This window comes from Novosphingobium sp. SG720 (genome assembly GCF_012275365.1).
Taxonomy (GTDB): domain Bacteria; phylum Pseudomonadota; class Alphaproteobacteria; order Sphingomonadales; family Sphingomonadaceae; genus Novosphingobium; species Novosphingobium rhizosphaerae.
The window spans coordinates 1,473,716-1,530,125 of the sequence record NZ_JAAZQN010000001.1; the positions used below are offsets into that span (position 1 = coordinate 1,473,716).

52 protein-coding genes and 3 tRNA genes (2 of these 55 cut by a window edge) are annotated in these 56,410 nt (G+C 66.4%); 38 read left to right on the forward strand and 17 right to left on the reverse strand.

The features are described 5' to 3' along the window. On the forward strand, window positions 1–1,051 hold the 3' portion of the coding sequence (locus FHW94_RS06655; RefSeq protein WP_168554892.1) for a glycoside hydrolase family 68 protein. 110 nt of this gene lie to the left of the window's left edge; only the last 1,051 of its 1,161 coding nucleotides appear in the window; its start codon lies beyond the left edge, outside the window; its stop codon occupies window positions 1,049–1,051. 38 nt (window positions 1,052–1,089) lie between these two features. On the opposite strand, the gene FHW94_RS06660 is transcribed toward FHW94_RS06655, so the two are convergent. Then, window positions 1,090–2,136 carry a LacI family DNA-binding transcriptional regulator gene (locus tag FHW94_RS06660; protein WP_168554893.1) on the reverse strand — a complete coding sequence of 349 codons (1,047 nt, stop codon included), beginning with the start codon at window positions 2,134–2,136 and terminating at the stop codon, window positions 1,090–1,092. Window positions 2,137–2,382: 246 nt separating this feature from the next. Here FHW94_RS06660 and FHW94_RS06665 point away from each other — a divergent pair, with 246 nt between their 5' ends. After that, complete coding sequence (locus FHW94_RS06665) at window positions 2,383–4,857, forward strand: TonB-dependent receptor (protein WP_168554894.1); 2,475 nt, start codon at window positions 2,383–2,385, stop codon at window positions 4,855–4,857. Window positions 4,858–4,979: 122 nt separating this feature from the next. On the opposite strand, the gene FHW94_RS06670 is transcribed toward FHW94_RS06665, so the two are convergent. After that, a complete protein-coding gene (locus FHW94_RS06670; protein WP_168554895.1) occupies window positions 4,980–5,924 on the reverse strand; it encodes an ROK family protein in 945 nt (314 codons plus the stop codon). Window positions 5,925–6,260: 336 nt separating this feature from the next. On the opposite strand from FHW94_RS06670, the gene zwf reads away from it, so the two are divergent. The 6 genes from zwf (at window position 6,261) to FHW94_RS06700 (ending at window position 12,034) form a co-directional block, all read left to right on the forward strand. Then, complete coding sequence (gene zwf, locus FHW94_RS06675) at window positions 6,261–7,709, forward strand: glucose-6-phosphate dehydrogenase (RefSeq protein ID WP_168554896.1); 1,449 nt, start codon at window positions 6,261–6,263, stop codon at window positions 7,707–7,709. After that, window positions 7,702–8,331, forward strand: coding sequence for a 6-phosphogluconolactonase (locus FHW94_RS06680; RefSeq protein WP_246865907.1), 630 nt, complete (start codon window positions 7,702–7,704; stop codon window positions 8,329–8,331). Before zwf ends, FHW94_RS06680 begins: the two co-directional genes overlap by 8 nt. After that, entirely contained in the window at window positions 8,328–10,151 is a 1,824-nt protein-coding gene (gene edd / locus FHW94_RS06685) for a phosphogluconate dehydratase (protein WP_168554898.1), read from the forward strand. Before FHW94_RS06680 ends, edd begins: the two co-directional genes overlap by 4 nt. A 28-nt stretch (window positions 10,152–10,179) precedes the next feature. After that, window positions 10,180–11,148 (forward strand): glucokinase, encoded by a 969-nt coding sequence (locus FHW94_RS06690; protein ID WP_168554899.1) that lies wholly within the window; start codon window positions 10,180–10,182, stop codon window positions 11,146–11,148. A 68-nt stretch (window positions 11,149–11,216) separates the two neighbouring features. Beyond that, entirely contained in the window at window positions 11,217–11,588 is a 372-nt protein-coding gene (locus tag FHW94_RS06695; RefSeq protein ID WP_168554900.1) for a tRNA-binding protein, read from the forward strand. Continuing rightward, on the forward strand, window positions 11,585–12,034 hold the full coding sequence (locus tag FHW94_RS06700; RefSeq protein WP_168554901.1) for a DUF488 domain-containing protein: 450 nt from the start codon (window positions 11,585–11,587) through the stop codon (window positions 12,032–12,034). The genes FHW94_RS06695 and FHW94_RS06700 overlap by 4 nt, the downstream gene beginning before the upstream one ends. Before the next feature lie 43 nt (window positions 12,035–12,077). On the opposite strand, the gene aroB is transcribed toward FHW94_RS06700, so the two are convergent. Continuing rightward, window positions 12,078–13,184 carry a 3-dehydroquinate synthase gene (aroB, locus tag FHW94_RS06705; RefSeq protein WP_168554902.1) on the reverse strand — a complete coding sequence of 369 codons (1,107 nt, stop codon included), beginning with the start codon at window positions 13,182–13,184 and terminating at the stop codon, window positions 12,078–12,080. Beyond that, window positions 13,175–13,756: a shikimate kinase gene (locus FHW94_RS06710; protein ID WP_168554903.1), complete on the reverse strand. Its 582-nt coding sequence runs from the start codon at window positions 13,754–13,756 to the stop codon at window positions 13,175–13,177. The genes aroB and FHW94_RS06710 overlap by 10 nt, the downstream gene beginning before the upstream one ends. Window positions 13,757–13,833: 77 nt before the next feature. On the opposite strand from FHW94_RS06710, the gene FHW94_RS06715 reads away from it, so the two are divergent. The 4 genes from FHW94_RS06715 to FHW94_RS06730 are packed head-to-tail and all read left to right on the forward strand — an operon-like array spanning window position 13,834 to window position 17,850. Then, the gene (locus FHW94_RS06715) at window positions 13,834–14,052 is read left to right on the forward strand and encodes a hypothetical protein (RefSeq protein ID WP_168554904.1); all 219 of its coding nucleotides are present in this window, start codon (window positions 13,834–13,836) and stop codon (window positions 14,050–14,052) included. Beyond that, window positions 14,049–15,938 (forward strand): hypothetical protein, encoded by a 1,890-nt coding sequence (locus FHW94_RS06720; RefSeq protein WP_168554905.1) that lies wholly within the window; start codon window positions 14,049–14,051, stop codon window positions 15,936–15,938. Before FHW94_RS06715 ends, FHW94_RS06720 begins: the two co-directional genes overlap by 4 nt. 56 nt (window positions 15,939–15,994) lie before the next feature. Further along, the gene (locus FHW94_RS06725) at window positions 15,995–16,852 is read left to right on the forward strand and encodes a tyrosine recombinase (protein ID WP_349237482.1); all 858 of its coding nucleotides are present in this window, start codon (window positions 15,995–15,997) and stop codon (window positions 16,850–16,852) included. Window positions 16,853–16,902: 50 nt separating this feature from the next. Beyond that, on the forward strand, window positions 16,903–17,850 hold the full coding sequence (locus FHW94_RS06730; RefSeq protein ID WP_168554906.1) for an acetyl-CoA carboxylase carboxyltransferase subunit alpha: 948 nt from the start codon (window positions 16,903–16,905) through the stop codon (window positions 17,848–17,850). 174 nt (window positions 17,851–18,024) lie between these two features. On the opposite strand, the gene FHW94_RS06735 is transcribed toward FHW94_RS06730, so the two are convergent. Together FHW94_RS06735 and FHW94_RS06740 are read right to left on the reverse strand one after the other, a co-directional pair. After that, window positions 18,025–18,207, reverse strand: a complete 183-nt coding sequence (locus FHW94_RS06735) for a Flp family type IVb pilin (protein ID WP_168554907.1) — start codon at window positions 18,205–18,207, stop codon at window positions 18,025–18,027. A gap of 98 nt (window positions 18,208–18,305) precedes the next feature. Then, complete coding sequence (locus FHW94_RS06740; RefSeq protein WP_168554908.1) at window positions 18,306–18,488, reverse strand: Flp family type IVb pilin; 183 nt, start codon at window positions 18,486–18,488, stop codon at window positions 18,306–18,308. Window positions 18,489–18,599: 111 nt separating this feature from the next. Here FHW94_RS06740 and FHW94_RS06745 point away from each other — a divergent pair, with 111 nt between their 5' ends. The 8 genes from FHW94_RS06745 (at window position 18,600) to FHW94_RS06780 (ending at window position 23,555) form a co-directional block, all read left to right on the forward strand. Further along, window positions 18,600–19,076, forward strand: coding sequence for a (deoxy)nucleoside triphosphate pyrophosphohydrolase (locus FHW94_RS06745; protein WP_168554909.1), 477 nt, complete (start codon window positions 18,600–18,602; stop codon window positions 19,074–19,076). Window positions 19,077–19,126: 50 nt separating this feature from the next. After that, window positions 19,127–19,203: transfer RNA gene (locus FHW94_RS06750), tRNA-Arg, on the forward strand. Between the two features lie 57 nt (window positions 19,204–19,260). Further along, window positions 19,261–19,337 (forward strand) — tRNA-Arg (locus FHW94_RS06755). Window positions 19,338–19,410: 73 nt separating this feature from the next. Continuing rightward, window positions 19,411–19,487, forward strand: a tRNA-Arg gene (locus FHW94_RS06760). A 539-nt stretch (window positions 19,488–20,026) separates the two neighbouring features. Continuing rightward, the gene (gene pdhA, locus FHW94_RS06765; RefSeq protein ID WP_246866014.1) at window positions 20,027–21,037 is read left to right on the forward strand and encodes a pyruvate dehydrogenase (acetyl-transferring) E1 component subunit alpha; all 1,011 of its coding nucleotides are present in this window, start codon (window positions 20,027–20,029) and stop codon (window positions 21,035–21,037) included. A gap of 1 nt (window position 21,038) precedes the next feature. Next, window positions 21,039–22,412, forward strand: coding sequence for a pyruvate dehydrogenase complex E1 component subunit beta (locus FHW94_RS06770; protein WP_168554911.1), 1,374 nt, complete (start codon window positions 21,039–21,041; stop codon window positions 22,410–22,412). Window positions 22,413–22,435: 23 nt separating this feature from the next. Then, a complete protein-coding gene (locus FHW94_RS06775) occupies window positions 22,436–23,002 on the forward strand; it encodes a hypothetical protein (RefSeq protein WP_168554912.1) in 567 nt (188 codons plus the stop codon). A 79-nt stretch (window positions 23,003–23,081) separates the two neighbouring features. Then, complete coding sequence (locus tag FHW94_RS06780) at window positions 23,082–23,555, forward strand: hypothetical protein (RefSeq protein WP_168554913.1); 474 nt, start codon at window positions 23,082–23,084, stop codon at window positions 23,553–23,555. A 13-nt stretch (window positions 23,556–23,568) separates the two neighbouring features. Here the strand turns inward: FHW94_RS06780 and FHW94_RS06785 are convergent, their stop codons facing one another. From FHW94_RS06785 to FHW94_RS06805, 5 genes are read right to left on the reverse strand one after another with little or no spacing between them, the layout of a single operon-like run. Further along, the gene (locus FHW94_RS06785; protein WP_349237452.1) at window positions 23,569–24,417 is read right to left on the reverse strand and encodes an HAD hydrolase-like protein; all 849 of its coding nucleotides are present in this window, start codon (window positions 24,415–24,417) and stop codon (window positions 23,569–23,571) included. Continuing rightward, entirely contained in the window at window positions 24,414–25,886 is a 1,473-nt protein-coding gene (locus FHW94_RS06790) for a biotin carboxyl carrier protein (RefSeq protein ID WP_168554914.1), read from the reverse strand. The genes FHW94_RS06785 and FHW94_RS06790 overlap by 4 nt, the downstream gene beginning before the upstream one ends. Beyond that, on the reverse strand, window positions 25,883–27,235 hold the full coding sequence (locus FHW94_RS06795; RefSeq protein ID WP_210425466.1) for a biotin carboxylase N-terminal domain-containing protein: 1,353 nt from the start codon (window positions 27,233–27,235) through the stop codon (window positions 25,883–25,885). The genes FHW94_RS06790 and FHW94_RS06795 overlap by 4 nt, the downstream gene beginning before the upstream one ends. 12 nt (window positions 27,236–27,247) lie before the next feature. Further along, a complete protein-coding gene (locus FHW94_RS06800; RefSeq protein ID WP_210425467.1) occupies window positions 27,248–27,709 on the reverse strand; it encodes an acetyl-CoA carboxylase biotin carboxyl carrier protein subunit in 462 nt (153 codons plus the stop codon). Between the two features lie 19 nt (window positions 27,710–27,728). Then, window positions 27,729–28,976 carry a Tm-1-like ATP-binding domain-containing protein gene (locus FHW94_RS06805; protein WP_168554915.1) on the reverse strand — a complete coding sequence of 416 codons (1,248 nt, stop codon included), beginning with the start codon at window positions 28,974–28,976 and terminating at the stop codon, window positions 27,729–27,731. Window positions 28,977–29,099: 123 nt separating this feature from the next. Here FHW94_RS06805 and FHW94_RS06810 point away from each other — a divergent pair, with 123 nt between their 5' ends. From FHW94_RS06810 to FHW94_RS06870, 13 genes are all read left to right on the forward strand, one after another. Next, the gene (locus FHW94_RS06810) at window positions 29,100–29,987 is read left to right on the forward strand and encodes an IclR family transcriptional regulator C-terminal domain-containing protein (protein WP_168554916.1); all 888 of its coding nucleotides are present in this window, start codon (window positions 29,100–29,102) and stop codon (window positions 29,985–29,987) included. A 90-nt stretch (window positions 29,988–30,077) separates the two neighbouring features. After that, window positions 30,078–31,091, forward strand: coding sequence for an NAD(P)-dependent alcohol dehydrogenase (locus tag FHW94_RS06815; RefSeq protein WP_168554917.1), 1,014 nt, complete (start codon window positions 30,078–30,080; stop codon window positions 31,089–31,091). Between the two features lie 138 nt (window positions 31,092–31,229). Further along, window positions 31,230–31,802: a VOC family protein gene (locus tag FHW94_RS06820; protein WP_246865908.1), complete on the forward strand. Its 573-nt coding sequence runs from the start codon at window positions 31,230–31,232 to the stop codon at window positions 31,800–31,802. Continuing rightward, on the forward strand, window positions 31,799–33,076 hold the full coding sequence (locus FHW94_RS06825) for an MFS transporter (protein ID WP_168554918.1): 1,278 nt from the start codon (window positions 31,799–31,801) through the stop codon (window positions 33,074–33,076). The genes FHW94_RS06820 and FHW94_RS06825 overlap by 4 nt, the downstream gene beginning before the upstream one ends. 31 nt (window positions 33,077–33,107) lie before the next feature. After that, window positions 33,108–34,037, forward strand: a complete 930-nt coding sequence (locus tag FHW94_RS06830) for a helix-turn-helix domain-containing protein (protein WP_168554919.1) — start codon at window positions 33,108–33,110, stop codon at window positions 34,035–34,037. Between the two features lie 148 nt (window positions 34,038–34,185). Then, complete coding sequence (locus tag FHW94_RS06835) at window positions 34,186–36,747, forward strand: TonB-dependent receptor (RefSeq protein ID WP_168554920.1); 2,562 nt, start codon at window positions 34,186–34,188, stop codon at window positions 36,745–36,747. Between the two features lie 56 nt (window positions 36,748–36,803). Further along, on the forward strand, window positions 36,804–37,337 hold the full coding sequence (locus FHW94_RS06840) for a 2,4'-dihydroxyacetophenone dioxygenase family protein (RefSeq protein WP_168554921.1): 534 nt from the start codon (window positions 36,804–36,806) through the stop codon (window positions 37,335–37,337). Window positions 37,338–37,353: 16 nt separating this feature from the next. Beyond that, the gene (locus FHW94_RS06845; RefSeq protein ID WP_168554922.1) at window positions 37,354–37,890 is read left to right on the forward strand and encodes a 2,4'-dihydroxyacetophenone dioxygenase family protein; all 537 of its coding nucleotides are present in this window, start codon (window positions 37,354–37,356) and stop codon (window positions 37,888–37,890) included. 10 nt (window positions 37,891–37,900) lie between these two features. Continuing rightward, window positions 37,901–38,434 carry a 2,4'-dihydroxyacetophenone dioxygenase family protein gene (locus FHW94_RS06850; RefSeq protein ID WP_168554923.1) on the forward strand — a complete coding sequence of 178 codons (534 nt, stop codon included), beginning with the start codon at window positions 37,901–37,903 and terminating at the stop codon, window positions 38,432–38,434. A 16-nt stretch (window positions 38,435–38,450) separates the two neighbouring features. Continuing rightward, complete coding sequence (locus FHW94_RS06855; RefSeq protein ID WP_168554924.1) at window positions 38,451–39,542, forward strand: aromatic ring-hydroxylating dioxygenase subunit alpha; 1,092 nt, start codon at window positions 38,451–38,453, stop codon at window positions 39,540–39,542. Between the two features lie 29 nt (window positions 39,543–39,571). After that, window positions 39,572–40,411 (forward strand): SDR family NAD(P)-dependent oxidoreductase, encoded by an 840-nt coding sequence (locus FHW94_RS06860; RefSeq protein WP_168554925.1) that lies wholly within the window; start codon window positions 39,572–39,574, stop codon window positions 40,409–40,411. Continuing rightward, on the forward strand, window positions 40,411–41,418 hold the full coding sequence (locus FHW94_RS06865) for an alcohol dehydrogenase catalytic domain-containing protein (RefSeq protein ID WP_168554926.1): 1,008 nt from the start codon (window positions 40,411–40,413) through the stop codon (window positions 41,416–41,418). The genes FHW94_RS06860 and FHW94_RS06865 overlap by 1 nt, the downstream gene beginning before the upstream one ends. Before the next feature lie 77 nt (window positions 41,419–41,495). Beyond that, window positions 41,496–42,629 (forward strand): ThuA domain-containing protein, encoded by a 1,134-nt coding sequence (locus tag FHW94_RS06870; protein ID WP_168554927.1) that lies wholly within the window; start codon window positions 41,496–41,498, stop codon window positions 42,627–42,629. Here FHW94_RS06870 and FHW94_RS06875 read toward each other — a convergent pair whose 3' ends face one another. Both FHW94_RS06875 and FHW94_RS06880 read right to left on the reverse strand, forming a co-directional pair. Continuing rightward, the gene (locus FHW94_RS06875) at window positions 42,630–43,358 is read right to left on the reverse strand and encodes a glutamine amidotransferase (RefSeq protein WP_168554928.1); all 729 of its coding nucleotides are present in this window, start codon (window positions 43,356–43,358) and stop codon (window positions 42,630–42,632) included. A 20-nt stretch (window positions 43,359–43,378) separates the two neighbouring features. Then, complete coding sequence (locus FHW94_RS06880; protein WP_168554929.1) at window positions 43,379–45,700, reverse strand: aminotransferase class III-fold pyridoxal phosphate-dependent enzyme; 2,322 nt, start codon at window positions 45,698–45,700, stop codon at window positions 43,379–43,381. A gap of 171 nt (window positions 45,701–45,871) precedes the next feature. Here FHW94_RS06880 and FHW94_RS06885 point away from each other — a divergent pair, with 171 nt between their 5' ends. Continuing rightward, window positions 45,872–47,167, forward strand: a complete 1,296-nt coding sequence (locus FHW94_RS06885; protein ID WP_168554930.1) for an MFS transporter — start codon at window positions 45,872–45,874, stop codon at window positions 47,165–47,167. Here FHW94_RS06885 and FHW94_RS06890 read toward each other — a convergent pair. After that, complete coding sequence (locus FHW94_RS06890; protein WP_168554931.1) at window positions 47,133–48,065, reverse strand: LysR family transcriptional regulator; 933 nt, start codon at window positions 48,063–48,065, stop codon at window positions 47,133–47,135. The genes FHW94_RS06885 and FHW94_RS06890 overlap by 35 nt on opposite strands. Before the next feature lie 100 nt (window positions 48,066–48,165). Between FHW94_RS06890 and FHW94_RS06895 the strand changes: the two genes are divergently transcribed. Then, entirely contained in the window at window positions 48,166–49,278 is a 1,113-nt protein-coding gene (locus tag FHW94_RS06895; RefSeq protein WP_168554932.1) for an S-(hydroxymethyl)glutathione dehydrogenase/class III alcohol dehydrogenase, read from the forward strand. Between the two features lie 66 nt (window positions 49,279–49,344). On the opposite strand, the gene FHW94_RS06900 is transcribed toward FHW94_RS06895, so the two are convergent. After that, complete coding sequence (locus FHW94_RS06900) at window positions 49,345–50,403, reverse strand: aromatic ring-hydroxylating dioxygenase subunit alpha (protein ID WP_168554933.1); 1,059 nt, start codon at window positions 50,401–50,403, stop codon at window positions 49,345–49,347. Between the two features lie 86 nt (window positions 50,404–50,489). Here FHW94_RS06900 and FHW94_RS06905 point away from each other — a divergent pair, with 86 nt between their 5' ends. Next, window positions 50,490–51,170, forward strand: coding sequence for a TetR family transcriptional regulator (locus tag FHW94_RS06905; RefSeq protein WP_168554934.1), 681 nt, complete (start codon window positions 50,490–50,492; stop codon window positions 51,168–51,170). On the opposite strand, the gene FHW94_RS06910 is transcribed toward FHW94_RS06905, so the two are convergent. Next, window positions 51,160–53,469 carry a TonB-dependent receptor gene (locus FHW94_RS06910; RefSeq protein ID WP_246865909.1) on the reverse strand — a complete coding sequence of 770 codons (2,310 nt, stop codon included), beginning with the start codon at window positions 53,467–53,469 and terminating at the stop codon, window positions 51,160–51,162. The genes FHW94_RS06905 and FHW94_RS06910 overlap by 11 nt on opposite strands. 108 nt (window positions 53,470–53,577) lie before the next feature. On the opposite strand from FHW94_RS06910, the gene FHW94_RS06915 reads away from it, so the two are divergent. Both FHW94_RS06915 and FHW94_RS06920 read left to right on the forward strand, forming a co-directional pair. Beyond that, window positions 53,578–54,510: a LysR substrate-binding domain-containing protein gene (locus FHW94_RS06915; RefSeq protein ID WP_168554935.1), complete on the forward strand. Its 933-nt coding sequence runs from the start codon at window positions 53,578–53,580 to the stop codon at window positions 54,508–54,510. 43 nt (window positions 54,511–54,553) lie between these two features. After that, window positions 54,554–55,021 carry a hypothetical protein gene (locus tag FHW94_RS06920; protein WP_168554936.1) on the forward strand — a complete coding sequence of 156 codons (468 nt, stop codon included), beginning with the start codon at window positions 54,554–54,556 and terminating at the stop codon, window positions 55,019–55,021. Window positions 55,022–55,188: 167 nt separating this feature from the next. Here the strand turns inward: FHW94_RS06920 and putA are convergent, their stop codons facing one another. After that, window positions 55,189–56,410, reverse strand: partial view of a trifunctional transcriptional regulator/proline dehydrogenase/L-glutamate gamma-semialdehyde dehydrogenase gene (putA, locus tag FHW94_RS06925; protein ID WP_168554937.1) — the 3' end only. Its footprint extends 2,441 nt past the window's final position; only the last 1,222 of its 3,663 coding nucleotides appear in the window; the start codon falls outside the window, past its right edge; it ends in the stop codon at window positions 55,189–55,191.

Sequence of the window (56,410 nt, forward strand, 5' to 3'; positions counted from 1 at the left end):
TCCGCTGGTTACGGCGGCCGATGTGGCGCCGATCATGCCGGGGCTGGACCTGTGGGACTGCTGGCCCCTGGCGCACGAGGATGGGCGCACGGCGATGCACGCCGGGCGCACCTGGTGGTTTTTCCTCAGCGCACCCTGCTTTCCCGATCCCGTGCAGCGGCACGATGTGGCGCGCATCCGCCTGCTGTCCCATGGGGACGACGGTTGGCGCGATCACGGCAACGCCCTGCCAGATGGGCTGAACCCCGGTACGCGCGAATGGGCGGGCTGCGCCGTGCTGATGGATGACGGCGTTTCGGTGACGCTGTTCTACACCGTGGCCGGGCGCCAGGGCGGGGCATTTTCCTATGAGCAGCGGCTGTTTGCCGTGCCGGGCACGCTGGGCACCGACGGTCCCGGGGCATGGCAGGCGCCGCAAGAGATCGTCGCCGCCGATGGCGTGCGCTATGTCGCCGATCGCCAGGAAATCACCAATCCTGCGCCTGGCTCGATCAAGGCCTTTCGCGATCCCGCCTGGTTCCGCGATCCCGCCACGGGCAAGGCCCACGTGGTGTTCACCGGCAGCGCCGCCTGGACCAGCAATCCGCACAACGGGCTCGTTGGCCTGGCCACCCTGACCGCCGATGGCTGGCTGCTGGAAGACCCGCTGGTCGAGGCGATCGGCACCAACAACGAGATGGAGCGGCCCTGCGTGGTGTGGCGCGACGGGCGTTACTACCTGTTCTGGTCCACCCAGCGCCACACGTTCGCTCCCGGTGCGGTCGATGGGCCCAATGGTCTTTATGGGATGGTCGCCGAAAGCCTGACCGGCCCCTGGCGCCAGCTGAACGGCAGCGGCCTGGTTGCGCCCAATCCGGCCGGAGAACCGGGCCAGACATATAGCTGGTGGGTGACCGGCGAAGGCACCGTGTGGAGCTTCATCGACTATTGGGGCATGGCCGGGCGCAAGCTGGCCGACCATCCCGAACTGCTTCGCGCGCAATTCGGGGGCACCCCGGCGCCGGTGTTCAGCCTGGTGTTCGACGGCGATCGCGTCACGGTCGCGCCATAAGGCGGGGCAGGGTGCCCGGGCTGGGCTCTTTGAACTGGTCAGGCGCTTTCGCGCACGACCAGTTCGGGGGCCATGATGGTGGAAGGGGTTTCCACCCCGGCAATGCGCTGGGTCAGCAGATCGACCATTGCGCGGGCACCGCCGGCAATATCCTGGCGCACGGTGGTGAGGCGCGGAACGGTCTGCGTGGCGATCGGCACATCATCGAACCCGGTTACGGCCACGTCTTGCGGCACGCGCACGCCGCGTTCGTGCAATAGGCGCAACGTGGTCATGGCGATCACGTCTGATGCGCAGACGATGCCGTCGATACAGTTGCCCAGTTCGTCGAGATGCCCGGCCACCTGCTCGGGAATTTCGTCATTGGACAAGTGGGTGGAGCATGCGCGCATTTCCGGCGCATCGGCGCAGGCCGCCACGGCATCGCGCGCACCGGCCAGGCGATCGGCAATTTCCGGCGCGCCGGTATCGCCAAAGAACACCAGCCGCCGCTTGCCCTGGTCGAGCAGGCGTTGCGCCGCCAAGTGGCCACCCAGGCGATTGTCGGTGCCCACGGTGCAGTGGATCTGCCCCTCGCGGTGGCTGCCCCACACCACCATCGGCAGATAGCGCTCTGCCACCTTTTCGATCGCGTCCATCTGGTTGGACTGGCCGATCACCAGCGCGCCATCGAGCATGCCGGAATCCACGATGCGGTCGAGCCATTCATCGTCGCCGGGGATGACGCGCGAAAGCATCAGGTCGTGCCCGCTTTCGGTCAGTGCATCGGCCAGATGGCCGAACAGCGTCATGAAGAACGGATCGGAAATGTGCTGGCGCCGCTCGTGGCCCAGTGGAATGACCACCCCGATCACCCCGGTCTGCTGGGTGCGCAGGCGCCGCGCCATCTGGTTGGGGCGAAAGCCGTGTTCGCGGGCAATCGCCTGGATGCGTTCGCGCGTTTCGGCATTGACCAGGCTTTTGCCGGCAAGTGCGCGCGAAACGGTGCCCGCCGAAACCCCTGCCATGCGCGCAAGTTCCGCGATGTTGCGGATCCTGGGTTTGCTTCCCTCTCTTGCGGGCTTGTCGTTGGACGTTTCTGTCATGGCGATGCTTTTAACTGGGCAACCTTTGAAAGCAAGGTGCAGGGCGTAATTCCGGCATGGCGCAGCAGAAAGCATAAGGGGTGCCACTGATGCAGCCATGCCACAGCTTGCAGCAAAGTGTCAGCTGGCGATGCAATCCTTTGCATATGTCCAAAATCGGCATTGCAAACGATTGTAGTGCTGCTTATCACACAATCCATCGATTCCCGCGCCGCATGCGGGAACGTGTTCATGGGAGAGTACCTGATGAAGCCGTCCGCCTATCTGTCGTGTGCGTCTGCTGCCGCCCTTGCCGGCGCGCTGATCGCTGCGCCTGCCCTGGCCCAGGATGCCCAGCCGGCCGCCGCGCCCGCCGATGACGCCGCCGATGTGGCGCCGATCGTGGTGACGGCCGCTGCCGGTGGCAAGTCTGCCCAGCTTTCGTCGATCTCGGTTTCGCAGATCAACCAGGAAGCGGTGGCCAATTTCACCCCGCGTTCGCAGGCCGAAGTGCTGCGCACGATCCCCGGCCTCAACGTGCAGGACACCGCCGGCCCGGGCGGCAACGCCAACATCGGTGTGCGCGGCATTCCCGTGTCGACCGGCGGTTCGGAATATGTCGGCCTGCAGGAAGATGGCCTGCCGGTTACCCTGTTCGGCGATATCCAGTTCGGCAACAACGACTATTGGGTGCGCTTCGACAACAACGTGAACCGCGTGGAAGCGGTGCGCGGCGGTTCGGCGTCCACCTTCTCCAGCCAGGCGCCCGGCGCGGTCATCAACTACGTGTCGAAGACCGGCGAGCGTGACGGCGGCGAAATCGGCCTGAGCCAAGCGCTCAACTATCGCGAAACCCGCGTCGATTTCGATTACGGCGGCCACCTGTCGGACAGCGTCCGCTTCCACCTGGGCGGCTATGCCATCGACGGCAACGGCCCCACGCACCTGCCCTACAAGGCGCAGAGCGGCTATCAGATCAAGGGCAACATCACCAAGGACTTTGACGACGGCAAGGGCTACATCCGCTTCAACTTCAAGCGGTTGGACGACAAGGAGCCGACCTTTACCTCGATGCCCAGCCTGGTCACGCTCTCGGGCAACAAGATCACCGGCTACAGCACGTTCGACGGCGTCGACGCGCGCAAGTATGCCTCCACCGGCATCTACAACCAGAACTTCCAGATCCTCGATGCCAACGGCAACGTGCGCACCGTGGCGATGGAAGGCATCCATCCGGTGGCAACCGCGCTGGGCGGCGAATTCCACTATGAATTCACCCCCGCCTTCACCGTGACCGACAAGGCCCGCTGGACCTCGATGAGCGGCACCTTCGCCAACCAGTGGACCGGCGAAGCGACCACCGCCTCTGTCGCCGGCAGCGGCACGCTGCGCTATGCCGCCGGCCCCAATGCCGGGCAGGTCTACACCGGCCGCTTCGTCAGCAACAGCGCGCAGGCCTATGTCGACATGAAGGACGTGGGCAGCCTGGTGAACGACCTGACGTTCAGCGGCAAGTTCGACGTGGGCGACAATGCCAAGATCAAGGCCAACGCCGGCTGGTTCCACATGCGCCAGACCATCGCGATGGATTGGCGGATCAACAACGTCACCCAGTCGCTCAACGGCTCCAGCAACCCCGTGCCGCTCGACCTGTTCGATTCCTCGGGCAACCAGCTCACCGCCAATGGCCTGACCGGCTTCAACAACCAGTGGGGCGGCTGCTGCGGCGGGCGTTCGTACGACGTCAGCTATACCGACGATGCGCTCTATGGCCAGTTGGAAGGCCAAATCGACCGCCTGAACCTCGACGCCAGCGTGCGCTATGACAGCGTCAAGGCTTCGGGCGCCGCCTATGCGCCCGAACAGGTCGCCAACGTGACGGTGACCGACGCACTCGGTTCGGCCTCGATCCCGGCCTACAACACCAGCTCCACCCCGGCTAACCTGCTCAACTACACCAAGGGCTATGTCAGCTGGTCGTTCGGTGCGCTCTACGAAGTCAGCAGCGATACCAGCGTGTTCGTGCGCGTCAGCCGCGGTGGCCGCTTCAACGCCGACCGCCTGCTTTACAACAACGCCAACTTCACCGCCGATGGCAAGCTGACGGCGGGCGGCGATCACCTGTCGGTCAACTATGTCAGCCAGCAGGAACTGGGCCTCAAGCAGCGCGGCAACGTGGCGGGCGGGCGCTATCACGCCGAAGTCACGCTCTATCGCGTGCAAGTGAAGGAAAGCAATTACGACTTCACGGCGCCCTCGCGCGGGGAAAGCCCGTTCATCGACGCGATCTACCACTCTTATGGCGTGGAAGCATCGGCCGGGGTTTCGGCAGGCAAGTTCTCGCTCGATGGCTATGTGGTCTATACCCACGCTGAAAACGTCGGCACCAAGACCACCCCGGTGGCCATGCCCAAGTGGACCTGGCTGGTTTCGCCCAGCTATGACGCCGGGGTTGCGGCCGTGGGCTTCTCGGCCAGCGGTCAGTCCAACTTCCTGGTTTCGGGTGGCTACACCGCGCCGGGCCGCACGTTCGTGAACAGCTTCGTCAAGGTGCGTCCGGCCGACAAGCTGGAAGTGAGCTTCAACGTCAACAACCTGTTCAACACGCTGGGCTATCGCGCCAACAACGGTTCGATCGCGGTGGCCGCCGGCACCGGTGGCCTGGCCGCCAACCAGGCGATCTTCGACAACAGCGCCATGCTGGGCCGCACGATGACGGCGGCGGTGCGCTACAAGTTCTGACGGGATGTGGTGGGGGCCGGGTCCAATCCCGGCCACCACGATCTCGATCGGGTCGCAAAAAACCCGGCAAGGTATCTGACCTTGCCGGGTTTTTTATATTCTGGCGGCGGGCGCCCGGTTTGTCAGCCGGGTAGCGCCACGTCCAGCGCCTGGCAGCCCAGCGCGATCGCGCCGGTGATGCCGGCATCGTCGCCAAGCCCCGGCGTGACGATATAGGTGGCCAGCCCGGCATCGAGGCGCGGATGGCTTACATAGCCGTTGAGTTTCGCCTCGGTCTGCCGGCGGACGGATTCCACCAAGCCGGGTGCCTTCATGACACCGCCGCCGAAGATCAGGCGATCGGGCATATGCAGCAGCACCAGCGTGGCCGCCAGATGCGCGATATAGCCACCGATCAGATCGACGGCCGCGCTGTCGCCGGCCAGTTGATCCAGGCTCTTCCCCCAGCGCTTTTCGATCGCCGGGCCGGACGCCAACCCTTCCAGGCAATCGCCGTGATAAGGGCACGATCCGGCAAAGGGATCGGCGGTGCGATCGCGCGGCGGCAGGATATGCCCGCTTTCGAAATGCGAAATGCCCATGAGGGAGCGGCCATTGCTGACCACGCCAGTGCCCACGCCCGTGCCGATGGTGGTATAGGCCAAAGTGCGGCAGCCTTGCCCGGCGCCCTTCATCCATTCGCCCAGGCAGGCGCCGTTCACATCGGTATCCACCACGATCGGCGCGCCGAACTGGCCCAGCACATCGTGGAAGCGCGCACCCTGCCAGCCCGGCTTGGGCGTGGTGGTGAACGTGCCATAGGCGGGCGAGGCCGGATCGATGTCGATCGGGCCGAAACTGGCGACGCCAAAGGCGGCGACCGGGCCATGTTCTTCTTGCGCTTGGGCAAAGAAATCAGCCAGCGCGGGGAAGCAGGTTTCGGGTGTCTGTGTAGGAATGCGCGTGCGCGCCAGGATTTCTCCTTCGGGCGTGGCCAGGGCAGCGATGAACTTGGTGCCGCCGGCCTCAATCGCGCCGATCAGCGGGGCACCAGCCACGGGGGCGCCAATCTGGGGGGCAGCAGGCATCGTTTCTCCCTTTTGGAACACGCACAGGCGACAATCCGTGCACCGGGTCCTTGAAGGTGGGATGCCAGCATGGTCAACCTCTTTGCAATCGAATTATCTCGAAAATGGAAGTGCCCTGGCGCCTCTTTGCGGTGGGCAGCGAAATTGCGCGCGCTACCACCGTCGCGGACGGAAAGATGCTTTGCAGGCCGCTTCCCGCTTGCATACTTATGCGACGTGCATCCTGGGTCTTGAGCGACTAGGGCATGCATCGACAAGGACCCATTCCAAGGGGTCGCACGTTGCCCTGCATGAACGCATGGGTATGCGTGATGCGAACGATAAGGAGATCCGCCGATGGCCGACAGCAGTTGTTCTGCGCTTTTGCTTTTTGGCGCGACCGGCGACCTTTCCCGCCGGATGCTGTTGCCCTCGCTTTATGCCTTGCACGAAGACGGGCTGATCGATCCGGGCCTGCGTATCGTCGGCACCGCGCGTTCGGAACACCAGGACGAGGATTTCCGCGAATTCGCGCACCAGGCGCTCGACGAATTCCTGCCCGAAGATCGCAAGGATGAAAGCAAGCTGGCCAGCTTCCTGGCGCGGCTGGAATACCAGACGCTCGATGCCTCGAACGTCGATGGTTTTGCTGCGCTTTCGGAAAAGCTGGGCGATACCAGCTGTGGGCTCTCGATCTTCCTGTCGACCGCGCCCGCGCTGTTCGAACCCACCATCGAGGGCCTGCGTCGCGCTGGCCTGGCCCATGAAAATGTGCGCATCGGCCTGGAAAAGCCGCTGGGCAACAACCTGGAATCGAGCCGCCGCATCAACGATGCCGTGGCCGCCGGCTTTGCCGAAGACCAGATCTTCCGCATCGATCACTATCTCGGCAAGGAAACCGTGCAGAACCTGATGGCGCTGCGCTTTGCCAACATGATGTTTGAGCCGCAGTGGAACGCGGGCAATATCGACCACGTGCAGATCACGGTGAGCGAAACCGTGGGCCTGGAAGGCCGCAAGGGTTTCTACGACGATACCGGCGCGCTGCGCGACATGGTGCAGAACCATATGCTCCAGCTTCTTGCGCTGACGGCGATGGAGCCGCCGCGCGATTTCGACGCCACCTCGATCCGCGATGAAAAGGTCAAGGTGCTGCGCGCGCTGCGCACGGTAAAGGCCGAGGAAATGGTGCGCGGCCAGTATCGCGCTGGCGCGGTGAAGGGCGGCGGCGTGGCCGGCTATCAGGAAGACCTGGGCCAGGCATCGGACACCGAAACCTTCGTGGCGATCAAGGCGCATATCGACAACTGGCGCTGGCAGGGCGTGCCGTTCTATCTGCGCACGGGCAAGCGCCTGGCCGAGCGTCGCTCGGAAATCGTGGTGCAGTTCAAGCAGGTGCCGCACAACATCTTTTCCGAACGCGGCGGCAAGCTGCGCGCCAACCGCATGGTCATCCGCCTTCAGCCCGAGGAATACGTGCGGCTGCAGGTCATGGCCAAGGAGCCGGGGCTGGATCGTGGCGGCGTCGTGCTGCGCGAGGTGAACCTCGACCTGTCGCTCACCACGGCCTTTGCCAAGGCGCGCCGCCGGATTGCCTACGAACGCCTGCTGCTCGACCTGATCGAGGGTGAGCAGACGCTGTTCGTGCGCCGCGACGAAGTGGAAGCGCAGTGGAAGTGGGTCGATGCGATCCGCGCCGTCTGGGCCAGCGAAGACATGGAGTGCAAGCCCTATGCCGCCGGCAGCTGGGGCCCGAACGCGGCCATCGCCCTGACCGAGCGCGATGGGAGAAGCTGGAATGACTGAGGCAGCAAGCGCGCGCGTAAAGTGGGCCAAGCCCGGCGATGCCGCCGCCGTGGCCGACCGCATCGCCGCCGAACTGGCACGGCCGGGGGCCAAGCGCCTGGCCATGACAGGCGGCTCCACCCCGCTCAAGGTCTTTGCCTTGCTCAAGGATCGCGGCCTTGACTGGAGCGGCACCACCCTGGCGCTGACCGACGACCGGCGCGTGCCCGACGATCATCCCGCCAGCAATTTCGGCAAGCTTTTTGCCGCGCTGGGTGACAGCGGTGCCAGTTTCGAGCGCCTGGAAGAGGGCGCTCCGGTGGCCCCGTTCGACCTGGTGTGGCTGGGCATGGGCGAAGACGGCCACGTCGCCTCGCTGTTTCCAACCATGCAGGCGCTGGTGCGTCCCGGCGCCACGGTGATTGCCACCACGCCCATCCCGCTGCCGCCCGAAGCGCCGTTCGACCGCCTGACGCTGACGGCGCGCGCCCTCAAGGCGACGAAGGAGATCATCCTGGTCGTCACCGGTGCTTCCAAGAAGGCGCTGATCGAAGACGTGCTGGCGGGCAACGCCGATTATCCTGTTTCCGATTTCCTGCGCGGTGCCGATGGCCCGCCGGTTACCATTTACTGGAGCGAATGATGGCCCTTCATCCCACGCTGGCCAAGGTCACCGACCGTATCGTGGCGCGCAGCCGCGATAGTCGCGCCGCCTATCTGGACCTGATCGATCGCGCGCGCGATGCCGGCGTCAACCGCCCTCAGTTGACCTGCGGCAACCTGGCCCACGGCTTTGCCGCGGCCGGGGATGACAAGTCCACGCTGCGCGATGGCAAGGCGCTCAACATCGGCATTGTCACCGCCTTCAACGACATGCTTTCGGCGCACCAGCCCTATGGCCGCTATCCCGAACAGATCAAGGTCTTCGCCCGCGAAGTGGGGGCCACGGCGCAAGTGGCGGGCGGGGTTCCGGCAATGTGCGATGGGGTGACGCAGGGCCAGGATTCGATGGAACTGTCACTGTTCAGCCGCGATACCATCGCCATGAGCACGGCCGTGGGCCTTTCCCACGGTATGTTCGAAGCCGCGCTGTTCCTGGGGATTTGCGACAAGATCGTGCCCGGCCTGATCATCGGCGGCCTGCGCTTTGGCCATCTGCCCACGATCCTGGTGCCGTCGGGCCCGATGCCCTCGGGCCTGGCCAACAAGGAAAAGGTGCGCATCCGCCAGCTCTATGCCGAAGGCAAGGTGGGGCGCGAGGAACTGCTCGAATCCGAAAGCGCCAGCTATCACTCGGCCGGCACCTGCACGTTCTATGGCACGGCCAATTCCAACCAGATGATGATGGAAATGATGGGCCTGCACATGCCCGGTTCCAGCTTTGTCTTGCCGGGCACCAAGCTGCGCCAGGAATTGACGCGCGCCGCCGTGCACCAGGTGGCCAAGATCGCCTGGAATGGCGACGATTATCGTCCGCTTGGCCACTGCGTGGACGAAAAGGCCATCGTCAATGCTGTCGTCGGCCTGCTGGCCACGGGTGGCTCCACCAACCATGTGATCCACATCCCCGCGATGGCCCGCGCCGCTGGCGTGCAGATCGACTGGGACGACATGGACGAACTGTCGCGCGTGGTGCCGCTGATCGCCAGCGTCTATCCCAACGGGGCGGGCGACGTGAACTATTTCCACGCCGCCGGCGGCATGCCCTATGTCATCCGCGAGCTGCTGGATTCGGGCCTGGCCCATGGCGATATCCGCACCGTCTATGGCGCCTCGCTGGCCGAAGGCGCGCAGGAACCGGTGATGGATGGCGACACGCTCAAGTGGAACCCGGCGCCGATGAAAAGCAGCGACGACAGCATGCTGCGCCCGGTCTCTGCCCCGTTCCAGCCCGAAGGCGGCCTGCGCCTGCTCCAGGGCAATCTCGGGCGTGGCACCATCAAGCTCAGTGCGGTGGACCGCTCGCGCTGGACGATCGAAGCGCCCGCGCGGGTGTTTTCGGACCAGAACGATGTGCTCAAGGCGTTCAAGGCCGGCGAACTCGAACGCGACGTGGTGGTCGTGGTGCGCTTCCAGGGGCCGGCGGCCAATGGCATGCCCGAACTCCACAAGCTGACCCCGCCACTTGGCGTGCTGCAGGATCGCGGCTTCCGCGTGGCGTTGGTCACCGACGGGCGCATGTCGGGCGCCTCGGGCAAAGTCCCGGCCGCCATCCACGTTTCGCCCGAAGCCAAGCTGGGTGGCCCGCTGGCCAAGCTGCGCGATGGCGACGTGGTGCGGGTGTGTGCCGATACTGGCCGGCTTGAAGCGCTGGTCGATGCCGATGAATGGGCAGCACGCGAAGAAGTTGCCGCCCCGGCCGAAGCGATGGGCGTGGGTCGCGAACTCTTTGCCCTGATGCGCCATCATTCCGATCCGGCCGAACGCGGTGGTTCGGCGATGCTGGCCGCAGCCGGCCTGTAACGCCTTGGCGCATTTGGGGGAGGATACCATGGAACTCGTAGCCGTCGACATCGGCGGGACGCACGCGCGCTTTGCCCTGGCCACCGTCGAAGGGGGCCGCGTCACGCACCTGGGCGAAGCGGTCACGCTCAAGACCGCTGAACATGCCAGCTTCCAACTGGCCTGGGAGGAATTCGCTCGGCAGAACGGCGGCACCGTGCCCAAGGCCTGCGCCATTGCCGTGGCCGGGCCGGTGGGGGGCGAGGTGATCAAGTTCACCAACAACCCCTGGATTATCCGCCCGGCACTGATCCCGGAAAAGCTCGGTGCCGATCGGTATGTCGTGGTCAACGACTTTGCCGCCGTGGCCCATGCCGTGGCCCAGGCTGATAACGAGCATTTCATCCACTTGTCTGGCCCCGATGTGCCGCTGCCCGAACAGGGCGTGCTCAGTGTGGTTGGGCCGGGCACTGGTCTTGGCGTGGCGCAGCTCTGGCGCCATGCCCAGGGCTATCAGGTGCAGCCCACCGAAGGCGGGCATATCGACTATGCCCCGCTCGACGGGATCGAGGATGCCGTGCTGGCCCGCCTGCGCAAACGGCATCGCCGGGTTTCGGTGGAGCGGGTGGTGGCGGGCCCCGGCATCGTCGATATCTACGAAACCTTGGCCCTGATCGAAGGCGCGCCGTTCATCCCGCGTGACGACAAGGCGATCTGGACCCTGGGCAGCAGCGGCGAAGACAGCCTGGCTGCCGCCGCGATCGACCGCTTCTGCCTGTCGCTGGGCAGCGTGGCGGGCGATCTGGCCCTGGCGCATGGCGCCTCGGCGGTGGTGATGGCCGGTGGCCTGGGCCTGCGCATCAAGGATTGCCTGGTGCGTTCGGGCTTTGCCGAACGCTTCCGCGCCAAGGGCCGGTTCGAGCAGATCATGGCGCAAATGCCGGTAAAGCTGATCACCCACCCGCAGCCCGGACTGTTTGGCGCGGCGGCCGCCTTTGCCCAGGCGAACAAGGACTGACCGGCAAGGACTGATTTGCCGCCCCGGCCGCCTTGCACAAGCGGGGCGGCCGGGGCACAATCGGCGCCATGCATGTCATTCACGATCCCACCAGCGAACCGGAAGAAACCATTGCCTTCAGCGATTTCCTGAAGGTGGATATCCGCATCGGCACGGTGCTTTCCGCAGAAGAACTGGTGGGCGCGCGCAAGCCCTCGATCCGGCTGGTGATCGATTTCGGCCCCGGCGTGGGGCACAAGAAAAGCTGCGCGCAAGTGGCCGCGCTCTATGATCCGGCCGAGTTGGTCGGGCGGCAGGTGGCCGCCGTGGTCAACTTCCCGCCGCGCCAGGTGGGCAAGGCGATGTCCGAAGTGCTCACCCTGGGCTTTGCCGACGCGGAGGGCCGCGTGGTGCTGGCCAGCCCCGAACGCCCCGTGCCCAACGGCGCGCGCCTGCTGTGAGCGGGCCGACGATCTGGACCATCGGCTATGAACAGGCGACGCTGGATAGCGTGATCGGCACGCTGAAAGGGGCAGGGGTGGAAGTGCTCGCCGACGTGCGCGCCCTGCCGCTCTCGCGCCGCCCCGGCTTTTCCAAGACGGCGCTGGCCGGCGCGCTGGCGCAGGCCGGCATCGCCTATGTTCATTTCAAGGCCCTGGGTACGCCCGCCGATGGCCGCGCCGCCGCACGGGCGCACGATCACGCGGCGCTGGAACGCATCTATGCCGGCCAGCTCGAACTGCCCGAAGCGATTGCTGCCGGCGCGCAATTGCACGCGCTCGCCCAGGAAAAGCGCGTGGCGCTGCTATGCTATGAACGTGCGGCGCCCGAATGCCACCGAACGCTGCTGCGCGAGGCGGTGCTGCCGGAATTTGCGGCGGTGGACTTGGTGCCGGGCCAGGACTGAACCACCGCTCCATCAGCCGGCGAAGCCGGGGGTGGAGGGGCGCCTAGCGCGCCAGTTCCTCGTCGAGGAACGCCGCCACGTCGGCCAGGTCCACGTCCTTGGCCAGGAACGTCTGCCCGATGCCGCGCATCAGCAGGAAGGGCAGGGTGCCCGCGTCCATCTTCTTGTCGTGGAGCATATGGTTCTTGAGCGTGTGCCCGTCGCAGTCCATCGCGAGCGCCTTGAGCGAGGCGGGCAGGCCGACGGCAGCAATATGGGCGGCCACGCGCTCGGCATCCTGCCCGCGCATCAGGCCGATCCGCGCCGAATAGCGCGCCGCCAGGATCATGCCCAGTGCCACGCCCTCGCCATGCAGCAGCCGGTCGGAAAAGCCGCACTGCGCTTCCAGCGCATGGCCGAACGTGTGCCCCAGGTTGAGCAGAGCACGCACGCCGGTGGTTTCCTTTTCGTCGGCCGCGACGATGCGCGCCTTGGCGGCGACGCTATGGGCGATGGCGTGTTCGCGCGCGTCGGCCTCGCCGGCCAGCAGGCGCTGCGCGTTCGCTTCGCACCAGAAGAAGAAGACGGCGTCGTCGATCAGGCCGTATTTCACCACTTCGGCATAGCCGGCGCGCACGTCGCGCAACGGCAGGGTATCGAGGCTGAGCGGATCGGCCAGGACCAGGCTGGGCTGGTGGAACGCGCCGACCAGGTTCTTGCCCATGGGGGTGTTGATCGCGGTCTTGCCGCCTACGCTGGAATCGACTTGCGCCAAAAGCGTGGTGGGCATCTGGATGAAGCCGCAGCCGCGCTTGAGCATCGAGGCGGCAAAGCCGGTCAAGTCGCCGATCACGCCGCCGCCCAGGGCGACAATGTTATCCTTGCGCTCCACTTCCTGGGCCAGCAGCCAATCGACCACGCGGGCCAGGCTTTCCCATGATTTGGTCGCTTCCCCGGCAGGCAGCACCAGCCACTGGCTGGCAATGCCCTGCGCGGCGAAGCTGGCCGTCACCGTCTCGGCCCAGGCAGCGGCAACATTCTCGTCGGTCACCACGGCCACGGTGTTCTTGCGCAGGAACGGGCGGCACAGCGCACCGGCGCGGGCAAGCGCGCCTTCCTCGATCACCACGTCATAGGGGGCGCCGGCAATGGCAACGGGAATTACAGCCATGCGTCTATCGCTTTCAGGATGCGGCTGGCCGTTACGCCGTGGGGCAGGTTGCCGCTGGTGATGTGGATCGCGGCCTGTTCATAGGCCGGCCGCCGTTCGTCGCGCAGGCGAGTGAGGATTTCGCGCGGGTTGCCGCCGCGCAGCAGGGGTCGGTTGTCCTTGCGGCCCACACGCTCCACCAGCGTGTCGATATTGCTGTCGAGCCAGACCGACACCGCCTTGTCGAGAATCAAGGCCCGCGTCTCGGGATCGACGAAAGCGCCGCCGCCGGTGGCCAGCACTTTGCGCCGGGCCGGCGTGACGCCATCGAGCAGGCGCGCGATCACGCGGCGCTCGCCGCTGCGGAAATAGGGTTCGCCATAAGTGGCGAAGATTTCGGGGATCGGCATCTGCGCAGCGCGCTCGATCTCTTCATCGGCGTCGATGAACGGCACGTCGAGCAGGCTGGCCAGCTTGCGGCCCACGGTCGTCTTGCCCACGCCCATCATGCCCACCAACACCACCGGCCGATCGAGCCGGCGGGCGATGCGGGCGATTTCCGCCATGGAAAGAGGAGCGCTGTCGTGGTCCATTGCCGCGCCGCCTATACTTGCGCTAGGGCCAAGCGCAAGCGCCGTGGCAGCGAGGCAACGTGAACAATCAGGGTTCGATGCAAAGAGGCAAGCCGGAGACGGAAAAAGAGCGCCTGCCATGGCCGGCGATCGGCGGCGGACTGGTGGCGGCCGTGGCCCTGGCGCTGCTGGTGCTGGCCTGGAAACTGGGCGGCCCCCGTCGCGCCGATTGGGTCGAACAGCCTGTCGCGGCGCCTGCCTCCGCATCAGCCCCTGCCGCTGCCACCACGGGCGTCAATTCGGGAAGCAAGCCATGACACCGCGCCTTTTCCGCCATGCCCTGCTGGGCTGCGTTGCCGTGGCCGGGATGACCGGCGCCCTGCTGGCGCAGGAATCACTGCTGCCGCCCGGGTTCGACAAGCCGGTGAGCCAGCCGGCCCGGCCCAAGCCGGCCACGCCGGCGGCCAAGCCTGCTGCCGCGCCCGCGCCGCGTCCCGCGGCACCAGGTGCCGCCGCAAAGCCCGCCAATCCGGCGCAGGCTGCCACGTCTTCGCCGGTGATCCAGCCTCTGCCGCTCGATGACAACGCCGATGTGATCGCCGGCCCTGCCGATCCGCTCGATTCGATCGATCCAGCCACGCTCGATGCGCTGATCGCCAAGGCCCAGCCCAAGTACGATATTCCGCCCAGCGCGCAGCGCAGCCTGGCGCGGGTGGGCGTGATCGACCAGGTGGATGGTGGTTTCCCCGCCACATCCACGCACTATCTCAACGGCGCGTTCGTGGAACAGCTCCTGGGCCGCATGCGCGGGCCGATGGTGTCGCGCTGGGGCCACATCCTGGTGCGGCGCGCGCTCGCCAGCCGGATGGATACCCCGGTGGGCATGAACGGCGCGGATTGGGCGGCGCTGCGCGCCAGCCTGCTGCTGCGCATGGGCGAGGCGGATGCCGCGCGCGCCATGGTGCAATCGGTGGATAGCGGCTTTTTCACGCCGGGCCTGGAAGATGCCGCCATGGGCGCATTCCTGGCGACGGCCGATCCCGTGGGCCTGTGCCCGATCACCGCGCTCACCGCCGCCGGGCGCCAGGGCACGCCGTGGGACCTGACCCGCGCGATCTGTTCGGCTTTTACTGACGATGGCCCGCCGGCCATGGCCCAGCTTGACCGCCTCATGCGCCGGGGCGGCGCAGACAAGATCGACATCCTGCTGGCGCAGAAGCTGGCTGGCGCGACATCGGCCACCCGCCGGGCGGTCAACATCGAATGGAAGGATGTCGACCAGCTCACCCCGTGGCGCACCGGCCTGGCCTTTGCCGTGGGGCTGGAGCCGCCGCAAACCCTGCGCGAACAGGCCTGGGCGGACTATGCCGTGCTGGCCGTGCGTGCGCCGATGCTGCCTATCCCTGCGCGCTGCGCCGCGGCCGACGTGGCGGCCGGGCGCGGCATTCTGTCGAGCGCGGCGATGGTCGATCTCTACAGCCAGCTCGCCGAAATCAACGCCCAGGACGGCGCCGATCAGGACAAGACCTGGGGACCGCTGGCCGACAAGCTGCGCACCGCCTATACCGCAACCGACGCCGCCGATCGGCTCGCCGCGATCAAGGGACTGTGGGGCACGGCCGATGATCCCGATCGCGCTTATTCACGCCTCGTGCTCACGGCCTATGCCGCGGCGCGCATGATGCCCAGCCCGGATATGGCGGGCGATGCGGGCGGGCTCATCGCCTCGATGCTGACCGCCGGGCTCGATGCCAATGCGATGCGCTGGGGCACAGTGGTGCCGGTGGGCAGCGAGCCCTGGGGGCTCATCGCACTGGCCGCCCCGGTCAAGACCGCTGCGATCGGCGGCGATGCGCTGGACACGTTCCGCAAGGATGATGACAGTTCCGGCGCCCTGCGTTCGCAGTTCCTGCTTGCCGGGCTGATGGGCCTGGGCCGGGTGGACGATGGCACTGCAGGCGCCTTTGCCGGCAAGCTCAAGATCGACATGGGCCGCCAGACGCGCTGGACCCGCGCGATCGACGATGCGGCCGAATCGAACAATCCCGCGCTGGTGGCGCTGCTTGCCGGGTTCGGCATGCAGGCGGCGAGCTGGGACAAGATGACTGCGGTGCATCTCTACCATATCGTTTCGGCGCTTCGCCGCGTGGGCCTGGACGGCGAAGCGCGGATGATCGCGGCCGAAGCGGTGGCGCGGGTGTGACCAAAGGCCGGGCCCGGGGCCAGCCCCAACCTGGGCCCGGCCCGAATTCCCCGGCGGTGGCGGCGTTCCTGGCGATGATGGCGGCCGAACGCGGCGCGGCTGCCAATACCCTTGCCGCCTACGCCCGCGACCTGGCGGGGGCGGAAAGCGTGGTGGGCGATCTCCTGGGCGCCGATGGCGATGCGCTCACTGGCCTGGCGCAAAGCTGGGCAAACCTGGCGCCGGCCAGCCAGGCGCGCAAAATCTCCGCGCTGCGCCAGTTCATGGCCTTTGCCCAGGACGAAGGGCTGCGCGCCGACGATCCTTCCACCGCGCTGGTGCGTCCGCGCGCCCGGCGCCCGCTGCCGCGCCTGCTCGATCATGCCGAAATCGGCCGTTTTCTGGAAACGGCGGAGGCCGATGCCGCCGCCGGCACGCCAGAGGGGGTGCGCCTGCTGGCGCTGGTTGAACTGCTCTATGGTTCGGGCCTGCGTGCCACCGAACTGGTCTCACTGCCGCTGGCGGCCTTGCCGCGCGACGTGCCGTTCCTGGCGATCACCGGCAAGGGCGGGCAACAGCGGCTGGTGCCGGTGTCCACCCGCGCGCTCGCCGCGCTGCGGCGCTGGCTGGCGGTGCGGCCGGGCGGCTCGCGCCATCTCTTTCCATCTCCGCGTGGCGGGCATCTGACGCGCGTCAGGCTGTTCCAACTCGTGCGCGATCTGGCCCTGCGCGCCGGAATCGATCCCGAAAAGGTCAGCCCGCATGTGTTGCGCCACGCCTTTGCCACGCATCTGCTCGACGGCGGGGCGGATCTGCGCGTCTTGCAAACCCTGCTGGGCCATGCCGACATTGCCACCACCGAGATCTATACCCACGTCGATGCCGCGCGGCTGGTGGCGCTGGTCAACGAAAAGCATCCCCTGCGCCATCGCTGATCCGCGCGCGACCATTGACCAAACGCGCGCGTGTCCCTAGCGCAGGCGCCATGATTTCGTACCTCGAATTCGAAAAGCCGGTCGCCGCCCTGGAAGCCCGTATCGCCGAACTGCGCGATACCGCCGCCGCCAGCGGCGAACTGGACATCGCCGCCGAGATCCGTCGTCTTGAAACCAAGTCGGCCGAGCTTCTGGCCAGCACCTATCGTGCGCTGACGCCCTGGCAAAAGACCCAGGTGGCCCGCCATCCGGCACGGCCGCACTTCCGCGACTATGTGGAGCGGATGTTCACCGGGTTCATGCCGCTGGGCGGGGACCGCCTCTATGGCGAGGACCAGGCGATCATCGGTGGCTTTGCCCGCCTGGGCAACCGCCGGGTGATGCTGATCGGCCATGAAAAGGGCAACGACACGCAAAGCCGCATCCGCCACAATTTCGGCATGGGCAAGCCCGAAGGCTATCGCAAGGCGGTGCGCCTGATGGAAATGGCCAGCCGATTCGGCTTGCCGGTGGTGACCCTGGTGGATACCTCGGGCGCGTTTCCCGGCGTCGAGGCCGAAGAACGTGGCCAGGCCGAAGCCATCGCGCGGTCTACCGAAGCGTGCCTGGCGCTGGGCGTGCCGATGGTGGCGACGATCGTGGGCGAGGGCGGCTCGGGCGGGGCGGTGGCGTTGGCCAGTGCCGAACGCGTGCTGATGCTCGAACATGCCGTCTATTCGGTGATTTCGCCCGAAGGCTGCGCCTCGATCCTCTGGCGCACGGCCGAAAAGGCACCCGACGCTGCCGAAGCGATGAAAGTGACCGCGCAGGACCTGCTTTCGCTGGGCGTGATCGATCGCATCGTGCCCGAACCGGTGGGTGGTGCGCATCGCGACCCGGCGGCGGCCTGCACCGTTCTCTCCGCAGCGATCGGCGAGGAACTCGATCATCTGGCCGGCAAGAACGCCGATGCCCTGCGCGCGCTGCGCGCTGAACGGTTCCTGCGCATCGGCGCCTGATTCGACCGCGATACAAGGAAAAGGCCGCCGGACAGCGCATGTCCGGCGGCCTTTTTCGTTGCGCGCCATGCGGCGTGCCGGCGGCCAACGAAAAAGGGCGGAAAAAGGCCCCCGCCTTCTTCCGCCCTTTCCGTTTTGTTCGCCCAGCCTGTTTTGGCCGGGCGGCGGCGCCTCTTAGAGGTGGCCGTCCTGAGCGTTGTTCATGTCGTTCGACACGAGGTTGAAGGTGCCCGAGAGCGAGTTGCCCAGCGCGCCCATGGCGGTGATGGCAGCAACGGCGATCAGCGCAGCGATCAGGCCGTATTCGATGGCGGTGGCGCCTTCTTCGTTGCGGAACAGGTCACGGATGAGCTTCATAATTGGTCTCCTGAAGAGGTCTTCTTTTCCCGGCCCGCACCGGCGTCTTGTCTCGCTGCGGACGACTTGGGATCTAGGCAAAAAAACCTAAGATGCGCTTAATGCGCCTGCTGCGCATTTGTGCTGGCCTGGTCGATAATGTGCCAAAGCCGGTAGAGTTGATTGGTAAACGCGTTGAGGCCAAAGACGATCGACAGCCCCAGCACGCCAACCAGCAGGCCGTATTCCACGAACGTCATCGCGTCGCTCTCGCGCACGATCTTGCGCAGGAAATTCTTCATCGAACGGCCCCATCCACCTATGCATCTTTCCGCATAGCCGCGGCTAACCTAAGAAACCGTTGCACGCTGGCTTGCCGCCATGCCCTATTTCCTGCCGGAACGGATTGATCGATGTCTGCATCTCTGCCTGCTCTTGCCGCTTCCACGCCTGCCCCGCTGCTGGTGGTGGCGGCCGCGCTGGTGGCGGGTGAAGGGCGCGCGGCGCGCCTGCTGCTGCAGCAGCGGCCGCTGGGCAAGCATCACGGTGGCCTGTGGGAGTTTCCCGGCGGCAAGGTGGAACTGGGAGAAACGCCGTCGCTGGCCCTGGTGCGCGAACTGGCCGAGGAACTGGGAATCGCAGTTGCCCCGTCCGATCTGGCACCGCTCACCTTTGCCGTGCGCGAGGCTGGGAGCGCCGATGGCGGCGGGCGCGATCTGGTCCTGCTGCTCTACCGTTGCGACGCCTGGGAGGGTGTCCCCAGGCCAGAGGCGGGCGCCGCGCTGCAATGGGTGGACGGCCCGGGCCTGCGCGCGCTGGCCGTGGAAGAGACAATGCCACCGCTCGATATTGCCTTGTGCATAACTGCCCAAAATCTGCTCGAGCCCTGAACAAGGTGCTTGCCAACCTGCGCAGTCTGACATAGAGGCGCGGCTCCCCGGCACCCGTAGCTCAGCTGGATAGAGCATCAGACTACGAATCTGAGGGTCGGACGTTCGAATCGTTCCGGGTGCGCCATTCCCTTCAAGGGTGTGGGGCAGGGGAAAGGCTCCTTACCGGGCCACACATTGGCAGGCACCCGTAGCTCAGCTGGATAGAGCATCAGACTACGAATCTGAGGGTCGGACGTTCGAATCGTTCCGGGTGCGCCATTGCCTCCTGCGGGCTGCTGGCCCTAAGGCGGGCCGCCCGCGCGTTGATCGCACCGGGCACAGACATCGGCAGGCACCCGTAGCTCAGCTGGATAGAGCATCAGACTACGAATCTGAGGGTCGGACGTTCGAATCGTTCCGGGTGCGCCAGTCGCTTTTCCACACTTCCATCATCGATCTGACATCAGGCGGGCGCCGCAATGGGGCGTTGCGTCGCTTTCGCGTTTCCGCTGTCCATCGGCGCGCCACCATGGCGCGGTGCCGTGGGTTTGGCGATGCGGGCGCACGGTCTGCGCGGGTAAAACGGTGCCGGCATCTGGGCTTGGCAATCCTGCCTTGAGCGCCGCGGCCGGCGGTGATTTTGGGTGCACCGCAATGCCGCAATGCAGCACTTTTGCGTTATACTAGTATAAACACCGATGATCTGTGTTCCCTGCGTATCATTTATCATCTTGGCATGCGTTCGGCGTTGCGAAAGCCGCGATGATGGTTCAATGGGAAAGCCGGTTTTGCGAATACGCAGAGCCTTGAGGCAGCCAGAATAAGGATATTGAGACTTGGCCAAGTCCGCCAGGCCGCGTGCCGCCAATCCCCGCTCCTCCGCCCCCAAGCCTGCTGCCGTGGCCGCGTCGGTTCCCGACGTTTCCGCAGCGCTCAGCAGCCCGGTCGAGGACGATGCCACTTTCGCCCTGCGCAGCCTTCAGCAGGCGCACGCGAACAACAAGCGCTATGACGCCTCGGACGCCGAGCTGCTCAAGTTCTACGAGCAGATGGTGCTGATCCGCCGCTTCGAGGAAAAGGCCGGCCAGCTCTATGGTCTTGGCCTGATCGGCGGCTTCTGCCACCTCTACATCGGCCAGGAAGCCGTGGCGGTGGGCCTGCAGTCGGCGCTCAACGAAGGGCACGACAGCGTCATCACCGGGTATCGCGACCATGGCCACATGCTGGCCTATGGCATCGATCCCAAGGTGATCATGGCCGAATTGACCGGTCGCGGTGCGGGGATCTCGCGCGGCAAGGGCGGGTCGATGCACATGTTCTCGACCGAGCACAAGTTCTTCGGCGGCCACGGCATCGTCGGCGCGCAGGTCTCGCTCGGCGCGGGCCTGGCCTTTGGCCACAAGTACCGCGACGATGGCGGCGTGTGCATGGCCTATTTCGGCGATGGCGCGGCCAACCAGGGCCAGGTCTACGAAACCTTCAACATGGCCGCGCTGTGGAAGCTGCCGATCGTGTTCGTGGTGGAAAACAACGGCTATGCCATGGGCACCGCGGTCAAGCGCGGTTCGGCCGAAACCCACTTCTATCGCCGTGGCACCGCGTTCCGCATCCCCGGCATGCCGGTCAATGGCATGGACGTGCTCGAAGTGCGCCAGGCGGCCGAAGTGGCGCTGGAATATGTGCGCGGCGGCAATGGCCCGGTGCTGATGGAACTCAACACCTATCGCTATCGCGGCCACTCGATGTCCGACCCGGCCAAGTATCGCAGCCGTGAAGAAGTGCAGGAAATGCGCGAGAAGCACGATCCGATCGAAAGCGCCAAGCAGGAACTGCTCAAGCGCGGCGTGACCGAAGACGCGATCAAGGACATCGACAAGAAGATTCGCCAGCAGGTGGCCCAGGCCGCCGACTTTGCCGAAAGCTCGCCCGAGCCGGACATGGCAGAGCTTTATACCGACGTGCTGGTGGAGAAGTACTGAGATGGCAATTGAACTGAAGATGCCCGCCCTCTCCCCCACGATGGAAGAGGGCACGCTGGCCAAGTGGCTGGTCAAGCCCGGCGACACCGTTAAGTCGGGTGACATCCTGGCCGAAATCGAAACTGACAAGGCGACGATGGAATTCGAATCCATCGACGAAGGCACGATCGGCGAACTGCTGGTTGCCGAAGGCACCGAAGGCGTGAAGGTCGGCACCGTGATCGCCACGCTCCAGGGCGAGGACGAGCCGGCCGCACCGGCCCCCGCGCCTGAAGCGGCCCCGGCCGCTGCTGCCGAACCGGCTGCCGATCCCAAGGCCCAGGCCGCCGCCGCCATCGCGCCCAAGCACGACGCCAAGCCCGCTGCCGATCCGGAAATTCCGGCCGGCACCACGATGGTCCCCACCACCGTGCGCGAAGCCCTGCGCGACGCCATGGCCGAGGAAATGCGCGCCGACGACGGCGTGTTCGTGATGGGCGAGGAAGTCGCCGAGTACCAGGGCGCCTACAAGGTGACCCAGGGGCTGCTCGAGGAATTCGGCCCCAAGCGCGTGATCGACACGCCGATCACCGAATACGGCTTTGCCGGCATCGGTGCGGGCGCGGCGATGGGCGGGCTCAAGCCCGTGATCGAGTTCATGACGTTCAACTTCGCCATGCAGGCGATCGACCACATCATCAACTCGGCCGCCAAGACCAACTACATGTCGGGCGGCCAGATGCGCTGCCCGATCGTGTTCCGTGGCCCCAACGGCGCAGCCGCGCGCGTGGGCGCGCAGCACAGCCAGAACTATGGCCCGTGGTATGCCGCGGTCCCCGGTCTGGTGGTCATCGCGCCTTATGACGCTGCCGATGCCAAGGGCCTGCTCAAGGCCGCGATCCGCAGCCAGGACCCGGTGGTCTTCCTCGAAAACGAACTCGTCTATGGCCGCACCTTCGATGTGCCGCAGCTTGACGATTTCGTGCTGCCGATCGGCAAGGCCCGCGTGGTGCGCGAAGGCAAGGACGTGACGATCGTGTCGTACTCGATCGGCGTGGGCTTTGCCCTGGATGCGGCCCAGCAACTGGCCGATGAAGGCATCGACGCCGAAGTGATCGACCTGCGGACGCTGCGTCCGCTCGACAAGGAAACCGTTCTGGCCAGCCTTGCCAAGACCAACCGCATGGTCGTGGCCGAGGAAGGCTTCCCGGTCTGCTCGATCGCGTCGGAAATCATTGCCATCGCCATGGAAGACGGCTTCGATCACCTCGACGCCCCGGTCCTGCGCGTGTGCGACGAAGACGTGCCGCTGCCTTATGCCGCCAACCTCGAAAAGGCCGCGTTGATCGACGCAGGCAAGATCGTGGCTGCGGTGAAGAAGGTCTGCTACCGCTGAAACGCGGTGGCTGATCCGTTTTGATGCAGGATCTGATCGATGGCTTGCCGCCGCTGGAACGGTTGGCGGCAAGCTATGCCCCGGCGGCCACGCGCCCGTTGTGGATCGGCTATTTCGCGCTGGAACAGCGCCTGGCCGATGCCGCGCGGGAAGGGCGCGATGCAATCATGATCCAGTTGCGCCTCGCCTGGTGGCGTGATCGCCTGGGCGAGGATGCAGCCCGCTGGCCCAAGGGGGAGCCCTTGCTGGCCGCCCTTGGCCCCTGGAACAGCGCGCGTGATGCGCTGGCCGGCCTGGTCGATGGCTGTGAAGCGCTGCACGTGGGCGAAGAAGGCCCGGCCGCGCTCGATGCCGCCCGCGTGGGCGTGATGGCCGCGCTGGCACAGCTTTCCCACGTTACCGATATTGCCCCGGTGGAACAGGCGGCGCGCGAATGGCGCGGGCTGGTTCCCCCGTCCTTGCCGGCACCGGGCTTGCCCCGCGCGATGCGGCCACTGGCGCTGTTGCGCGGCATGGCCTTGCGTGAAGATGGCGCATCGCCCTTGCGGCGTTTTCTGGCGGCCATGCGCCTGGGCCTGCTCGGCCGCTGATCCTGCCAAATCGGTCTCGCTTCCCTCTATGGAAGCGCCCCGCGCAAACGTAAAATTACGTAACGCGAGGGGGATGGCAATGAACAGGACATTGGTGGGTGCGCTGGGTGCATTGATGCTGGTGGCCGCGGGCGTGTTCTGGTGGCAGGGCCACGCCGCCGTGCAGCGTAGCCAGGCCGTTGCCGCCGTCCCCACCGGCAGCCCACCATCGGGTGCGGCGGAGGACGAGAGCCTGCCAACCGCCGATGGCGATGGCCTGCAGGGCGCAGCCCTGCCGCATGCGAGCGAGGCGACGCGCGAACAACGCCGCTTCGACCGGTTCGACAAGGATCGCGATGGCCGCATCACCCGCAACGAGATGCTCGCCCCCCGCGCCAAGGATTTCCGCAAGCTCGATACCGATGGCAACAACTTGCTCAGTTTCGAGGAATGGGCGGTGAGCACCGACAACAAGTTCAAGGCCGCCGATGCCAACGGCGATAGTGCCCTGACGCGCACCGAATTTGCCACCACCAAGCAACAGGCGAAAAAGCCCGCCTGCAAGTGCCATTGATGGCTGCGCGTGATCAGCGCAGCGCGGCAAGCACCGGTTCGAGCGTATCGAGCAAAACGGTGGGGGCATCGCGCGGCGCCAGGTCTGCGCCGGTCTTCATGATTCCGGTGGTCAGGCCCAGGGCCATGGCGCCAACGCTGTTGGCCATGCGCATTTCCAGGGCCGGATCATCGCCCACCACCACCATCGACCGCGCGGCGCTGCGCGGCAGGCCCATGACATCGCGCGCGACATCGAACGCGACGCGCGCCGGCTTGCCCAGGATGCGCGCGCGCTTTCCGCTCATGGCGGTCAGCATGGCATTGATTGCAAAGCTCGATCCGATGGCGCGCCCCGTGGCCGTGGCAAAGAACGGCACGTTGCTGGCGGTAAACAACCGCGCGCCGTGCCACAGCGATTCGCACGCGGCCTCCAGCGCGGCAAAATCGAATTCGCGAAACCAGCCGGTATAGACGGCGTCCACTGGACCGGCCGGCTCTGCCGGATCGATCACGTCGAGGCCCAGCGCATGCAACGGCGCCGCGCACCCGGCGTTGCCCAGTACGCGCACGCGGCGAAGGCCTTGCGCCGCAAACCACGCCGCCGCGGTGGCCGAAGGCGTCAGCATCTGATGGTCTTCCACCGGAAAGCCGGCGCCGCGCAGCGATGCTGCATAGTCGGCCGGGGCCTTGGCCGTGCCATTGGTGAAGACCACGTAGGGCGTGCCGCGCGCTTTCAACGCTTCAAGCAAGGCGATCGCATGGGGCAGGGCCTTGTGCCCGCCGCTCTTGGCATCGCCCAGCGCGATGGTGCCGTCCATGTCGAAGATAAAGCCGGCGGCATCGCGCAGGCGGGCGGCATGATCGGGGGAAAGCGGGCTCACAGGCTGGCTCCGGCATGAAGGGCAAGGCGAAATCCGGGGCGCTCCACCACCAGGTTGCGCGCGTGCGGTTGCGCCGCGAGTTGGCGCAACAGGGAAAGCAGTGGCGCAGCCTCGGGCGTGTAAGTGGCGCGCGATGGGCCGACCGCCAGCATCGCGTCCACCTGTTCCCCCGGCATGACCGCACGCAGCAGGAATTCCTCGTCGGGCAAGTGGTGGCCGAACTGGCGGCGCAAGTCCGCCAGGGCGGGGAACGTGGGTTCGTTTTCCAGCTCGCGCGCGCGCGGACGGTCCATGATCGTGGCAAGCACGGCCGGGTCGATGGGGGAGGTCGGCTTGCCGAACTTGCCCAGGCAATAGCGGATCACCTGGTCGGAAACCTGGGCATAGCGATGCGTGCCGATCACGTTGAACAGCGCCTGGCTCATGACCATCTGCGGAAACGGCGTGACCATGATCGGATAGCCCAGTTCCGCGCGCACCTGCCCGGTTTCGGCAATCACCGCGTCGAGCCGGTCGGCCAGGCCCAGTTCGGCCAACTGGCGCGCCGTGGTGGTCATCACCCCGCCGGCAATCTGGTGGCGCAGGAAACTCGCATCGAAGTTCTGCGGCGCGCCGGGCGGCAGCCCTTCGGCCAGGGCCACGCGCTGCCAGTAATGCGTCAGCCTTGCGAGCGCAGCCTTGTCGATTTCCACGCTGTGGCCGGCGTCTTCCAGGTTGGCCACCATGCGGTTGGCCTCGGGCAGCGACGAGCCGTCGCCTCCTGGCCCGACGCCCACGTGCACCGCGGCAATGCCCAGCTTGGCCGCTTCCAGGCTGGTCAGCATGCCTTGGCCGATCGTGGTGTGGGCATGGATTTCCAGTGGCTTGGCGCCGATCACGGCCTTGACCGCCGGTACCAGCGTGCGCACCCGGTCCACCGAAAGCAGCCCGCCCGGGTCCTTGATGTAGAACAGGTCGATCTCAGGGCACTGCGCCAGAGCGCGGGCGAATTCGGCATAGAATGCATCGGTGTGGATGGCCGAGAGCGTAAAGGTCAACGCAGCCATGACCTGGGCGCCGCCTTCCTGCTTCACCAGGCGCGCCGCCTCGATCACCGCGGGGACTTCGTGCATCGGATCGAGCAGCACGAAGCGGCCGACGCCGTTGACCTGCAACGCGCGATAGACCAGCCGCATGAATTCCGGATCGGCTTGCTGCCAGGCGATGAAGCGCAGCCCGGTGGTGATGAATTGCAAAGGCGTGCTGGGCATGGCGGCGGCCATGCGGCGCAGGCGCTCCCACGGGTTGTTGCGGAAATAGCGGACGGCCACGGCCATGTGGCTTGATGAGGTGAAGTCGATCGCGGCAAACCCGCAGGCCTGGGTAAGCGCGGCAGCCTGCAACATGTGCGCCGTGTGGAGGCCGGTGGCGCCCCACAGGCTCTGGTTGCCGTCGCGCATGGTCACGTCGACAAGGCGGATCGCGGTCATGGGTTTGATCCTGTTGGGTTAAGGCCTGCAAGAAAGCCGGTATCGACACCGCCCGCGACAAAACGGGGATCGGCCAGGATGCGGCGGTGAAGCGGGGCGGTGGTGGGCAAACCCTCGATCGCCAGGTGGCGCAAGGCCGCGTCCATGCGCGCCACCGCCTCTGCGCGGGTGGCGCCGTGAACGATCAGCTTGCCCACCAGCGAGTCGTAGAACGGTGGCACTTCGCCGCCATTGGCAATGTGACTGTCGACGCGGATGCCCGGGCCGGCCGGCCAGGCCGCGCGGCGGACGGTGCCGGGGGAAGGGCGGAAATCGGCATCGGGATCTTCGGCGTTGATACGCACTTCGATCGCGTGGCCGTGCGGGCGCACCATTGTTTGCGTCAGCGTCAACCGATGGCCCATCGCCACCAGCAGTTGCTGCTCCACCAGATCGACGCCGGTGATCGCCTCGGTCACCGGGTGCTCCACCTGGATGCGGGCGTTGAGTTCGAGGAAATAGAACGAGAAATCATCGGCATCGACCAGGAATTCGGCCGTGCCCGCGCCGCGATAGGCAATGTGGCGCGCCAGGCGCACGGCGGCCTGCTCGATGGCGGCCCGCGCTTCCTCCGGCATGGCCGGGGCGGGGGCTTCCTCCACCAGTTTCTGGAAGCGGCGCTGGATCGAACAATCGCGCGTGCCCAGGTGGATGGCATTTGTGCCATCGCCCAGGATCTGCACTTCCACATGGCGGCCGCGCGCTACAAACCGTTCGACATAGACCGCCGGATTGCCGAACGAAGCCTGCGCCTCGGCCCGCGCCATGGCCAATGCCGCATCGAGTTGGTCGGGCGCGTCCACCCGGCGCATACCCTTGCCGCCGCCGCCCGCGACGGCCTTGAGCAGCAAAGGATAGCCTGTCTGCGCGGCGCGGGCAGCCACGTCTTGCGCCGTTTCCGCGTCTCCGCCGGGCAGCACGGGCAGGCCGGCCGCCAGGGCCAGCGCGCGGGCGGCCAGCTTGTCGCCCATCCCCTCCAGCGTTTCCACCGCCGGGCCGATAAAGACCATGCCTGCCTGCGCCACCGCGCGGGCAAACGCGGCGTTTTCGGACAGGAAGCCATAGCCGGGATGCACGGCGTCGCAGCCTTGCGCCTTGGCCGCGGCCACCACCGTTTCGATGGCGAGGTAGCTTTGCGCCGAAGGCCCGGGGCCCAGCAGCACCGTGGCACCGGCAAGCTGCGCCGGCAGCGAGGCACTGTCCGCCTCCGATACCCCGAGCACGGTCTCGATCCCCATCTTGTGGGCCGTGCGCAGCACGCGCAAGGCGATCTCGCCGCGATTGGCGATGAACAGGCGCTTGATTGTCATGGGTTTTCGCTTTCAGCAGAGGCGCAAGAGCGGAGCACCCTTGGCCACCAGCGCGCCGTTGGCGGCCAGCACCGCCGCCACCGTGCCGGCGCGCCCGGCATGGACCGGGTTCATCAACTTCATGGTTTCGACGATGCCCACCACGGTGTCGGGCGTCACCGCATCACCCACCGCAACGAACGGCGGCGCGCCGGGCTGGGGCGCATGATAGAATGTGCCGGGCAGGGGGCTGGCCACCACGTCGGGATCGGCAGCCGCTTCGGCAGCGGTCTCATTGCTGGCGGCAGGGGCATTGCCGGCCCATTGCCATTCCTGCGTCATGCCTTCCTCCGCCCCCGCATCGCTACCTTGCGGGCGTGACACGCGCAGGCGGAAGCGGCGGGTGGCCAGGTCCATCTCGCGATAACCCGAATGCGCCAGGATTTCGGCGATCTCGGCAACATCCTCGGCAGTCAATGGCAGGTCTGCGGTCATGTCGGTCCCTTCGGGCGGATCAGGCCGCGCACGCGGCGGTTTGGGCCAGCAAGGCGCGGGCAGCGGCGATCACCGCATCGGAAAAGGCTTCGTCGTTGAAATGGGCGTCCACCATGTTCACCGGCACGTGCGCAGGCATCACCTCGCGCAGGTATTGCGCAAAGGGCGGCGGCACGGACGGGTCCATGATGTGGCCGGCCGGGCTGTCATGGCTGGAAAAGCCATGCAGCGGCGTGATCACCTGAACCGGCCCCTGGGCCGCGCGCACGTTGGCGGCCAGGTGATCGGCCAGCACCTTGAGGTCGTCCAGCGTGGTGCGCACGGCGGTAAGCTGCGGGTTGTGTTCGTGATAGCGGCGGCCCGGGAACTGGGTGCGTGCCACGTCGATCGGCCCGGCGATGATGAAATCGGCGTTGCCGGGCGCCAGGATCGTGGGGATGCCGCGCGCCAGCGCCGCCCGCCCACGATCGGGCCCACTATCGGCCAGGCCGCCCATCAGGTGATCGAGAATCTCGGTCTGCGAGAGATCGAGCACCAGCGCCACGTCCTTGGCCTGGGCCAGGCCATCGAGCGTCGGCCCGCCCGCGCCGGACGAATGGAACACCATGACTTCGCAGCCATCGCTTTCCAGCGCCTGGCGAATGCGGCGGACCGAGGCCTCGGTCGTGCCCAGCGTGGTGATCAGCACCAACGGCTTTTCGGCCGGGGCATTGCGATCGAAACCCAGTGCCATGCCGGCCACGGCGCGGGCTGCGTTGCGAAACACATCGCGGCTGATGGTGTTGAGGCCGGAAATATCGGTCACCGCGTTCATCATCGCGATGTCCTTGATGCCCATGTACGGCTTGGTGAAGCCCGAGGCCATGGTCGAGACGATCAGCTTGGGCAGCCCATAGGGAAAGCTCTGCATCAGGGCACCGGCCAGGGCCGAACCCATCGAGCCGCCGATGGCCAGGATGCCCGAGATCGGCTCGCGCGCGTCCCAGGCATGGGCCGCGGCGATGGCCCCCTTGATCATCGCGGCCTGGCATTTCCCCTCATGCCCCAGCGCGCGCACGTCCTCGATCGTCAGGCCGGCCGCCTGCGCCACGTCTTCCGGGCTGATTTCCGCCCCGCCCACGGTGCGCCGCACGCTGGGATCGAGATGCACCACCCGCACGCCGGCCGATTCTAGCGCGGCACGGGTAAAGCGGGCCTCTTCCTCCTTGGTATCCTGCGTGATCACGAGCAGCACGCTGGGCGCCTTGGCTCCCTGGCTTTGGTTCATGGTCGTTTTCCTCTCCCTCGCCATGATGTTGCGCCAACGGATTTGACTTTGCCACTGGCTGCGCCATTCTTCCGTTTCACAAGATGAAACCATAACGAGCCGCGCATGCGGCCGGGGGACGGGATGCAGGATCGGAAGGTAAAGACCGTCCGCGCGCTGGAGCGTGGACTCGATGTCTTGCTACAGGTGCAGGCGCGTCGCGCGGCCAGCCTGCATGAAATGCACATGGCGCTGGGCCTGCCCAAGGCCACCTTGCTGCGCATGCTGCAAACACTCGGGCAGAAAGGGTTGATCTGGCAACGGCTTGCCGACGGCGCCTATCTGCCGCACGTGGACGCGCGGGCGCGCTCGCAGGCACTGACGCTAGAGCATGTGGCCGAAGTCGCCTCACCCTGGCTCAAGGCCTTGTCCACGCGGGTGTCGTGGCCCTCGGTGCTGGCCATGCCGCGGCTTGATCACATGGAGATCGTCGAAACCAACAGCCCGCTGTTCCGCCTCGATTCGGCCACGCTCGGCCCGGTGGGGGTGAAGCTCTCGTATATCCACACCGCCACCGGCCGCGCCTATCTTGCCGCTTGCCGCGAGGAAGAGCGCGAGGCGATCATCGCCCGCCTGCGCCCGCGCCATCCGCAAGAGGGCAGCGAGGCGGATCTGCGCACGATTCTCGCCGAAACCCGCGCACGCGGCTATGCCACGCGCGAGCCGCTGCATCCCTGGCCCGACCGGTCGCGGCAATTGGTCCTGCGCGACGGGCGCCGGTCGATGGCCGTGCCGATCCTGCTCGACGGCGTGCCCGTGGCCTCGATCAACATCACCTGGCCAGCCAAGCGCGGGACCGACGATGCCGTGATGCTGCGCCACTTGGGCGCGCTCAAACACACCGCGCGCGAGATCGCCATGGCGATCGAACGGGCTGCTCTCGCCGCAGAAGGGCGTGCGCCCGCTGGCGCCGTAATCGCCCGTTTTGCCGGCGCGGCGGTGGAAAGCGTTTCACCCAGTGAAAATAGTTAGTGTAGCTGATTAATTTGCGCGACGGCTGTGTCATGATCGGCAACAAGGCGTAAGAACATACCAGATGCCTTGGGGGAGATGGACGGCTGTATGCGGCAATGGCTTATTCGCAAGGGCGCGCAATCGCTTGACGACATGGCTTTGGCCCAGGTGCCACAGCCACGGCCCGGCCCCGGCGAAGTGGCAGTGCGGGTTCACGCCTGTTCGCTCAATTATCGCGATCAACTGATTCCGCTCGGGCACTATTTCGGTGGCGCTGTCGATCGGGATACCGTGCCTCTGTCCGACGGCGCGGGAGAGATCGTCGCGCTGGGCGAGGGGGTGGCGGGCCTGGCCGAAGGCGATCGCGTCGCCGGCCTGTTTTTTCAGAATTGGCAGGACGGGCCGCCCAATCCCGGCGCCGGCCCGGCCCTGGGGGCGCCGCCTGCCACCGGCATGTTGCAGGACGTGGTGATCCTGCCGGCGCATGGCGTGGTCAAGCAAGCACAAAGCCTGTCGTATGATGAGGCCGCCTGCCTGCCTTGTGCCGGCGTGACCGCGTGGAACGCACTGATGGAAGGGCCGCGTCCGGTCGGGCCGGGGCGCTCGGTGCTGGTGCTGGGCACGGGCGGCGTGTCGCTGCTCGCCGCGCAGATTGCGCTGGCTGCCGGCGCGCGCGTGATCGCCACGTCGTCCTCCGATGAAAAGCTGGAGCGCGTGCGCGCCTTGGGCGTGCACGAAACGATCAACTACAAGACGACCCCGGATTGGGGCGCGCGGGCGGCCGAGCTGGCCGGGGGCGGCGTCGATCACGTGGTCGAGGTGGGCGGCGCGGGCACACTGGCGCAAAGCATCCAGGCGGTGGCCTTTGGCGGCGAAATCGCGCTGATCGGGGTGCTGACGCGCAGCGGTGACACCAGCCCGCACGGACTGATGATCAAGGGCGCGACCTTGCGGGGCATTTTCGTGGGGTCTGCCGCCATGGCGCAGCGGTTGCACGCGTTCATCGACGCGCACGGGATCAAGCCGGTGATCGACCGGCGCTTTGCCATGGAAGAGGCCCAGGACGCCTGGCGTTATCAAGCCTCGGCAGGATTGTTCGGCAAGGTCGTCATCACGCTGTGATGGGCGGTTTGCTGCAAGACGCGTGACACGGCCCGCCAGCGGCCGGCACGCACGAAGGGAAGAGGATGTCGCGGGGCAGGGCCCGGCGCCGGGTGTCCGGCGAACCCCCTGCACGCGCAAGGGAAAGGACAACGTGCCTTGGACAAGGTAACGCCAGCCGCCACGCGCCCAGCCATGCTGGGCTATGGCCAGCCGATCGGGGGGATCTGCCAGACGGCGTTCGTGGTGCGCGATATCAACGCGGCCATCGATCACTTCATTCGCGATTGTGGGGCGGGGCCGTTTTTCCTGCTCCCCCATTTCCTGACTGAGGGCCAGATCTATCGCGGCACGCCTTCGAATGCCGACGTGGCGATCGCCATGGGCTTTGCCGGGCACATGCAGATCGAACTGATCCAGCCGCTCGACGATCACCCCTCCGTCTACCGTGAAACGGTGGAGGCGCGCGGCTACGGGTTTCATCATGTCGGGATTGCCTGCCTCGACGTGGATGCCGTGCTGCCCGGCTATCTGGCGCGCGGCTATACCCTGGCTTTCCGCGCCCCGGTGCCGACCGGCGGCGCGGTGGCCTACCTGGAAGGCGGCCACGATGCGGCCCCTGGTTTTGTCGAACTGATCCCGGCCACGGCCGGCATGGACAGCCACTTCACCGCCATGTGGCGCGCGGCCTGCGATTGGGACGGCCGCGATCCCGTAAGGCCGTTCCTGTGAGCCCGGCCGCCTTGGCGGGCAAGGCCCGCGCCGGCAGCGGCTATCAGGTATGGGTTACCGGGCTTCTCAGCCTCAACTTCGGTATCCTGTTCTTCGATCGCAACGCGCTCAACTTTCTCATGCCCTTCGTGCAGCCCGACCTGGGGCTGACCAACACGCAAGTGGGCCTGTTTTCCTCCGCGCTGTCGCTCACCTGGGCGCTGTCGGGCTTTGTCGTCGGCCGTGTGTCAGACCGGCTGGGCGCGCAAAAAGCGGTGGTCGTGGTGGCGACCCTGGCCTTCTGCCTGTGCTCGGTGGTGTCAGGCTTTGCCACGTCGTTCCTCATGCTGCTGGGCGCGCGTTTGCTGATGGGCGCGGCCGAAGGCGGGGTGATGCCGGTCAGCCACGCGATGATCGTGGGCGAAGTGGCGCCAGAGCGGCGCGGCCTGGCCATGGGCGTGGCGCAGAACCTGGGATCGAATCTGCTGGGATCGGGCCTTGCCCCGATCCTGCTCGTCCCTCTGGCGGTGGCCTATGGCTGGCGCGAAGGGTTCTATCTGGCTGCGGCGCCGGGCGTGATCACCGCCGCGTTGATCTGGTTCACCCTGCGCGAACCACCTGCGGTGCACCATGATGGCGATGCGCCACGCGTCACGCTGCGCCAGGCCTTTGGTCATCGCAACGTGGTGCTTTGCGCGCTGATCGCGATCCTGCTGGTGTCGTACCTGGTGGTGTGCTGGGCGTTCATGCCGCTGTTCCTGACCAAGGGGCGTGGCTTTGATCCGGGCACGATGGGCTGGCTGATGGCCACGCTCGGCATTTCTGCCGGGATCGGCAGCTTCGCCGTGCCCGCGCTGTCCGATGCGATCGGGCGCCGCCCGGTGATGATCGGGTTCTCGTTCCTCGGTGCGATCCTGCCGCTCGGCGCGATCCATTATGGTGGATCGGCCTGGGTGCTGGGCGCGATCTTCTTCTTCGGCTGGGCGCTGAATGGCCTGTTCCCGATGTTCATGGCCACGATTCCCGCCGAAAGCGTCGATCCACGCCTTACCGCCACGCTCACCGGCGTGGTCATGGGCATCGGTGAAGTGCTGGGCGGCGTGCTCAGCCCGTTCCTCGCCGGGGCGCTGGCCGATGCCTATGGCCTGGCCGCGCCGGTCTGGCTGATGCTGGGGTTGTGCCTGCTGGCCGGAATTCTTGCGTTGGGCCTGAAGGAAAGCGCGCCGCGCGTGGTGGCCCGGCGCGCCAATCGTGCCTTCCCCGCTCCCGCGGCGGAGATCGGCTTGCGGACCTGAAGTTTCGTTTTCGTTGGGGGAGTTCACGCTGATGAATGTCGTGCAACGCTACGCCACCGATGCCATCGCGCCCGACCAGCGCCTGGCCTATTGGAACGACTTGGTCGATCGGATCTACACCGGCACTTACGTGAACACGCAAGGGCGCGATTTCACGGGCGAAATGTGGTCGTGGACGGTGGGTGACCTGGCCATGATCCGGCCCCGCTCCACCGCCTCGTTCGTGGGGCGCCAGGGGCATGACGCTGCGCAGGAGCGGCTGATCCTGCACCTGCAATGCCGGGGGCGCAGCCTGCATCGCCAGGGCCAGGCCGAAAGCTTGCTGGAAGCGGGCGATTTCGTGATCGGATCGCCACACCAGGCCTATACGCTCGATCTTTCCGCGCACGAACTGCTGGTCGTGGAATTCCCGCGCGCGCCGTTGGCCGAGCGGGTGCCTGGGCTGGACGACATGCTCAGCCGCCGCCTGTGCGGGGCAAGCCCGGGGGGGCGGGTGTTCCACGATTTCCTGCGCTCGCTGTGGCACCAGGGGGACCAGAGCGGACAGGACCCGCAATGGCAGCAGGGCGTGAGCGGTGTGTTCTTCGATCTGGTCGCCCTGGCCATGCGCGGCGCCACGCGGCCTGAAGAACGGGTGACCGACCATGCGCTGCGTGACAAGGTCATGGCCCTGGTCGACGCGCATCTGGGCGATCCGGCGCTGCGCACGCTGACCTTGGCGGATGCCTGCCACACGTCCGTCCGCACGATCCAGAACCTGTTTGCCACGATGGGCACCACGCCCAGCGCCTATATCCTGGAACGCCGCCTGGTCCGCGCGGCCGAGCGCATCACCGGCAACCCTGCCGCCAGCATTACCGAAGTCGCATTCGAGATGGGCTTTAACGACAGCGCCTATTTCGCCCGCTGCTTCCGCCAGCGCTTTGGCGTGGCGCCGCGCGCATGGCGCACGCGCAACTGACGTCTTTTTCGGGGCGCTTTGCGCGAGAATCCTGATCGGATTGCGCGCCAATGCAAGCGCGGGCGGCCCCGAAAGCCTAGCATCGACCACAGCGGAACAGGTGTCAGGGGCACTTGTGACAAACCGCACCAAAAAAGGGAGAGAGTCCATGAAGTTCGCACCGGTATCGGTGGGCGCGCTGGCCATTGCGCTGGCCAGCCCGGCGATGGCGCAACAGGCGCCGCAGGCCAACGCCGCAGCCCAGGGGGAGGCTCAGGCCAGCGGCAACGGCGGCATCCAGGAAATCGTGGTGACCGCGCAGAAGCGCGCGGAAAACGTCCAGGACGTGCCGATCGCGATCAGCGCCTTCACCGCGTCTGCGCTGCAAGAACGCGCGGTGACCAGCGTGTCTTCGCTGTCGAACATCGCGCCGAACGTGACGCTGGACGCCGGCACGCCGTTTTCGGGTTCGAGCCAGGTGCTGGCCGCCTATATCCGCGGTATCGGCGCCAACGATTTTGCCTTCAACATCGATCCGGGTGTGGGCATCTATCTCGACGGGGTCTATCTGGCCCGCTCGGTGGGCGCCAACCAGGACCTGCCCGACGTTGACCGCGTCGAAGTGCTCAAGGGCCCGCAAGGCACGCTGTTTGGCCGCAACACCATCGGCGGCGCCATCTCGATCGTCACGCACGATCCGGGCGACAGCTTCCGTTTCGTCGGGTCGGCGATGACCGGCAGCTACAGCCTATTCAGCGCCAAGGGCACGGTCGACATGCCCCTGGCCGACAAGCTGTCCTCCTCGGTCAGCTTTGCCATCACCAAGCGCGATGGTTACCTGCACCGCATTCCCTATCCCGGCGCCAGCAACTATGCCTTCGATCCGATCACCTCGCTCAAGGCGGCCGGCTATGGCAACCAGGGTTATGGCACCGAAGGCGGTGACAACACCTGGAATCTGCGCGGCAAGATCCGCTACAACGGCGTCGGTTTCAAGGCGACGCTGACCGGCGACTACAGCAAGACCGATACCTCGCAGATCGCCAACAAGGTGATCACCACGTTCCCGGCGGTCTTTGCCGGCACCTATAACTGCGCGATCGCCGGCAATCCCACCGTCACCGTGGGCGGGGTGAGCGGCGCGTGCGACAGCTTCATCGGTGGGCCACCCTCGGCGGCATTCCTCTATCGCCGCGGCGGGCTCAACTCGATCCTCGATCTGCCGGCGATCTATGGCGTCAATGCCGACAACAACCCCGACAACAACCGGCTGCCCTATGACAACCGGTTCGTGACCAACAACATCGACACCTCTTATGCCAATGGCAACAACTTCAACAAGTTGAAGCAGGGCGGCGCGGCGCTGACGCTCGATTTCGATCTGTCCGACACGGCCTCGATCAAGTCCATCACGGCCTATCGCGAACTGCACTGGGTGGTCGGGATGGATCTCGACAACTCGCCGCTCAACTTCCTCCATACCAGCTTCTCGATGAACCAGAAGCAGTTCAGCCAGGAGCTGCAGCTCACCGGCACGGCGATGGAGAAGAAGCTCAAGTACGTGCTGGGCGCCTATTACTTCCGCGAAAGCGGCGACCTGCACGACTATGTGACCTTTGCCGAAGGGCTGCTTCAGGTTGACGGGCCCAACACCCTCGCCACCAAGAACTATGCGTTCTACGGCCAGGTGGACTATGCCCTGTCAGACCTGCTGGCCTTCACGGTGGGTGGCCGCTACACCCACGAAGACAAGGAGTTCGAAGGGTTCCAGTCCGACGCCAACGGCCTGAACTACAAGCTGGCCAACTATTTCGGCGATCCCAACTGCGCTTCGCTCAATCCGATCAGCGATGCCTGCCGGGTAGACAACGGCTTCCCCAACGCCGGCCAGCCGCTGCGCTATTACGTGGCGGGCGTGCAGCACAAGAAGTTCTCCAACTTCTCACCCAAGATCGGTGTGCAGCTGCACCCGAACGACGACGTGATGATCTACGCCAGCTGGTCCAAGGGCTACAAGACCGGCGGCTGGACCACCCGCCTGTCCAACCCGCTGCCCTATGCCCCCGGCTTTGGCGAGGAAAAGGCCACGACCTGGGAAGCGGGGCTCAAGTCCGAACTGCTCGATCGCCATCTCCAGATCAACGGCGCGGTGTTCCTCACCGATTACAAGGGCATCCAGCTCAACTTCCAGCAGGGCGTTTCTCCCACCATCCAGAACGCGGGCGATGCGCGGATCAAGGGCTTTGAAGTGGAAGTGGTGGCCGCGCCCGCGCGCGGGCTCACCGTCACGGGTTCGCTGGGCTTTACCGATGCCAAGTACACCAGCGTCGATGGTCCCGCACAGGTGGCCGCTTCCACGCTCCAGGCTGGCGTGCGCGAAGGGGTGACCCTGCCCAAGACGCCCAAGTGGAAGTTCAACGTCTCGCCCCGCTACCAGGCTGACCTGGGCAGCCACGGGACGGTGGTGTTCCTGGCCGATGTCACGTTCACCAGCACGATGAAGAACGATACCGAAGGCACGTTCCTGCTCGATCGTCCCAGCACCACGGTGGTCAACGGCTCGGTCACCTATCGTGCGCCCGGCGGTGTGTGGGAACTGACGGCCGGTGGCACCAACCTCACCAACGAGCGCTATCTCACTACCGGCCAGGCGCAGCTTGCCGGCGGCCAGATCTACGGCACCTACAGCCGCCCGGCCGAATGGTATGCCCGCGTTGGCGTGAAGTTCTGATCTTTCGCACCGGGCGGCCACCCCTGGCCGCCCGGTGTACCCCCTGGAGAGCGACGATGCCCGAAGCCGCACACACCGAATTCTGGAAAGACATCAAGCCGGTGGAGAAAGTCTTCCGCGATGGTGGCTTGCCCGAAGTCTACCTGCCCAAGATCGCCGAGGGCGACGAACGCTATTGGGTGCCGATCAGCGAAACCGTGTTTTCCAAGCCGGTGTGGATCAGCCCGGCCAAGAACATGTGGGCCGACGTGCTGATGAGCAAGCAGGCCGGCCTGGTCAACCGCCACTATCACCCCCACCCGATCTGGGCCTACACGATCAGCGGGAAATGGGCCTATCTCGAACATTCCTGGACCGCCACGGCCGGTGATTTCGTCTACGAGACGCCGGGCGAGAGCCACACCCTGGTCTGCTATGAACACGAAGACCCGATGAAAGTGTTCTTCGTGGTTTCCGGCCCGCTGATGTGGCTGGACGAGGCGGGCAACACCATCGGCCACTATGACGTGTTCGACTATATCGCCGCCGCCCGTGCGCACTATGCCGCCGTCGGCATCGGCGCCGATTACGTCGACACCCTTATCCGCTAAGCCAACGGAGCCCCCCATGACCGTTATGACAGCCCCTCCGTCCGACAAGGCGGCCATCGTTGATGTGAAATTCCCGCACAAGGCACTGGTCGAGCGGCTCAGCCCCGGCGGCCGCTATATCGACGCGGCCACCGATGTAGACAGCCCCTGGGTGCCGTTTGGCGACAATGCCGCGATCAAGCACCTGGCGTTCGATGTGCGGCAGAACCTGTTTTCCAACATCCTGTGGGTCAAGGCGCCGGGCGTGATCGGCACGCATTTCCATCGCGGCACGATCACGATGGTCTGCCTCGAAGGATCGGTTCGTTATCTGGAGTATGACTGGGTGGCAACGCCGGGCGGGCTGATCCTGGAAACGCCGGGCGAAAGCCACACGCTGGTCACCGACCACCCGCAGGGGTGCAAGCTGTTCGGCTGGATGCAGGGCCCGATCGATTTCTACGACGCGGACGCCAACCTGGTCGATACCACCGACGTGTGGTGGTTCATCAACCACTACGAAACGCATTGTCGGGCCCACGGCATCCCGATCAACCCCAAGCTCTATCTGTAAGGCGCCCACCATGGCATCGATGAAAGCACCGCCGTCTTCGGCCTATGAAATCGTCCAGGTTCCCGAGCTTTACGGTGACCTGATCCGCGCACGGGGCGTGGAAGGGACTTATATCGGCGCCAGCGAAGCGGAAAGCCCGTGGGTGCCGTTCGGCGACAACGCGGCGATCCGCCACCTGGCGTTCGACGTGCGCGAGAACGTCTACGTCAACATCCTGTGGATCAAGGGGCCGGGCGTGATCGGCACGCACAAGCACCGTGGCCGCGTCTGGGCAATCGGGCTGGAGGGCTCGTTCCGCTACCTGGAATACGATTGGGTCTGCCGGCCCGGCGAATTCATCACCGAAACGCCCGGCACGGCCCACACCCTGGTGACCGACGATCCGAACGGCATGAAAGCGCTGTTCCACATGCAGGGCGCCAACGAATTCTTCGACGCCCAAGGCAACCACGTGGAAACGCTGGATGTCTGGTGGTTCATGAACCACTATGAAAGCTACTGCCGGGAACACGGCATTGCCATCAACAAGCAGCTCTACCTCTGATCGCAGGGGCGGTGTGATGCAGGCGCCCTCGCTTTCGCTTCCCGTCCTCGGCGGGCCGCCCCGCGGCACGTACTTGCGTGATTGCTGGTACGTGGCCGGCTGGGCCGATGCCTTGGACGAAACGCCGATCGACCGCGTTTTCCTGGAAGAGCCGGTTGCGCTGTTTCGTGACGAGGCGGGCGCGGCGCATGCCGTGGGCGGGCGCTGTCCCCACCGCTTTGCGCCGCTGGGGCAGGGCAGGGTGGTTGAGGGCGCCCTGGCCTGCCCCTATCACGGGCTGCGTTTCGATGGCAGCGGTGCCTGCGTCTTCAATCCCCATCCCGGTGGCCAAGTGCCCGCCGCGCGGCTGCCGGTCTATCCATTGGAAGAGCGGCACGGCTTGCTGTGGATCTGGATGGGCGCGGCCGATCGGGCCGATCCCGCGCTGATCCCGGATTTTGCCTGGCTGGTCGATCCGGCCTGGGCGGTGGTGCGCGGTGCCACGCGAGCCGAGGGACACTATGAACTCTACAGTGACAACATCCTCGATCTCAGCCACGCCAATTTCGTCCATCCCGCGCTGGTCGCCCGCGCCTTTACCGAAGGCGAGCGGCGGTTCTGGCAGGATGGCGAAACCGTCCACGCCGAATATGTGCGCCTGAACGATACCCTGTCCGACGGGATCGGCGCCATGCTGGGTCGGGTGGGTGAGCCGCAGGATTTCTATGGCGAAGTCACCTGGCATGCGCCCGCGGTCTTGCGCTTCGACTATATCGCCGGCCCGCCGGGCACGCCGCGTGCGCAGTGCACGCTGCTGCCCTCGCTCCATGCCTTCACGCCCGAAACGCCCGACACCACGCATTACATCTGGGCCACCGGCCGCGATTTCGCGCTGGACGACGCAGGTTTTTCCCAGGCCATGCAGGCCGCGCTGGAACACGCGTTCGAGCGCGAGGACATGCCGATCATCCGCGACAGCCACCGCCTGATGCGCGGGGCCGATTTCTGGGACTTGAAGCCCCTGGTGCTGGGCGGCGATGGCGGTGGCATCCGCGCCCGCCGCCTGTTGCAGCGCCTTATCGCGCGCGAACGGGGATCAGCCCCGGCCGAACACGAAGCCGCCGTCTGAACGGCGCGCCCCCCTTGGAGAGGAATATCATGGCCATTCTCGATCGTTTCAGCGTTGCCGGCCGCAGCGCGCTGGTCACCGGCGCTGCCAGCGGCATCGGCCTTGCTTATGCCCAGGTCATGGCCGAAGGCGGTGCGGCGGTAACGCTTGCCGATATCGACCTGGAGGGCGCCGAGCGCGAGGCCGCCCTGCTGCGCGAGGCCGGGCACGATGCGCGCGCCGCGCACTGCGACGTGTCCAGCTTCGAGGCCGTGGCCGCGGCGTTCGACGATCACGCCACGGCCTTTGGCGGGCTCGACATCTGCTTTGCCAATGCCGGCATCGATGCCGGCGCCGGCTTCTGGAACCCGGCCGGGCATCGCAATCCCGAAGGACAGGTCGATACCTATGACCCCGCGCGCTGGGACAAGTCGATCGCGGTCAACCTCAACGGCGTGTTCTACACCATCTCCAACGCCGTGCGCATCATGAAGCAGCCGGGCCGCGCCAATGGGCGCAGCGGCGGCTCGATCATTTGCACGGCTTCCAATGCCGGGCTGGTGACCGAACCGATCGTGGGCCTGCCCTATATGCCCGCCAAGGCCGGCGTGCTGCACATGGTGCGTGCGCTCGGGCTGGAACTGGCCGAGTTCCGCATCCGCGTGAACGCCATTGCGCCCGGCCCTTTCGTCACCAACATCGGCGGCGGCTGGCTTAAGAAAGACCCGGTGGCCCGCGCCGCCTGGGACGCGATCGTCCCGCTGGGCAAGCTGGCCGAAACCGAACAGATCAAGCCGCTCGCCCTGCTGCTGGCTTCTGACGCATCGGATTACATGACCGGCAGCCACGTGGTGATCGACGGCGGCATGATGCTGGGCAAGTACCAGTAATGCGTGCGGTCGTGATGCAGGGGCTGCACAAGCCCCTTGCCGTGGAAACCGTACCCGATCCCGTGCCGCACGAGGGCGACCTGGTGGTGCGGGTGGGCCGCTGCGGCATCTGCGGGTCTGACCTGCACATGACGGAGGACGCCGCCTATGGCCAGGGCGCGGGATCGATCCTGGGCCATGAATTTGCCGGCGAAGTGGTGGCGCTCGGTCGGGGCGTGGAAGGCTGGCAGATCGGCGATCGCGTGGCGGTCAGCCCGCTGAAAAGCTGCGGAACCTGCCCTGCCTGCGTGGCCGGCGAAGTGCAGTGGTGCGACGCCTTCGGCCTTCAGGGCGGGGGCTATGCCGAATATGCGCTGACCCGGCCCAACCAGTGCGTGCGCCTGCCGCAAAGCGCCAGCCTTGCCGATGGCGCGATCATCGAGCCGCTGGCCGTCGCGCTCCATGGCCTGGGCCTTTCCGGCCTGCGCCGGGGAGACAAAGTGCTGGTGCTGGGTGCAGGCCCGATCGGCCTGGCCGTCGCGTTCTGGGCGCGCCAGTTGGGTGCCGGGCGCGTGGTGGTGCAGGACATTGCCGATTGGCAGCGCGATCGCGCGCTCGCCATGGGCGCGCACGATTTCGTGGTGGCGCCCGATGATCCGGTGGGCGCCGCGCACCGCGCGCTGGGCGGGCCGGCCGATCTGGTGTTCGAATGCGTGGGCGTGCCCGGCCTGATCGCGCAAGGCGTCAGCCAGGTGCGCAATCGCGGCACGATCGTCTTGCTGGGCCTGTGTACCCGGCCAGACACGCTCAATACCTTTGCCATGCTGTCCAAGGAAGTGCGCCTCGTCACCTCGGCCTTCTTCACCCGCCAGGAATATGAAGCCGCGCTCGATGCGCTTGATCGCGGGCTGGCGCAGCCCCGCTTGCTGGTGACCGACACGATCGCCTTGGCGCAAACCCCCGATGTGTTCGAAAGCCTGCGCCACCGCACCCACCAGTGCAAGGTGCTGATCGAACCGGGCGCCTGACGCTCTTTCGCCCGCCCCATTTTGCCGCTATGTCTTTGGCAAGCCTGCTTCCAGCCAGGCGGCAAAGGGGGCAAGCGATGGGCATGAAACGGTATGGCCGCACCTGGATGGCAGCCCTGGGCGCTGGGTTGGCTGCTGCGGCGCTGCTGGTACCGGTGGGCGCTGCGGCTCGTGCGCCGCTCGACTGCCCCATGCGCGATGCGCCATTTTCGGCCGATCTGCCGCTGATCGACGTGCTGGCGGATCCCGCTGCGGCCGCGATCCTGCGCGGCCAGGCAGGCGCGCAGTTGGACAAGGCGCCACCCGGCTTCCTCGGCACCACGGCGCCCAGCTTCGCCGCGATCCTTTCGGTTCGCCAGGGTGGGCCATTCCTCGGGCTGGAGCCCGCTGCCATCGCCCGCATCGATGCCGCCTTGCGCAAGCTGCCGGTTACTGCGCAGACCAAGGTCGCCCGCTGTGCCCGTTATGACGCCACGCCGCTGGGCGCGGTGCCCCAAGGCCCGCACCCGCGGGTTCTGGTGTTCGAAAAAATCAACGGGTTCAAGGATAAACCCAGCGTAGACGCGGCGCATGCTGCGCTGCTCGATCTGGCCAAGGCGCATGGCTGGACCATCCTTGCCACCGATCGGGGCGGGGCGTTCACGCTGCCCACGCTGCGCCATTTCGATGTGGTGGTGTGGAACAACATTTCGGGCGACGTCCTCACCGTGTCGCAGCGCAAGGCCTTTCGCCAATGGCTGCAGGCGGGCGGCGCCTATCTCGGCATTCACGGCAGCGCGGGCGATCCCGTGTGGTTCTGGCCGTGGTATGCCGATACCTTGCTCGGCGCACGCTTCATCGGCCATCCGATGACACCGCAGTTCCAAGCCGCGCGGATCGCGATCGAAAGCGATGATCCGGTGCTGACCGCCGGCTTGCCCCAGAGCTGGACCTGGACCGACGAGTGGTATTCGTTTGCCAAGAGCCCGCGCACCACGGGCGCGCGCATCCTCGCCACCTTGGACGAAAGCACGTACGATCCCAAGGGCATGCACGGCGAAAGCCTGGCAATGGGCGATCATCCCATCGCCTGGACGCGGTGCATCGGCCGGGGGCGGATGTTCTATTCCGCGATCGGGCATCGGCCCGAAAGCTATGCCGATCCGCGCTATCGCACGATGATGGCCAATGCGGTGGCCTGGGCAGCGGCGCCGGCCAGCTGCGCGCGTTGATCAGGCGCCGTCGGCCGCCGCCATGAACGCGCGCAGCAACTGCTGCCCGTGCGCGCTGTCGGCATTGGCGGCGCGCAGATCGGGCACCGAAAAGCCCGCGCGGCCAATCGCGTCGGCATAGACGTCATAGCTGCCGGCCATGATCTGCGCGTCGAATTCCGGGTGAAACTGCACGCCCCAGGCATTGGCGGCATAGCGCACCGCGTGGTGGGGATCGTGGCGGCTGGTCGCCAGCACGTCCGCCCCGGCCGGCAGCGACAGCACCGACTGGAAATGGAACACCATCATTTGCGCCAGGTCGGGCAGGGGGGCAAACAGCGGGTCTTGCGCGCCGGCCGGCGTGCGCGCCACATCCACCGTGCCGAACATCGCCCCGCGCGGATTGTCGGCCACCGCGCCGCCCAGCGCATGGGCCAGCAACTGGTGGCCAAAGCACACCCCCAGGATCGGTGCGCCTTGTGCCATGGCGGCGCGCGCCCAGGCGGCGGTGCGCTCGATCCATGGGTGGCCATCGGTCACCATGTCGATCGCGCCGGTGATGATCGTGGCGCGCACGTCTGCCGGATCGGGTAGGGGCGCATCCTGATAGACTTTCACCGACAGGATCTCGTCTGGCGCCACGCCACAGCCGGCGCCGAACCACGCCAGTTCATCGCCGCGCAGGGCGCAGACGGCGGGCATGTCGTCATAGGATGTGGCGGGCTGGATGATCAGCAGCGGCTTGGCCAAGGCTCAGGCTCTTTCGTCGGTCAGAGGGATTGCAGGCTCTGGCGCAGCGCGTTCACGAAGAACGACACTTCGCCTTCGCCCCAGGTCAGCGCGGGGCGCAGCTTGAACGCGGCGCGGTGTGGGCCAGACGTGCCCACCAGCACGCCGTTCTCGCGCATCCGCTCCACCAGCAGGCGGGCCTGGGTGGTGGCAGGGCTGCGGGCGGCCGGGTCGGTCACGAATTCCAGCCCGGTCAGCATGCCGCGCCCGCGCACATCGCCGATCAGGGGAAAGCGGCGGCCCAGTTCCACGAGTTCGGCGCGCAGCAGGTCGCCCACGCGATTGGCCCGCGCGAGCAGGTCCTCGCGCTCGATCACGTCGAGCACCGCTTGCCCGGCGGCGCAAGCCACGCTGTTGCCGCCAAACGTGCTGAACACTTCCACCTGGGCATAGAATGCCTGCCACAAGTCCCGCCGGGTCAGCACCACGCCCAGCGGATGGCCATTGCCCACCGGCTTGCCCAGCGTGATCACGTCCACGCTGTCCAGCCCCTGCACGGCAAAGCCCCACCAGTCGCCCAGTCGCCCCAGGCCGGCCTGAACTTCGTCGGCAATGACCAGGGCGCCGTCGGCGCGGGCGGCGCTGGCCAATCCTTCCAGATAGCCCGGTGCCTGGCGGGGCACGCCATTGCTGGTGAGCGCGGCGTCGATCATCAGGAATGCGGGCTCGTGGCCGGCCCTGGCCAGTTGCGCGCGGGCCGTCGCCCAACTTTCGGCGGGATCGGGTGCCACGCCGCGATAGAGATCGGGCGCGGGCAGGCACGCCACCTGGGCTGGCGCCGCCTTGGTCAGCGGCGAAAGATCGACCGTCGCCGCCGTGATCCCGTGATAGGCGCCCTCCATCACCACGGCACCCTGGCGGCCGGTGGCAAAGCGCGCGATCTGGCTGGCGAGGTCGTTGGCCTCGCTGCCCGAATTGACGAAGGCGCACACATCGAACCCTGGCGGCGCGCGGTCCAGCAGCGCCTGGGCATAGGCGCCCGCGCTGTCGGTCAGGTAGCGCGTGTTGGTGTTGAGCGCCGCGGCCTGCCGCGCGATCGCGCGCACGACGTGGGGGTGCGAATGGCCCACCTGCGGCACGTTGTTATAGGCGTCGAGATAGCGCGTGCCATCCGCGCCGATCAGCCAGGCGCCTTCGCCGCGCGTGATGTGCAGCGGCGCGTGATAGAAATGCCAGATACGGCCCATCGCGGCCTCGCGCTGGGCCACCAGCGTTTCGCGCGTCGCCACAGGATCGGGCGCCAGGGCGGGCACCGGAAAGCCACAGGCGCGGCGCAGCGCGCGGGTTGCCTCCGCACGCCCCAGGGCCATCAGCTTGGCCAGCATCGCGCCATGCTTGTGCCCGCCGCCAAGGTGCGCATCGGGCGCTTCGTCGGCCGGGTCACGCCTGGCATTGGCCACCAGCACGGTGTTGGCCAGGCGCAGGCAGCACATGTCGTAGACCAGGTCGATCTCGGCCTCTTCCAGCGGGCACACGGCGTCAAACCCTTGCGTCACCTGCGTCAGGATCGCCAGTGGGTCAGCGTCCGCATCGGGAAAGCAGTCGGCCGCCGTGACCAGGTCGGCCAGCAGGCTGCCATGCAGCATATCGCCAAAATCGATCACGCCCACGATGCGCGTCGGGGCGGCCGGGTCGCACAGCAGATTGCCCATGTGCGCATCCTGATGCACCACCTGGTGGCGGGTGCGCGCAAGGGCCGGGTATATACAGCTGTCCGCCTCGGCCAGGACCTGGCTGCACAACGCGCGCAAGGCGGGATCGGCAATGCGCGGCAGCGCCGGGCGCAGCGCCGTCACGCGCGACAGGTCCCAATCGTGCCGATTGCTGCCCGCGTGGCTGTGAAAATAGCCGCGCAGCGCCAGGGCCAGCCGCGCCACGAAGCCGCCGATGGCCCGGCGCAAGGCAACCGGATCAGGGCAAGACGGCACCACATCCTGCACGATCGCGCCGTCCAGGTAGGTCAGCAGGCGCAGGATATGCGGCGTACCATCGGCCGCGCGGATCGTGGTGCGCCAGGCGCCGTCATGCGTGGGCACCATGCGCGGCACCGCCAGATCGGGATCGACCCGCGCGATGTGATCGAGCGCGCCGATCTGGAAATCCACCGTGCCTTCCTGCTCGGCGCGATGCGACAGCTTGACCACATAGCCTGGCCCGTCGTCGGATGTGAGATGCCAGGTCTGGTCACGCTCTGATTGCACCGGGCGCCAGTGTCCTGCCAGGCCCCACTGCGCCAGCACGCATTCCTGCACCTGATCCAGCGGAAAATCGGGCGGATCGGCAGAAATGGTGGCTGGTTCCATCAGTCTGTCCGCCATGCCTGTAACGCCCCGCCTCGTCTCACCGCCACCACTCTAAATGGCCATATCGCTGCATCGGCTGAGATCGCAAGAGCATTGTGGTTGCAGGCCCTCGCCAGCGGGTTAAAGCTGCGGTCAAAGCCAGCCCTATCGCATCGAGGAAAAACGCCGGACATGGCCAGTCACCACAACGAGGGCACTGCCGCCGCGCTATCCGATGGACAGCGCCTGCGTGCGATCCTGGCCGGATCGGCCGGCAACCTGATCGAATGGTACGATTTCTACATCTACGCCTTCACCGCGCTCTATTTTTCGGCAGAGTTCTTTCCGGAAAGCGATCCGCTGGTCCAGGTCATGGCCACCAGCGGCATCTTTGCCGTGGGCTTTTTGCTGCGCCCGATCGGCGGGTGGTATTTCGGGCGTTTTGCCGATCGCCACGGGCGGCAGCGGGCCATGGTGGTTTCGGTCCTGATGATGGGGCTGGGCGCGCTGCTCATCGCGGTCTTGCCCACGTATGCCCAGGTGGGCGTGGTGGCGCCGGCCTTGCTGTTGCTGGGCCGCATGCTCCAGGGCTTCTCCACCGGCGGGCAATACGGCACCGCCGCCACGTATCTGAGCGAGATTGCCGGGCGCGGGCGGCGCGGGTTCTGGTCCTCGTTCCAGTATGTCACGCTGATCGGCGGGCAGTTGCTGGCGACGCTGGTGATCCTGGCCTTGCAGCACGGCCTGGGAGAGGCGGCGATGAAGGCCTATGGCTGGCGCATCGGCTTCGTGCTGGGGGCGGGCGGCGCGGCGCTGATCCTGTGGCTGTCCCGGCACATGCATGAAACGGGGCAGGCCGCGCAGGGGCAGGCTGGCGCCGGTTCCTTGAAGGAGCTCTTCGCGCACCACACGCGCGCGTTCCTGCTGGTCATGGCGCTCACCGCCGGTGGCAGCCTCTCGTTCTACACCTTCACCACCTATATGCAGAAATACCTGGTCTTGACGGTCGGCATGACCAAGCCTGATGCCACCTTGCTGATGACGGTGGCGCTGGTGGTGTTCATGGTGATCCAGCCGGCGATGGGCGCGCTGTCCGATCGGATCGGGCGGCGCACCAACATCATCCTGTTCGCTGCGCTGGCCATGCTGCTTACCGTGCCGATCCTGACTGCGCTGGCCGCCGCACCGGATGTCTGGGCGGCGGGGCTGCTGGTCACGGCGGGCCTGGTGATCAACAGTTTCTACACCTCGGTCAGCGGGCTGTTCAAGGCAGAGCTGTTTCCGATCCACGTCCGCGCGCTGGGCGTGGGGCTGGCTTACGGCGTGGGCAATGCGCTGTTCGGCGGCACGGCCGAGAACGTGGCCCTGGCATTCAAGAACATGGGCCATGAAAGCGGGTTCTATTGGTATGTCACTGCGCTGGCCGCGGTGGCGCTGGTCGCCGGCCTGATGCTCAAGGACACGCGCCGGGAAGATCCGCTGGGTTAGCGGAAATCGCTCCCAGGCCACCGGCCATGGCGCCCGGCAGTTCGGCCGCCAGCAGAGCAATGAAATCTGCCACCTTGCGTGGCACCAGGCGGCGCCGCGGGTGCATGGCCCAGACGGCTTCCTCGGTGGCGCGGAACGCTTCCAGCACCGGCTCCAACTGGCCTTGCGCCAGGGCGCGCGCGGCATAGAAATCGGGCACCTGGCAGATGCCCAGGCCGGCCACCGCTGCGGCGGTCACCGCCGGCCCGTTGTTGCAGCGCCAGCGCCCTTGCGGCTGATAGGTGGTTTCGGCACGATTGCGGCGGAAATGCCAAAGCTCCGCCGATCCCACCAGGCAATCGTGGCTGTCCAGTTCCTCGATATCCTCCGGCCGTCCGCGCCGCGCCAGATAAGCCGGCGCCGCGCAGGTCACCAGGTTGCGTCCGCCCAGTCGGTGCGCCGCCAGCCGCAGGTCGCTTTGCGGGCCGGTGCGGATCGCCACGTCGAACCCTTCGGCCACGATGTCGACCACGCGGTTGCTGAAATCGAGTGTCACGTCGAGCGAGGGATTGGCCATGGCATGGCGCAAGGCCAACGGGGCGATGAAGTATTCGCCCAGTGCCGTGGGGCAGGTAATGCGCAACGATCCGCGCAGGCCAGGATCGCCACTCGCCACGGCCAGCGCGGCGTCACGCTCGTCGATGATCCGTCGCCCGCGCTCGGCCAGTTCGCGTCCCGCCGCCGTCAGCGAAACCTGGCGCGTCGTGCGGTGCAGCAGGGTGGAGCCAATGCGGTGTTCAAGCTGCGCGATCGCGCGGCTGACATGCGAGGTGGAACGGCGCAGCTTGCGCGCGGCGGCCGCGAATGTGCCGTTTTCGGCAATGGCGACAAGTTCTTCCAGACCGGTCCAGTCCGACATGGCATTATCCCAGGCAGGCAATAAACTTTTGCGCAAATGCGCTCTTTGTGCCTGCCATGCAATGATGTAGGCCACCCTGATCGATAAGGAGGAAACTTCGATGAAGACCCGTGCCGCCGTGGCTTTCGAGGCCAAGAAACCGCTTGAGATCGTGGAACTCGATCTCGAAGGCCCCAAGGCGGGCGAAGTGCTGGTGGAAATCATGGCCACCGGCGTGTGCCACACCGACGCCTACACGCTCGACGGGTTCGACAGCGAAGGAATCTTTCCCTCCGTGCTCGGCCACGAAGGCGCCGGCATCGTGCGCGAAGTGGGGCCGGGCGTCACCAGCGTGAAGCCGGGCGATCACGTCATCCCGCTTTACACCCCCGAATGCCGCCAGTGCAAATCGTGCCTTTCGGGCAAGACCAACTTGTGCACCGCGATCCGCGCCACCCAGGGCAAGGGCCTGATGCCCGATGGCACCACGCGCTTTTCCTACAAGGGCCAGCCGATCTATCACTACATGGGCTGCTCCACGTTCTCCAATTTCACCGTACTGCCCGAAATCGCGGTGGCCAAGATCCGCGAAGACGCTCCGTTTCAGACCAGCTGCTACATCGGCTGCGGCGTGACCACGGGCGTGGGCGCGGTGGTCAACACCGCCAAGGTCCAGGTGGGTGACAATGTCGTGGTCTTCGGCCTGGGCGGCATCGGCCTCAACGTGATCCAGGGCGCGCGGCTCGCTGGCGCGGGCAAGATCATCGGCGTGGACATCAACCCCGATCGCGAGGAATGGGGCCGCCGCTTCGGCATGACCGACTTCCTCAATTCCAAGGGCCTCAGCCGCGAGGAAACCGTGGCCAAGGTCGTGGAAATGACCGACGGCGGCGCCGACTACACCTTCGATGCCACCGGCAACACCGAAGTGATGCGCACCGCGCTCGAAGCCTGCCATCGCGGCTGGGGCACCAGCATCATCATCGGCGTGGCTGAAGCGGGCAAGGAAATTGCCACGCGCCCGTTCCAGTTGGTGACTGGGCGCAACTGGCGCGGCACCGCGTTCGGCGGGGCCAAGGGCCGCACCGACGTGCCCAAGATCGTGGACTGGTACATGCAGGGCAAGATCGAGATCGACCCGATGATCACCCACGTCATGGGCCTGGAAGAGATCAACACCGCGTTCGACCTGATGCACGCCGGCAAGTCGATCCGCAGCGTGATCGTGTTCTGATCGCCCGATCAGGATCGAAACAAGGGGGCCGGTCCGCGCAAGGACACGGCCCCTTTTTTCTGGCGCTCAGGCCGCCAGTGCCTCGGCGCGGATCTGCGCTTCCAGCAGGCGCCGCACCTGCAGCGCGCCATTGTCCACCCGCGCGCTCACTTCGCGTGGCAGGGGGGCGTCGCTGCGCAGGACCGTTTCGATCGCGCTGATCGCGTCCACGTCCTCGGGCTGGATGCGCGTGCCCATGGCAATATTCATCGCCCCCAGCGCCGGGTTGTCGTGCCCGAAATCGCGCGCCGTCGCCACGAAGTAGTGCAGCCGGCCGGGCGCGGCGGGCGTGATCATGTGGATGAAATTCTGCGTGCCCAGCGCCCGCCCGCTGGCATGGTCGCTGATCGTGCCCCCGGTACGGATCAGGCACGGCCCCATGTATTGCGCGTCGAATTCCTGGTCCACCGGCGCGTCCTGATCGGGAAATTGCGCCTTGATCAAGGGATTGGGCGGAATGCCCACGGCCTTGCGCGCCACGGTCAGGCCGCCGCTGCACGCCTCCACCGTCACCGGCAGGGCGGCCACCTTTTCGCCTGCGGGAATCGTGGTGGCATGGATGAAGGTCACGTGGCTGAGGTCGAGCAGGTTCTCGATCAGCAGGGTATAGCGCGCCTCCACAGTGGCGACGGCGTGGATTTCCACCATCCAGCCCGGCGCATCGAGGCCGATTGCCGCCAGATCGGGCAGCAGCGCGGGATCGGCCGCGCTGTCCGCGCCGGTCCAGATCCACACCACGCCACCGCGCTCCACCACGGGATAGCGGCGCAGCGCGGCATGCTGCGGCACCCCGTTCTGGCTCGGCACGCGCTGGCACGCGCCATCCGCGCCAAAGGTGAAACCGTGATAGCCGCATTGCACGCTGTCGCCAACCAAACGGCCCTTTTCCAAGGGAAAGGCACGGTGGGGACAGATGCCCGAAACCGCCACGGCGCTGCCGTCCTCCTTGCGATAGAGCAGCACGCGCTCGCCCAGGATGTCGCGCGCCATCAGGCTGCGGCCCACTTCGGCTGCGGTGGCGGCCGCCCACCATTGCCGGCGGGGATAGGGTTGTTCGGTGGTGAGTGGATAGCTGGCATGGGCCATGGCCCGGTCTCCCGAAGTTGTTCTGCGCCATGTTTGTCGCACGACAAAACATAGTTTGTCAATTGACCAAGATGGCGCCGCCGGGCATGACAGCCGCCATGACCGTTTCCGCCGCCAAACCCGCCAGGACGCGCCGCCCGCAACGCTATGACGGGGCAGACCATCGCCGCGCCGTGCTGGATGCGGCGCTCAGCGTCTTTGCCGATCTGGGTTTCGAGGCGGCCAGCACGCGCGCCATCGCGGCGGCTGCGGGGCTGGAGCAGGGGCACCTGGCCTATTACTTCCCCTCCAAGGCCGCGCTCTGGCAGCAGGTGGTGGAAGCCTTTGCGCGGGAAGGGGAGGAAGTGCTGCGTGGCCTGCTTGCGGGCGACGACCTTGCCGATCCTCAACGGACGGCGCAGGCGGTGCTGCCCGAACTGCTGCGCGTGTTTGCCCGCAATCCGCGCCTCACCCGCTTGATGCTGCAGGAATTTTCGGTCAATTCGCCGCGCCACCAATGGGTGGTGGACACGTTCGGCGCGCCGGTGTGGCGCTTGCTGGAGCCGTTGTTCGGCGCCCTGCGCGACAAGGGGCTGCTGTCGGGGGCGCCGCCCGCCGTTGCCTATTTCAACCTAGTCGGCGCCGCACTCATCACCTTTGGCAACCAGGCGCTGATCCTGCGCCTGGCCGGGTGTGACACGGCCGAACCCGGCACGGTCGATGCCGTTATCACCTATATCCTGGGGCCGGTGCTGGCACCGGCCCCGTCATCACTGCTCAGAACTTGAGCGTGCCGCGCACGCCATAAGTGCGCGGTGGGCGGATCTGGTTGTAGATCACGCCAGGCTTGCCCGGGCTTTGCGAGGAATTGGCAAAGACCAGGGCATTTTCCAGGTTGTTGACGAAGCCGGTGATCGCCAGCGACCCCGGCGCGTTTTCCCAGGTCAGCCGCGCGTTGGACATCATGTAGCTGCCCTGCCGGCCCAGATCGAGATAGTCGATCGAGAGATAGCGCGAGCTTTCGATCCGCGTATCGGCTGCGGCCACGACGCGGCCGGCGCTGCCCAGGTCGAACGTATGGTCATACCCCGCATTGACCACCCAGCGCGGCGCGTTGACCAGCGGCTTGCCCGAGCAATCGACGTTATAGATCCGCGCCGCCGCGCTTGCTCCGATCAGCGCCGTGGGCGTGATCGCGCAGCCCACCACCGGGGCCGGGCCCGTGGTGGAATAGGCCTGGTACTTCAGGTTGTCATAGCTGGCGTGCAGGTATTGCACGTTGAGCGAGAACAAGTCGTTGCGGGTCGGCTGCCACAGCACTTCGGCTTCTGCGCCATAAAGCTTGGCCGCGCCCGCGTTCTCCGTGGCAAAGACCGGCCCATAGATCGCCCCGCCGGGGGTGGAAGCCACCTGCACCGGCGCCAGGTGCGAGATCTGCTGGTCCTTGTAGTCCCAGTAGAACCCTTCGACGTTGACCTGCAAGGTATTGCCGAAGAAACGGTTCTTGGTCCCGATCGTATAGGCCGTCAGCCGTTCCGGGCGCGAATAGTTCTGCCCCAAGGCGGAAAACAGGATGCCCGATTTGAACCCGGTGGAAACCGTTGCATAGAGCAGCGAGTGCGGCCCGGCGTCGAATTCCATCCCCGCCTTCCACGTCAGCTTGCTGAAGCCGACATCGCTGGTGGCGTTGGTCTTGAGATCAAGGATGATCGGGATGAAATTGGGAAACGCCGGCGGCACGAAGCCGACAAACGGATAGGTGTGCGCTTCGGTGATCTGCGTCTTGGTGTCGTGGGTATAGCGCAGGCCGCCGGTCAGCCGCCAGCGCGAGGTCAGCGAATAGGTCGCCTCGCCAAACGCGGCATAGCTGTCGGTGTTGAGGTTGGAATTGATCCGCGTGCCGTTGCTGCCTTGGTCGAAGAACTGCCGCGCCTTGACGCTTTCGGTGAAGTAATAGCCGCCCAGCACCCATTTGAGCTGCGCGTTCTGGTTGCCCAGCCGCGCTTCCAGCGACATCTGGTCGGATTTCTCGGTCACGTCGATGAGGAAGCTGGAGGAGTAGTTGACGAAATCCAGATCGGTGCGGCGCCAGGCCGGGATCACCGTCAGCTTGGCAAAGCCCAGGTCGGCGTTGACCGTCACCATCGCGCCGTAATACTTGTTGTTCTGATAGCCATCGCCGCGCGCCACGATCTGCGGCACCGGTGCGGTGGGCGTGCGCGAAAGATATTCGGCCAGCACGCGCGGATCGCTGGGCCCCAGGCGGTTCTTGCCATCGAGCAGCGGCATGATCGTGCCACCCGAACCCTTGCCGCCGACATCGCCATAATCGACCATCAGGTTGGCGTTGAAGCCATCGCCCGTATCGAACCGCAGTTGCCCGCGCACGGCCGTGGTGTCTTCATCGTCATAACCGTCGCTGAAATAGCCGTCATGCTGCGCGTGCTGGGCCGAAATGCGCAAGGCCGCCTGGCTGCCGAGCGGCAGGTTGATCGCGCCCGATGCCTTGATCGCGTTGTAGTTGCCGTATTCCCCGGTGACGAAGCCCGAGCTTTCGCCCAGTTTGGGCTTGGCCGTGATCACATTGACCGCGCCGCCCGTGGCGTTGCGGCCATAAAGCGTGCCCTGCGGCCCCTTGAGCACTTCCATGCGTTCCAAGTCATAGAACAGCGCGGCCGGTGCTGCCGGGCGCGAGAGATAGACGCCATCGAGGTTGAACGCCACGCCTTGCTCGGCAAAGGCATTGGCCCCGAACGTGCCGATCCCACGCAGATAGATCTGCGTGAACGAGGCGGCCGGCGCCACCTGCAGCGCGGGCACCAGCCGGGTGAGATCGTCGGCGCGCGTCACGCTCTGCTTGGTCAGCACGTCGCCCGCCACGGCGCTGACGGGAATGGCGGCGCGTTGCAGGTTTTCGGTGCGGCGCTGTGCCGTCACCACGATTTCGGCAAGGCCGGCGGGCGGCTGCGCCTGGACGGGCGCTGCCTCGGCGGTGGGGGCCTGTTCCTGGCCGTGGGCGATGGTCGGCATGGCAAGTGCCGTGGCAAGCGCGGCAAGCGATGCAACCGGGGTAAAATTGGAACGCAAGATGCCTCTCCCTTTTATTTGATTATGGATTGCAACATCCCGATCCATCGGCATAATGGAAATGATTTGTTTTTATCGGTTTCAATCTGATTGAATTATGGTTACGAGATGCGATTCAAAGGGCTCGACCTTAACCTGCTCGTCTGCCTCGACGCGCTGCTGGATTTGCGCAACGTGACCAGGGCTGCCGAGCATCTCAGCCTCAGCCAACCCGCCATCAGCGCCGCATTGGCCCGGTTGCGCACGTTCTTTGCCGATCCGCTGCTGGTGCAGAACGGCAAGCGCATGATGCCAACGCCTTTTGCGCTGCGCCTGCAGCCGGCGATCCGCGCCATTCTGGAGGATGTGGACGGGTTGGTGGGCAGCTCGCCCCACTTCGATCCCGGCAGCAGCACGCGCGATTTCCGCATCTGCCTGTCCGATTATCTCGCCAGTGTCCTGCTGGCGCCGTTGCTGCGGCACATGGCGCAGGTGGCGCCGGGCGTGCGGATCGACATGGTGCCCTTGAGCGATGACGCCACGCAGCGGCTCGATCGGGGGGAAATCGATCTGCTGCTCACGCCCGAAAGCTATGTCAGCGACGAACACCCGTCGGAATTGCTGTTCGAGGAAGAACACGTCGTGGTGGGCTGGCATGGCAACCCCGCCATGGCCGGCCCGATCGACGTGCCCACGTTTGCCGCTGCGGGCCATGTGGCGGTGGAAATCGGCCGCTTCAACCGCGTGTCCTTTGCCGAAAGCTATATGCGCGCGCAGGGGATCGAACGCCGGGTGGAAGTGCGCGTGGCTGCGTTCACGATCATCCCCGAACTGCTGGAGGGCACGCATCGCCTGGCGGTGATGCACCGGCGCCTGGCGGAAAAGGCCGCCCGGCATTTCCCGGTGACGGTGGCACCCTTGCCGTTTCCCATCCCGCCGATGCGCGAAATGGTGCAGTTTCACCGGGCCCGCGCCGAAGATGCCGGGCTGCGCTGGATGATCGATGCATTTCACGCCGTGGCCCGCAGCGAAAGGGATGGACCCGGCAAAGCGTTGGTATAAGACCACCCGCAATATCGAAAACGCCCGTTTGGAGAGTGACCCGATGAACAGCGCCGACCTGCATATCCGCCGCGAAGTGGCCGTGAGCATGGCGATCAACACCGTGTTCAGCGGGGCGTTCTTCCTGGCGGTGTTTGGCCTGGGCAGGCCGGTGCCGGTCTGGGGGCTGGGGCACTATGTCTTCGATTTCGGGCCCCAGGCCTTTGCCGTGGCGTTCATGAGCACGCTCGTTCCCAGCGCGCTTTCGCGCAAGGCGCTGCGTGCCGGGCGAGTGGCGTCGCGCCCATCTTCCCTGCGCCTGCCAACGCATCTGTTGCTGCGCGCGCTGGTCCTGGCGGCGCCTGCGGCCGTCGTGGCGCTGGCGGGCGCTGCCGCCGCTTTTGCCGTGCTGGGCGTGGCCGTGCTTGGCTGGGGCGTCGCCCTTGCGATCAAGCTGGCGGTGGGCGCTGGGCTGGCCCTGGTGATCACCAACCTGGCCCTGCGCGCCACGTTGGCCGAACACGTGGCCTGAACGCGCCGCGCCGGTTCGCCGCTTTAGGGTGTGTGGGGATTTAGGTCAGGGTGGAGCGAGAATGGCTGATTTTCGCGACCCGGAGCGCAGCGTACCTTCGGTACGTGAGCACCGGAAGCGCGAAACTGGCCGTTCGCAGCCCGCCATGGGCTAAATCCCCACACAGCCTAGACCATCGCCATCAGGCTCGCATTGCCGCCGGCGGCGGTGGTGTTGATCGACAGGCTCACTTCCTCCAGCAGCAGGTCCAGCGGATAGGCGCCGTTATCGTCGGCGGCGTGCAGCGCCACGATCATGCCCTCGCGTGCGGCCAGGTCTTGGGCGGCATGCATGGCCAGCACGCGTGCCTGATCCTCGCCATTCAACTCGACAAGCGCGGCGGCCAGATCTGCCTTGGCGCCATCGGCAAAGGTCACGCGCGTGGCAAGCGCTGCGGGGAAGCCGGCAGGCAATGCCCGGATCGGCGCACCGGGCAGGATCACCGCGTGGTTGCCGGTGGCCAGCACCGCGCCCAGTTGCCGCCACAGCCCGTCGGCTGTCGTCGCGTAAAGGGCGATCGCGCCGCGCGGCGCCAGGCGATAGCGATTGCTTTCGCCCACCGGCCCGGGCAGCGCTACCTCGATCCCCAGGCGGCTACGGGTGGCATCGGCGCGCACGGCCTGGGCAGTTGCGCCGTGGCCCTGGCTTTCCAGCCAATCGGCTAGCATGGCAACCGCCGGATCGGCCACGGCGCGTGCACCGTCCAGGGCCGGGGGCGTGGCCACCGCGCCGCGCACCAGGCGCGCCAGGTAAAGCGGGCCGCCAGCCTTGGGGCCGGTTCCGGAAAGCCCGCGCCCGCCAAAGGGTTGTACGCCCACTACGGCGCCGATCGTGTTGCGGTTGACATAGAGGTTGCCTGCTTCCACCGCGCGCGTCACCCGCGCCATGGTTTCGTCCAGGCGCGTGTGCAGGCCAAACGTGAGGCCATAGCCGGTGGCATTGATCGCCGCGATCAGCCGATCGAGATCGCGCGCGGCATAGCGCACCACGTGCAGCACCGGCCCGAACACTTCGCGGCCCAGCGCCTCGATACCGGGAATTTCGATCAGCGTTGGCGCCACGAACGTGCCGTGCCCGCACGATGCGGGCAGGGGCAGGCGGTGGATGCGTGCGCCGCGCGCGGCCATGGCGGCCACGTGCGCTTCGATCCCGTCGCGCGCCTGGGCGGTGATCACCGGGCCGATGTCGGTCGCCAGCGTATCGGGGTTGCCCACGGCCAGTTCGGCCATCGCGCCGCGCAGCATTGCCAGGGTGCGGTCGGCCACGTCTTCCTGCAGGCACAGCACGCGCAGGGCCGAACAGCGCTGCCCGGCGCTGTCGAACGCCGAGGCGATGACATCGGCCACCACT

Coding starts and splice junctions, on each gene's coding strand:
- FHW94_RS06660 (WP_168554893.1), bottom strand. CDS start 2,136: ATGACAGAAACGTCCAACGACAAGCCCGCAAGAGAGGGAAGCAAACCC.
- FHW94_RS06665 (WP_168554894.1), top strand. CDS start 2,383: ATGAAGCCGTCCGCCTATCTGTCGTGTGCGTCTGCTGCCGCCCTTGCC.
- FHW94_RS06670 (WP_168554895.1), bottom strand. CDS start 5,924: ATGCCTGCTGCCCCCCAGATTGGCGCCCCCGTGGCTGGTGCCCCGCTG.
- zwf (WP_168554896.1), top strand. CDS start 6,261: ATGGCCGACAGCAGTTGTTCTGCGCTTTTGCTTTTTGGCGCGACCGGC.
- FHW94_RS06680 (WP_246865907.1), top strand. CDS start 7,702: ATGACTGAGGCAGCAAGCGCGCGCGTAAAGTGGGCCAAGCCCGGCGAT.
- edd (WP_168554898.1), top strand. CDS start 8,328: ATGATGGCCCTTCATCCCACGCTGGCCAAGGTCACCGACCGTATCGTG.
- FHW94_RS06690 (WP_168554899.1), top strand. CDS start 10,180: ATGGAACTCGTAGCCGTCGACATCGGCGGGACGCACGCGCGCTTTGCC.
- FHW94_RS06695 (WP_168554900.1), top strand. CDS start 11,217: ATGCATGTCATTCACGATCCCACCAGCGAACCGGAAGAAACCATTGCC.
- aroB (WP_168554902.1), bottom strand. CDS start 13,184: ATGGCTGTAATTCCCGTTGCCATTGCCGGCGCCCCCTATGACGTGGTG.
- FHW94_RS06710 (WP_168554903.1), bottom strand. CDS start 13,756: ATGGACCACGACAGCGCTCCTCTTTCCATGGCGGAAATCGCCCGCATC.
- FHW94_RS06715 (WP_168554904.1), top strand. CDS start 13,834: ATGCAAAGAGGCAAGCCGGAGACGGAAAAAGAGCGCCTGCCATGGCCG.
- FHW94_RS06720 (WP_168554905.1), top strand. CDS start 14,049: ATGACACCGCGCCTTTTCCGCCATGCCCTGCTGGGCTGCGTTGCCGTG.
- FHW94_RS06730 (WP_168554906.1), top strand. CDS start 16,903: ATGATTTCGTACCTCGAATTCGAAAAGCCGGTCGCCGCCCTGGAAGCC.
- FHW94_RS06735 (WP_168554907.1), bottom strand. CDS start 18,207: ATGAAGCTCATCCGTGACCTGTTCCGCAACGAAGAAGGCGCCACCGCC.
- FHW94_RS06740 (WP_168554908.1), bottom strand. CDS start 18,488: ATGAAGAATTTCCTGCGCAAGATCGTGCGCGAGAGCGACGCGATGACG.
- FHW94_RS06745 (WP_168554909.1), top strand. CDS start 18,600: ATGTCTGCATCTCTGCCTGCTCTTGCCGCTTCCACGCCTGCCCCGCTG.
- FHW94_RS06770 (WP_168554911.1), top strand. CDS start 21,039: ATGGCAATTGAACTGAAGATGCCCGCCCTCTCCCCCACGATGGAAGAG.
- FHW94_RS06775 (WP_168554912.1), top strand. CDS start 22,436: ATGCAGGATCTGATCGATGGCTTGCCGCCGCTGGAACGGTTGGCGGCA.
- FHW94_RS06780 (WP_168554913.1), top strand. CDS start 23,082: ATGAACAGGACATTGGTGGGTGCGCTGGGTGCATTGATGCTGGTGGCC.
- FHW94_RS06790 (WP_168554914.1), bottom strand. CDS start 25,886: ATGACCGCGATCCGCCTTGTCGACGTGACCATGCGCGACGGCAACCAG.
- FHW94_RS06795 (WP_210425466.1), bottom strand. CDS start 27,235: ATGACAATCAAGCGCCTGTTCATCGCCAATCGCGGCGAGATCGCCTTG.
- FHW94_RS06800 (WP_210425467.1), bottom strand. CDS start 27,709: ATGACCGCAGACCTGCCATTGACTGCCGAGGATGTTGCCGAGATCGCC.
- FHW94_RS06805 (WP_168554915.1), bottom strand. CDS start 28,976: ATGAACCAAAGCCAGGGAGCCAAGGCGCCCAGCGTGCTGCTCGTGATC.
- FHW94_RS06810 (WP_168554916.1), top strand. CDS start 29,100: ATGCAGGATCGGAAGGTAAAGACCGTCCGCGCGCTGGAGCGTGGACTC.
- FHW94_RS06815 (WP_168554917.1), top strand. CDS start 30,078: ATGCGGCAATGGCTTATTCGCAAGGGCGCGCAATCGCTTGACGACATG.
- FHW94_RS06830 (WP_168554919.1), top strand. CDS start 33,108: ATGAATGTCGTGCAACGCTACGCCACCGATGCCATCGCGCCCGACCAG.
- FHW94_RS06835 (WP_168554920.1), top strand. CDS start 34,186: ATGAAGTTCGCACCGGTATCGGTGGGCGCGCTGGCCATTGCGCTGGCC.
- FHW94_RS06840 (WP_168554921.1), top strand. CDS start 36,804: ATGCCCGAAGCCGCACACACCGAATTCTGGAAAGACATCAAGCCGGTG.
- FHW94_RS06845 (WP_168554922.1), top strand. CDS start 37,354: ATGACCGTTATGACAGCCCCTCCGTCCGACAAGGCGGCCATCGTTGAT.
- FHW94_RS06850 (WP_168554923.1), top strand. CDS start 37,901: ATGGCATCGATGAAAGCACCGCCGTCTTCGGCCTATGAAATCGTCCAG.
- FHW94_RS06855 (WP_168554924.1), top strand. CDS start 38,451: ATGCAGGCGCCCTCGCTTTCGCTTCCCGTCCTCGGCGGGCCGCCCCGC.
- FHW94_RS06860 (WP_168554925.1), top strand. CDS start 39,572: ATGGCCATTCTCGATCGTTTCAGCGTTGCCGGCCGCAGCGCGCTGGTC.
- FHW94_RS06865 (WP_168554926.1), top strand. CDS start 40,411: ATGCGTGCGGTCGTGATGCAGGGGCTGCACAAGCCCCTTGCCGTGGAA.
- FHW94_RS06870 (WP_168554927.1), top strand. CDS start 41,496: ATGGGCATGAAACGGTATGGCCGCACCTGGATGGCAGCCCTGGGCGCT.
- FHW94_RS06880 (WP_168554929.1), bottom strand. CDS start 45,700: ATGGAACCAGCCACCATTTCTGCCGATCCGCCCGATTTTCCGCTGGAT.
- FHW94_RS06885 (WP_168554930.1), top strand. CDS start 45,872: ATGGCCAGTCACCACAACGAGGGCACTGCCGCCGCGCTATCCGATGGA.
- FHW94_RS06890 (WP_168554931.1), bottom strand. CDS start 48,065: ATGTCGGACTGGACCGGTCTGGAAGAACTTGTCGCCATTGCCGAAAAC.
- FHW94_RS06895 (WP_168554932.1), top strand. CDS start 48,166: ATGAAGACCCGTGCCGCCGTGGCTTTCGAGGCCAAGAAACCGCTTGAG.
- FHW94_RS06900 (WP_168554933.1), bottom strand. CDS start 50,403: ATGGCCCATGCCAGCTATCCACTCACCACCGAACAACCCTATCCCCGC.
- FHW94_RS06905 (WP_168554934.1), top strand. CDS start 50,490: ATGACAGCCGCCATGACCGTTTCCGCCGCCAAACCCGCCAGGACGCGC.
- FHW94_RS06915 (WP_168554935.1), top strand. CDS start 53,578: ATGCGATTCAAAGGGCTCGACCTTAACCTGCTCGTCTGCCTCGACGCG.
- FHW94_RS06920 (WP_168554936.1), top strand. CDS start 54,554: ATGAACAGCGCCGACCTGCATATCCGCCGCGAAGTGGCCGTGAGCATG.